Below are 57,671 nucleotides of genomic sequence, written 5' to 3' on the forward strand. Positions count from 1 at the left end.
TTTGGTGATGATGGCGGAGGGGACCCACGCGTTCCCATCTCGAACACGACCGTTAAGCCCTCCAGCGTCGATGGTACTTGAACCGCAGGGTTCTGGGAGAGTAGAACGTTGCCAAGCAGTACCCCTTTGGGGTATTGATCATAAGTTTTTATTGACGCGGGGTGGAGCAGCCCGGTAGCTCGTCGGGCTCATAACCCGAAGGCCGCAGGTTCAAATCCTGCCCCCGCAACCAATTATGAGTCATTAGCTCAGTTGGTAGAGCACCTGACTTTTAATCAGGGTGTCGTAGGTTCGAATCCTACATGACTCACCATTTGCCTTATTTACAGCATGCGCGTATGGCGGAATTGGCAGACGCACTANACCTAGCAAAAAGGATTAAGTTATCACTAACTTAATCCTTTTTGCTTTTTCTGCACCTTTAGTAGTAATTCGAATGGCAGTGAACAAAATTGCTAGTAATCGCCTCGTGGATTGCAAGTAATGATGCAGGCTCTCCTTTACAATAAAGCCATATCCATGAAGGAGGTTGAGGCGATTGACACAAGTAACAAAGTTCGTATTAACACAGGAGATGGTCGAGCAATTTTATCGGGAAGGTTTCTTCTATGCTCCTGGTTTTCTTACAAGAGAAATGGTAGACGCCATCAACGAGGAGAACGCTGCTTTTGCCAACGAAAGAGGGACTGGCGAATGGAAAAGTAAAGGCATAACCGATATTGCCAAGGAGCAGGATGAATTCCCTGAGACGACGAGATTTTTGATGAGTCCGGATATTGTAAGCATTTTAGAACAAATTCTAGGGGATCAAGTTAAACTGTGGATGGGGATGTATGCGGTCGTGGCTCCAAAAGGCAATGGGCTGGAGTGGCATCAGGATAATCAATACACTCATATTCTCGGCCATATGCTTAACGGTTTTATTGCACTGGATGATATCAGCCAGCAGAACGCGGGCTTATGGCTGGCTCCAGGATCGCATCTATTAGGCCGGCAGCCTAATATCAATACAGAGCCTGGTCACAGACGTGCAGCTGAACCGGAGAATGGTGTACCGTGTCCGCCACTCGCACCCGGCGATGCTGTATTCTTCCATCGCGAAACGCTGCATCACAGCAAGAAGAATCATACGGATAAGCCGAGACGCGCATACGCCTTCCAAGTCGCTGCAGCAAGCTGCCGGTACGCCCAGTCGGGCAAACGGCTAGAGGACCGTGTCCTTTTGTCAGGATACGCATTGGCTCGGAATCCAGGAGATTTTGAAGCCAATGCGTAATCCAGCTTCGCCGCGGTAATCTGAACTAGCTATGTTGCGGCCTGCTTGCGGTACACGCTTGGTGTCATTCCCCGATGCTCTTTGAACACTTTGTTGAAATAGCTCGGGGTGTTAAATCCGCAGGCCAGGGCTATATCTGTGATGGAATCACGCGTATGCATCAGCATATGCGCTGCATATTGAAGGCGAAGCCGGATGATGAATTCATGGGGAGTCGAGCCTGTGACTTCTTTGAATTTGGTGTAGAACCAGGTTTTCTTTAGTTCAGAGTGCTGAATTAGCATGTCAACGTCCACTTCCTCAGACCAATGGGTCATGATATGCTCGATGGCAGTTAGGATGCCGGATAGGGAGGGAGCTCCGAACGATTGCTCCAGCGTATGGTAGTATCTATGAATTTGGACAAGGATTTGAATGAATAGCGTCATCTGCTGCAGCTCCCAGCCTGGCTGAGCTTCCGTCTTCTCCTGCAGGGCTTCCAAGGCAAGCCGCATGATGGACTTAGCGTGCGGTGAGGCTGCTGGGATTACCTGCGATGTGTTCATGGTATAGAAAGGGACAAGCAAGCTGTATCCGTTCGGGATGAAAGCAACATAATCGGGTGAGAAGAGAAGCATGATCCAGCGGCTAGGCTTTCCTTCCTCGCGGGTTAAGTTCCAGTGCGGTTCGAACGGACGCAGCAAAAGGACATCCCCAGGATCGGCATAATACCACCGGTCGCCAAGCGGATATTTCATGGTGCTATCAAGTGCGATGCTGACCTCCAGTGCTAAATGCATATGAAATTCATGCTCCGTATATACAGCCAGCTTTTCTTCGATAATGACACCTTGCGTGACCTTCACATTCTGATCAAAATAAGTTGTAACCACATATTTCCTTCTCTCTGTATGAAAGTAACAGGTGAAAACTGGATATAAATAATTAGATAAATTGTTTGCTTTTTGTTAAGAATCCTGTTATATTACTACTTGTCGCTTTGAAAGAGCGGCATGAAAGACCTACTTGCGGAAGTGGCTCAGCGGTAGAGCATCGCCTTGCCAAGGCGAGGGTCGCGGGTTCGATCCCCGTCTTCCGCTCCATATTATAAGCGCCCTTAGCTCAGCTGGATAGAGTATTTGACTACGAATCAAAAGGTCGGGAGTTCGAATCTCTCAGGGCGCGCCATTCTTACTTAGAACATACATAGGATTATCGGGATGTAGCTCAGCTTGGTAGAGCACCTGCTTTGGGAGCAGGGGGTCGCATGTTCAAATCGTGTCATCCCGATCCAAAAAAAAGAAGTATAATCGATCAGTAGATAGACTGGGAGATTATGCTTCTTTTTATGTTGTCTGTGCTATAGACGCGATGATTCTGTCATTGCATTGGCTAAAGCAACAAGCTTGCTTAGTGTTTTCCAATTTCGCACGGTAGCAGGGACATCCAGCTTCGGAAGGTTATTGGCCAGCTTGGATTTTAGAATACTGTGTCTGTATAGCAGATAGAGTTCTCTTCCTTTTGTTCGCAGCTGGTCATTCTCCGTTTGCAACACTTCAAGACGCGCTAAGCTCTCTTTGGACGGCTCCTTAGGCAGAAATGCTACGTACAGGCTCTCCGCATCGGACATGGACTCCGCTTCGGCAATTTCATCCGCAGTGTACGGACAATTGTGGGCAATGAAATTAAGTTCCTCCGCTGTTCTCAAAATTACGGCTAAAGATATATGAAAGACGTTTTCGATTTCTTTTTCAAGCTGTATGCGCAGCGATTCTTCATCCTCATCGGATTCGAACAATACATTGCCGCTCTGAATATAAGTCTGAACACGAAGCAGCCCAAGCTGTTCCAATGTTTTTCTGAGCTCGGCCATTTTGATGATGTTTTTCCCGCCTACATTAATACCTCGCAATAACGCAATATAGATCGCCATCCAAGTCACTTCTCTCTTTTAATATACAATCATGCCATTTCCTCAATATCCATACTTTACCATAAAAAAACTGTTGTTACACGTTAGTTCGTGGAGGGTTGTGTCAACATGTGTCGAAAGTCCCATAGGGATTGGAAAAAGGCTCTGTATCCACTGTGACATGAATCGACGAATGTGTCTCGCATAAATGCTCATAATGTGTGAAATTATCACTATTCAAGTAAAAAAATATTAAAATTATGGAAAAAATTATTTATAATAGAGGAGATTCTCCTTAACAAGAAGAACTAGTACTAATTAAATTGTCGGGGCAGTCTACTTGAGAAGAATAAGAGGTATCATCTATGCAGAATTCATTGTTTTTCAAGAATGTGATAAATTCTGATTCCATCTTCGAATCGATCGGCCAATTGAACGATATCGCCAAAAAATCAATAGGCTGTGAACATATCTCTCTTTTTCTAATGGATGAGAAACATCAGATTACCCCTGCTTCTTATTCCGTAAATATTAGTACAGCAGTCATGGAGCAATTAAAGTACATAGTCCTTCAAACACAGTTTTTTTCCCAAATGCCAGAAGGTTCACGTTTGTCGGTGTATGAGGCAGATGGAATGCTTCGAGATTACCTTTTAAAATCCAGATACGAATGTATCTATGGATTCCACATAAAGCACGGCCCTTCGTACGGTGCCCTACTATTCTCATTTCCTTCGGATACTCAGCTGAAAGACGATCAATTGCAGTTATGCAATCTCATCAAGCTCCATATGGAGCAATTGATTAAAAAGATTCAATTCCGCAAGCAAGTATTAAAGCAGCAGGCTTACGAAAGTCTTTTTAATACATTAAGAGTAAAAGACAGCTTCACAGTTGATCATTGCTATAATGTTGCTTTCTATTCTACGCTGCTTGGTGCCAAGGCCGGTGTCACTGAAACCGAGTTGGAAACTTTGAAACTAGGCGCTTTGCTTCACGATGTAGGGAAATTAGCGATTCCTGATCATATTCTCATGAAGCCAGGCCGTTTAACAGATGAAGAGTTTAATGTCATTCGCCAACATCCTGTGATCGGATTCGAATTGCTGAAAGAGCTTCAGGACGTAGAGCACTTATTACCGATGGTAAGGTGGCATCATGAGCGGATGGATGGCCGGGGCTACCCGGATCAATTGAGCGGATCGGATATCCCCTATCTGGTGCGCATTGTAAGTATTGCCGACGCGTTCGACGCGATGACATCCACGAGAGTTTATCGAAATTCACTTCATGTTCATGAAGTAAGAGAACAACTGCTTACTCACGCTGGCAAACAATTTGATGAGAAATTAGTACGGATCTTCTTAAGCATCATCGATGAGCAAATGCAAATGAATGGTTAGTTAACGGAAGACTATTATCGTAATGAAAGATGGGATAAATGAATGAGCGGTCGTATTCTGATCATCGATGATGAACCTCATAATTTGAATATACTTCGTATATTTTTGAATTCGTTACACTATGAAATTTTTACCGTTGAAGATGGTACCAAAGCTCAGGAAATGGTCAAGGAAACGACGCCGGATCTGATTTTACTCGATGTGATGATGCCAGAAATAAGTGGGTTTGAAATATGTAAAAACCTGACTGCGGAAGCTGAATTCGATACGCCTATTATGTTCTTATCAGCCAATGCGCAGAAAGAAGACATTTTACAAGGACTCCGTCTAGGAGCCGTTGATTATTTGACTAAGCCTTTTGATCTGGATGTGCTGGAACGGAAAGTTGAGATCGCCCTCCATCAAAAGGCTAAGATCAAGAACTTGAAGAAAGATAATAAACAGCTCGCCAAGTTGGTCTACGTGGACGCATTAACTGGGCTATATAATCGAGCTTACCTAGATATTACGATCCGTATGATCAGTGAGGGAACTAAGAAGTTCCAAGCTGCTATGATGGTGGATATGGACTATTTCAAAGATATTAATGATAATTTCGGCCATTTGGTCGGCGATCAAGTTTTGCGGGAAGTTGCTGCGATCATACAGTCCAAGGTTTCAAGCGATCATGATTTAGCCTTTCGATATGGCGGAGATGAATATTTGGTTCTGCTCCATAATGAAGCGAATTGTGTTGAGATAGCTAATAGCATTATTAAGGAAGTAGATAGCTTAAAGGTCAGCCTGGCACCTAATAAGCTACAAGAGTTTTCCGTAAGTATTGGATTAACCAATAATTTCGATCCTACCTGTTTTGAGCAAATTATTTCACAAGCAGATGCTGCCTTACTCGGAGCCAAAAACAGTGGAAGACATCAAATAAAGATTCGCTAGACAAAGGAGAATGAGGAAACATGGTCATGGAGCTTATGAGTTTTCAGAAATTGTTTCAGATGACAAAAGTCATAAATTCACAGTTTGAGCTGTCAGAAATTTTGCAAGTTTTCGTAGATGCAATCGCAGGAGAGATTACGCAAGCAGATCTGGTTGGTTTTTTCCTGAAGCAGCCCGATGGTACGTTCAAAGGATATAAAGGCAATAAATTACCTGTTGATATTACGGAATTATTAATCGATCCCAAAGAGGATGAATTTGTAAGAGATATTTTACGAAATCAAGCGAGCGACTACATCTCTGATACGAGTGTAGACCTGCGTTTGGATCAGTCCAAAAGACAATTACTGAAAATTAAATCCATCCTCGGTATCCCTGTTATCGTCGATAATGATGTATTTGGTTTAGTATTCGTCCATGACTTTGGTAAACCAATGAACATTACACCAGAGCAGATGGAAGTCACAGAAGCCTTCGTTAACATGGCAAGTGTAGCCATTCGCAATATCCGGATGTTTGAGCAGCGCCATTTGCTGATGGAGAAGCAGCAGCTGCTACTCGATGCGACGAAAGCATTATCAGAATCATTATCGGTGAAAGATGTTCTTAACACGTTTTTTCACTATATGCGCAAAGCAAGTGGATCGAAAGATATCGGGATTCATTTATATAATGAAAAAGAACATACGATTGAGCCTTATCAGTTGTCCTCAGAGAACGTGACGATGGATGAATGGAAGGTGAAGCATCGTGAGGTTAAATTAACGATTGAAAACGACCGGCTGTTGTATGAAGTCATCACGGAGAAAAAAGCAGCAGCGATCGAGGACGTTTATGCAGATCCACGACCTAATCATAAAGCGTTCGTTTCCTTTGATATCAAAAGTATTATGGTATTCCCACTGGTGGCCAAAGGCTCCGTGTACGGCGTGGTTGCGATCCCGTCTATCGGTAAGCAGCGGAAGTATGAAGCTAGCATACTTGAGTTCTGCCAATCCATTTCGGATGCGACGGCAACAGCCTTATCCAATGCGCAGCACACCGAAACACTGGACCATTCCGTGCATGAGCGATCCATCGAACTACAGCAAGCTAACTTCAAGTTAGAGGGGCTTGTGCGGGAACTGGAACATTTGAACGAGCTCAAAAGTGATTTCATTGCAACACTGTCGCATGAGCTGCGTACGCCAATTACAGCAGTCAAAGGATCTGTTGATATTCTTGGAAAAGGTATTCTCGGTGATCTCAACGATTCCCAGAAGGATTTATTGGATATTGCGGCTAAGTCGATCGACCGATTGCTTGATCAAGTGAATGAATTGCTCGATTTTGCCAAAATGGAAAACGGAAAATTTGAACTTCTTTACACGGAAGCAGACTTCAATGAAATTGTTAAAGAATCCGTCCATATCGTACAGTCGCTTATTAATAAAAAGAAATTGATCCTAGTCGTTGAGACCGAAGTAGATAAAGATACTGTCGTCCGGGTTGATAAACAACGCATTCTGCAAATTCTGCTTAATCTACTTTCCAATGCCATTAAATTTACGCCTCCACTGGGTGTAATTACTATAAAAACGAAATTCGAAGATAGTCTGCTCACTGTTGAAGTGCAAGATAACGGGATCGGGATTCCTTTCGAGAAGCAGAAAAATATCTTTACCAAGTTCTATCAGGCAAATAATCAAATTAATGGGACAGGCCTTGGTCTTGCGATTTCGAAACAGCTGATAGAGCTGCACGGCGGCCGCATTTGGTTCGATAGCAATGAAGGTCAAGGTTCGGCATTTAAATTCACATTACCCATCGGAAAGGAGTAACGAAGATGCGGGCGATTGAAGTAGGATTGAGATTTCTTGTGCAGCAAGGAGTGAAGTATGTATTCGGTATTCCAGCCGGTTCGATCAATGCTATTTATGACGCCCTGTTGGACATCCCAGAGCTTAAGCCGATTGTCGCCAAGCATGAGAACAGCTCCGGTTATATGGCAGGTTCCTATACGAGAATTACCGGTATTCCTTCGCTATGTGTAGCTTCCAGCGGTCCAGGAGCGACGAATCTGGTGACGCCGGCAGCGAATGCATGGAAACAGAAGCTGCCCGTTATTTTCATCACGGGATCTGTTCCATCGACCAAGTTAGGCAAGGGCGGCGCGCAGGAGTTGTATGCGGAGCCGATCTTTGCTTCGATCACGAAGATGAGCCGTACCGTGCTTGATCCGCATGAGCTGCCAGAGATTCTGGCAGAGGCTTATCACACTGCGATTAGCGGTGTACCGGGTCCTGTTCATCTGGCGATTCCGATCGACATTCAAATGAAGGATATCGGGGAAAGAGAACTTCCGGTTCTACCTGCTTTGCAGCAGCCGGTTATAGATTTGGCAGCAGTAGAGGCTGCTGTAGAGCGAATCAAGGCAGCAGGCTCCCGTGGAGCCATCTTGCTCGGCAGTGGGGCAAAGGCAGCTTCGGACAGCATTGTGCAATTCGCCGAAATGCTCGGCTGGGGTGTTGCGACGACACCTCGCGGTAAGGGAGCATTCCCTGAGGATCACCCGCTATCGCTAGGGGGATATGGCCTTTCAGCTAACTGGAAGGCCAGCGAATATTTGAACGGCGGCAACCACGAAGTGCTGCTTATCATTGGGTCAAGTCTAGGCGAGCTGGCGACAAGCAATTGGGAACCGCGTTTGGTTGCAGGCCGTGAGCTGATCCACATCGATTATGACGCTAACGAGCTCGGGAAAGTGTATGAGACCCATTATCCAGTGCACGGGGAAGTCAAGTTGGTCATCGCGGAGCTTCTTGAGCAACTGTCGGTAGATGGACAGGTGGATGAAGCTGTGAGCGAGGCATTCGCTGGTCTGGCAGAGGCTGCAGCGGCAACCGAGTCTGGCGAGGAGAAGTGGAATACACGTTCTGCCATCCGTGGACTAAGTGCTGCAGCACCGAAAAATGCACGCTTCTTTCTGGACATCGGAGAATTCATGACCTACTCGATTCAAAATGTGTTGATCGAAAGTGGACAAGAATTCGATATCGATATCAATTTCGGAGGCATGGGCTCGGGCCTAGGCGGAGTTCTCGGTGCTCAGCTAGCAGAGCCGAATAGGCCAACGATTTGTATAACAGGCGACGGATGCTTCTTCATGCATGGCTTAGAGGTACTGACAGCGAAGGAATATCAGCTTCCGATCCTTTTTGTCGTCATCAATAATGCTCGCTTGGGAATGGTCTATCATGGACACATGCTGCAATACAAACGATGCCTCGATGATTTCTCGCAAGAGCGAGTAAGTATCGCAGGAATTGCGCGATCCCTTGGGCTGCGTCATGCCGAGATTACATCGCTTGATCAATTACAGCGTGAACATGTAACGGAGTGGCTATCCTATGGAGAGCCAGTTGTTATAGAAGTTATCGTGGACGGGAACGAAATTCCTCCTATGGGGGAGAGAGTGAAGTTTCTACAAGGAGCAACGTATTAAATGATGTTGCTGATTTAAGCTCTTGGATGCGCGCATCCGAGAGCTTTTTTGCATGCAGGAGGAAGGAGATTGTATTCTTGGCTCTGGAAATGATATGGTTATAGGGAGCAAGAACACTAAGGAAGGGGCACTTCATCCATGTTGAAACGAACCATAGGTCGTTTGAATTACGAAAGCTCAGTCGTTATGTTTGGAGCCGCAAGTCTAGGCAATGTGAAGCAGGAGGAAGCGGACGCATCGATTGCTTATGCCTTGCAGCATGGGGTGAACCACTTCGATACAGCTGCCAGTTATGGCGATGCTGAGCTGCGCATGGGGCCTACGATTAGCCAAGTGCGCGGAGATATTTTTCTAGCCACGAAAACAGGGCAAAGATCGAAGAAGGAAGCGAAGGAAGAAATTTATCGTTCTTTGGAGCGCATGAAGGTGGATTCCGTTGACTTGCTTCAGCTGCATGCCGTGGGTTCAATGGAAGAGCTCGACCGCTGTACAGAAAAGGGCGGTGCCTTGGAAGCGGCTTTGGAAGCGAAGGCCGAAGGCATTGTTAAGGAAATTGGCATTACAGGACACGGGCATGATGCACCTACTGTTCATTTGGAAGCGTTACATAGATTCCCTTTCGCTACGGTACTGCTGCCGCTGAACTATTATATGTACAACTTGCCGCAGTATCGCGAGGCTTTCGATGCTTTGATGGAAGAGGCAGGCAAGCAGCAGGCAGCTGTGCGAGTCATTAAAGCCATCGCGAAGGGGCCATGGGCCGAAGGGCAGGATCGTCCTTACGCCACGTGGTACGAGCCGTTTGACCAGCAGCAGGTGATTGATGCTTGTGTGCATTTTGTGCTATCGTTCCCGGGAATTTGCGGGTTCGCTAGTGCAGGGGACGTTCATTTGTTCCCGAAAATCGTTGACGCCGTCGAACGTTACGGTGCGATGAAGAATGAAGAGGCCGAGCGCATCTTGAGCGGGATCAGCGGGTATACATCTGTTTTTGGAGCGCCAACCTCGATCGCATAAGTTAATAAACGCGTTTTCTCCGTAGGGGAGGGCGCGTTTTTTTGTTTTTTGGGATTAGGTAGAATACTCGCACTAACAAATTGACATGAATTGGACTCACTTATGCGTCGCTAACTCTGGGCCAAGGACGAATACCTATAGCGAACATAAGGGGGAAAGTCAGATGGTTAAACGATTGTGGATAAGCAAAAGGTTCTGGCTAATAAGCCTGGCCATCCTTGTAGCTGGCGGCGCAGCTGTATTCGCAGCTTGTTATACATACATTCGCGGGCTAGATGTTTCGAAGTTAAATCAGCCGCTGCCCGAGGCAACGCTCGTGCTAGATAAGAACGGGAAAGCGGCGGCACAGCTGTCATCTTCAAAGATTGACCCTGTGCCGATATCACAGATGCCCAAAGTGCTTACTGATGCCGTTGTGGCCGTAGAGGATCGAAGATTTTATGAGCATACGGGCATCGATCTCAAGTCTATTTTTCGCGCGGTAGCCCGTGACGTGGTGCGAGGCAGCTATTCGGAAGGTGCAAGTACGATTACTCAGCAGCTGGCCCGAAACCTTTTCCTCAATGCAGATAAAACACTGGGGAGAAAATTACGCGAAGCCGCATACGCGATCAAAATCGATACGACGTACAGCAAAGATGAAATTCTGGAGATGTATTTGAACAGTATTTATTTTGGGGAAGGCAGCTGGGGTGTGCAAGGGGCGGCTAGAACCTATTTTAATAAAAATGTACAAGACTTAACGTTGCCAGAAGCCGCCGTGCTTGCCGCTCTGCCTAAGGCGCCGAGTCGGTATTCGCCCTTTCAGGACGAAGCGCACGCACTAGAACGCAGGAACACTGTGCTCGTATTAATGCGCGATGAAGGAAAGATTACGCCGCAGGCGTATGAAAGTGCAAAGGCAGCACCGATAGGTGTTATGAAGTCGGATAAAAGCAATGATCTGAAAGGGAAATACCCCGCATATGTCGATGCGGTCATTAATGAAGCCGTTCGCACGTACGGATTCACGGAAGAGCAGCTGCTAACGGGCGGCTTACGCATTACAACAGAGCTGGATACTACCGTGCAAAACGCGGTAACAGAAGTTTATAAGGACGACAGTCTGTTCCCCGAAAGCAAGCCGGATCAGCTTATCCAGAGCGGCGCGGTCATTGTAGACCAGCGGACTGGCGGTATCCGAGCCTTGGCCGGGGGACGGGGAGAAAGCGTCTTCCGGGGTTTCAGTCATGCTACGCAGCTGAAACGGCAGCCGGGATCGACTTTTAAGCCGATTGCCGTGTACGGCCCTGCGCTGGAGCAAGGTTATCAGCCATTTTCCACGTTGTACGATGGGCCACTCAACATTGATGGGTATCAGCCTCAAGACTGGGATCATCAATCGCGCGGGCAGGTGACGATGCAAGAGGCGATCGTTTCTTCCTGGAATGTGCCGGCTGTGTGGCTGCTACATGAAGTAGGTATTGACCGCGGTCTGCAATTTGTCAAATCGCTCGGCATTACATTGCCCGCTCAGGATCGTCAGCTCGGTATCGCGCTGGGCGGACTGTCGGAGGGGGTCTCTCCGCTCCAAATGGCGCAGGGCTTCAGTGCGTTTGCCGCGAAAGGAGATTTGCACGAAGCACATACCATTACGAAAATAGAAACTAGCACGGGTCATTTGCTCGTACAAGCTGCTCAAAAAAGCGTACAGGTAATGAAGCCTGAGACAGCCTATGCCATGACCTCGATGCTCCAAGTCGCTGTAAGAGAGGGAACAGGGAAGAATGCTGCGATGAACCGCCCGGTTGCGGGGAAGTCGGGTACTACTCAGCTGCCGCAGACGAAGGAGTTCGAGGGGATTAGCAGCGGCAGCGCTAAGGATGCCTGGTTTGTGGGGTATACACCGGAGCTAACAGCTGCCATATGGGTCGGTTATGACCGTACGGACAAAACCCATTATTTAACGACATCCGGTGGAGCCGTGCCGGCTGTTTTATTTCGTGAGATTATGACACGGGCGCTAGCTCAAGCACCTGTCGTGGTATTTGATATGCCCATAGTGGGGACGGAGGCAGCATCTTCGATCTCGACGGGTAAACCCGAGAAGGAGCCTGGGAGAGGGCCTGATAAGGGGCCGGGCAAAGGGCCGGATAAGAAGCCGGACAAAGGTCCGGATAAAGAGCACGGGCATGGAAAAGGGAAGGATTGATCCTGCTTGACGCTACCTCCTGTTCGTATTACTACCGACGGTAACGCCGCATTTCTCCCGCTATTTTCCGCGATTGTCTCACTTTTGGTGAAGTAACTGGAGTTTCTACCGCTAATTTCACTAGATACAGCAGGTTTCGCCCAGCAATGCGCGATTTAGATGGAGTTTTTCCCGCTATTTCATTCCCTGCCACGGATCAGCGAAGTTTAGCGGTAGTTTTTCCATCTATTGGATTCCAGAGTACAGTAGGGATATGAAGCCTCATACCGAAAAAGCCGCCAGGTCCATAGGAGACTGGCGGCTTTCTTATTTAGTCGTCGTGATGGCTGTTGCCACGCGGTTTGGCATCATTTTTACGTTCATCGTTGTGATCGTCTTTAGCTTTTGGTCCGCCTTTAGGCTCATCTTTGCGCTTATCATCATGATCGTCGTCAGGTTTCTTCTGAACCTGCTTCGGCTGCTGCTGTTGCTGTTGCTGCTGTGCCCATTTGGTTTTCATATGGACATTCAATTTGTTGGCGTCCAAGTTGTAGTGCTGGGCAAGCAGCCCTGCAATTTTCTGCTCAGCATCGGATGATTTGAGATCGATCGAAGAAAGCAGCTTCTGGATCCACTGGGCAGCTTCCTCCCCTTTCAGGTGAATCATACCGGAATCTTCAGGCTTAATGCTTAGATCGTAAGTCATTCCTTTAGCATCCTTGGATTGCCCCATATGCAGTTTGAAATGCTTGCCGTCTACGTTAAGATCAATCCCCTGCAGGTCTGGATAAACGTCTTTATCCGGCTGGGTTGGCTTGGTGCTAGCTTCCGGCTTTGGAATAGCAGGCGTTGGGCTCGATGTCGGTACCTCTGTTGCGGCCGGACTCTGAGTAGGTTCCGGAGTTGCAGAAGCAGCCGGGGATGTCGCAGGCTCAGCAGGAACGGTGGATACTGCCTTGACATAGGCAGCCTGCTGCTTGCTATTGAGGATTAATTCAATCTGATCTCCCGCATGCAAGTCGGTAAGCTGGGCTTTTTGATCATTTTTGAAAACCCACACGGATTTAGCTAAAGGCACTGTTTGGTCCCCACTGTCTGTAGTTACAGTGACGGCATCCGTACTCGTAGATTTGAACGTGCCGCCCACTGAAGTAGAAATGGCTGAGTTAGGCGAAGTTGATGCATAGGCTGTCCACCCGCAAACTAACAAAGCGACCAGCGTGATAGAAACAATAATAAATGGTAATCTTTTGCGCATGAGAAAACACCTCCACTAACAACTTTCGGCATAGGGGGGTGTTTTGGGACGGTCTTAGGGCTTTAGTCGCTTTGCAGGCGCTGCATGAACTCTTCAGCTGCACTGTAGCCTTGCTGGCGCAAATACCAGCTGTTAGCCGCAGCCTCAACAAGTCCGGCAACGTCCCGTCCTGGCTGCAGCTGGATTTCGATATGCGGAATTCGGATATCCATATAGTCCGTATAGGCAGGCTCAAGTTCCAAATCGTTGTTGAGCGCATGCTCCTGCCACTTGGTCAGCTCGATATCAAGCACGATCCGTGTTTCATCTTGGAACGCCTTGCGGCCATAGAGACGCGATACATTAATAAGTCCAATGCTGCGTAGTGCAAGGAATTCCTTCGTCTTCCCGTTGTGCGTGCCCAGCAGGGTCTCCGGGCTGATTTTCTTCAGCACAACAATATCATCAGCCACGAGGCGGTGTCCTCGGCGGATCAGGGTGTGGGCGGTTTCGCTTTTGCCAACACCGGATTTGCCACGAAGCAAAATGCCGATCCCGGATACGTTGACGCAGACGCCGTGGATCGCAATCTCTTGCGCCAAGGATTTGCTGAGATATAAGTCAACGAGATCCTGAAATTTACTTGTTGCTGCGGCGGTACGGAGAAGCGGGATACGTTCTTCTTCACAATATTTCGTTAAATATTTCAAGCCTTCCTGGTTTCTCGTGACGACGAAACAAGGCGGATGATATTTGACTATATTTCCGATATGCAGATTTCTTTCATTTTCGGTGAGCTTGTGCAGGTAAGTAATTTCTTTGCGGCCTAAGAGCTGCACGTGTTCTTGCGGGAAATATTCGAAATAGCCAACAAACTCAAGACCGGGGCGATGCGCCTTCGTTTTGGTAATCGGACGGTGCAGTTCCGAGTGTCCGGCAAGTACTTCGAGCGAGAAGCGCTCGACTAAATCTTTGACTGTGACGGGCTTCACAACCTGTCCCTCCTTCATAAATTCATAATTCCTTATAATTCGCTTACTTACTGCCATAATCCTGCTGTGTAAGCGCTTGAAAGTACCATTTTAGTGCAAAATGTGTCAAAATATGCGTTGCTTTTGGAAGCTGCATTGGTATGATAGAGGCAAGAAGCTAATAGGGGGTACATTAAATGGATGCTTATAAAAACTGCCAAAGCTGCGGTATGCCACTAGCACGTGATGAACAAGGTGGAGGGACGGAGAAATCGGGAGCGAAGAGTAAGGTTTATTGTAGTCATTGCTATCAAAATGGCGAGTTCACGCAACCTAATCTAACGGTTGACCAGATGAAGGAGATCGTGAAGATGAAGATGGTGGAGTTTGGTTTTCCCCGATTTCTCACAGGACTTTTCACCCGAAATATGCATAAGCTGCAAAGATGGTCCGCGAATAAATAGCGAAAAAAAAACGCCCCATGCAGGAAGCGCACAGAGCGTAGGCCATATTGGTCGTTTCGTATGTTTATGTAAAAGCAGCTTACCTGTTGTAGCCGCATTTTTTCGCAAGCGTTGGCCATGTTGAAAGAAACATACCTTCCCACCGGTCTTCAGGCAATACCATGATCCATCTTGCGATTTGATCCAAGCCCATGTCACACAAAGTTTGATAAACTTCTTCTCTTTCACAGCTCGTTTTTAATGCTAACATCTCAAAACCACCTCATCAATTGTATTCAAACAATTATGCATATGCGGCAACGAGAGGGAATGTGACGATTTTTCATAAAAAAGGTAAAGAGGCCATGCAGTTGAACGCTGCACAGGCTCTTTTTGGTTTACAAATTGGGTGGATTTGGCTATTTTAAGTGATTGCGAAGGTTAGGCTCGACTGATTGCAGCACTTGCTCCAGCTGAGCATCGGAAATATCTGTTTCACCATACCGTACTTGATTATAGGCCAATGTAATCGCATGAACGGTTTCCGAAGGCAACTGCTTTCCTAAGCTTAAATCTTGTTCCGTTTCATTAGGAGTCAGGGCTTCCTTGTACGCATATCCGCTCTGAGCAGCCCGCTCGATCAAGATTCGATAAAGAAAGCGAATGCGCTCCCGATTGTTCGGTAATAGCGACCATTTCTTCGCATGGCTTCTCTCCTTATTCCTTCCTTTCCTCACTTGCTGCCACCACAGGCGAGGCAGTCCTTTCCAATCAACAAGCGCCTCTTTTTCATCGATGAAGCCCTCGGATCCCGCCTCTTGCTTGCTGCTGAGAGAACGGTTCATTAAGCGTCTCAAGAAGGCATTCACCACAGGCAGGAGCTTGGTTACAATCAGATAGACGGCAAGGACAATAAGCGCAATAACGATCAGATATCCGAAGACGACCTGAATGTAGTGAAACAAGGCGTCCAGCCAGCTCGGTTCTTTGGCTTCAGCCGGGGGCAGGAGCGGCGGTGCTGCGGACGGGCTGGGCTCAGGCGGCGCTTCCGGCGGTGGAACGGATTGCATGAGACTCAGCAGCCAGGCAATTGCAGCGCGCAATCCGGCCACGATGCCTTGTCGAAGCTGCTGGAAATAGCTTGCGATGAAGATAAGGGTAATTAAGACCATTAACCAAATCCGGCTCGAGCGCTTCACGGTCTCCGACAGGGAGGAAGAGGCGGCCCGCTCATCACTGGCAAGTGTCGCTGATAGCAGTCCTGTTCGCTGCATAGCAAAGAAAAAGATAATAAGCGAGACGAAGCCTAAGCCATTCAACCAGCTCATGTAAGGCTGATAAGATGTCTGGTGCCCCATGATTGGAACACCGATGAAATACACCGAGCCTGCGACGGCAAAGGAGGCTCCGGGAAAGATCGCATGCCAGCCGTCTTTCGTGCAGCGAAGCCCGCGATAGGCGAGCAGCGTGCCGATAGCGGCACAAGTCCAGCTGTGCCAGTTGTTTCCCTGGAACAGATAGGCTGCGATAAGACCGACTAAGGCACAGCCGAGAAGCTCGTAAAGCGTACGGGATAGCCATGCAACGCGCCCGAGTAAGCTGCCAGCCACGAAAACAAGCATGAACTGCAAGATCAACTGCCAGAGATGGATCTCTGACACATAAATGTGCGTTGTGACGACAAGTGGCGAGAATAGAATGAGTTCAGCAGCTGCGAACAGAAGAGAATACCCGAATACTCGAAGATAAGTATCTCTGGTCTTGTTAACTTGCTGAGCTTGCACCTGAAGCGGCGTTGACATCGGCTGGACTTCCCTCCTTTTCATGAAGGGTTAGAAGCCCATGCTCCAAGGGAACGATAAAGACGGTATGCCCCTGCGCTTCAAGTCGCTGAATGCTGTCTTCGATCGCATCGGATACGAAAGCCGTCAGCAGAATAATATCCAGGGCGCTCCCTTCCTGCAAAGTGCTCTCATCCAGAAAGTCGCTACAGGAACGGGTATAGGAGATGGCCAGCTTGGCCATCGTTTCGAACATGTACGTCAGATGCGGGTGACCGCCGGCTGGAGAGATGTGCACAGGGACACCAGGTTGTCCTATGAGAGAGCCGTTATAACCGAAGCCAACAGGAACTCCTTGGCTAATCGCATATTCAGCCAGCGTGGCGGCGTAGGATAAGCCTTTCTCTACAAGCTCCGGATCGCTGACAGCATCCCACATGGTTGTGGTTATTTGGGTATTCACGATGATGAGCAGCCTAGGGTCTGCGGTGAACTCCCGATTGTAGACCTGCAGTCTCTGACTGCGGGCGGTGGCTTTCCAGTGAATGCTGTTCATCGTATCGCCGTAGCGATACTCGCGCACACCGGAGACCAGGAACGGATCAGGCATAATCCATCGCTTCACTGTGACATCCCCTTGTGAGCGGCTGGATAGAAGCGGGATGTCATCCCGGCTCACCAAGCGCGGATATACCAGAAGCTCCAAATCTGTGCGTTGACTCTTCGTTGCAGCATGCATACCGACGAGATCCCCGATGGAAGCGGATACGGTTTCAAGCTTATACCAGCCTCGCTGCGCGCAGTATACTTGGTGGCGTCTGACGATTCGGGTATATGGCATCAGACTGAATAGACTGCGATGATTCTGGAACATTGCGCCGCTACTCACGGCAAGATTATTTTGCTTGGCAAAATGAAGCCCGGCGTGAATGGTAGATTCGAGGCGCAGCCAAGGAACCGGAGCAAGCTTGCGGTTCTGAATCGTTTCGATCATTTCGATGCGATCCCCTGCGTGGCAGTGATCTGTATTGAATGTTCGTTTAAGAGTAAGACCGCGAAAACCCCAGCGGTTAAATAAAGTATGCTGGAGAAGGTACAAAAGGCCGGCGATGATTAGGATCCAGGAGATGCCCATCCGCCTACCTCAGCTTGACTTCCGTCGGGACGGGCGTCGCCGCAAGAATGCCAGCGAGCAGCGCCTGCACCTGCTGGTCCTGCTGGCGCGACCGTGTCCGCAGCAGGATGCGGTGCGCCCAGACAGGGCCGACCAGCGCCTTGATGTCATCCGGCAGCACGTAGTCGCGGCCACGCAGCGCCGCGTACACCTGCGCCGCCTTCATCAAGGCGCGTACACCGCGCGGCGAGACGCCAAGCGCGGCATCCGCATGCGTGCGCGTAGCTTCCGCGAGCTGCACGAGATACTGCAGCAGCTCATCGCTGAAGCGCACTTGCACGAACAAGCGCTGCGCTTCAAGCAGCTCTGCGCGCCCTACAACCGACAACAGCTGATCAAGCGGATCTTGCTGTTGGTAGCGCTTTAAAATTTGTACCTGCTCGGCAGCAGACGGATAGCCAAGCGAGAGTTTCATCAGGAAGCGGTCGAGCTGCGCTTCCGGCAGGGGGAACGTACCCTGATTTTCGACAGGGTTCTGTGTGGCGATGACGAGGAAAGGTGCTTCGAGCACGCGCGTTTCCCCGTCGATGCTCACTTGGCGCTCCTCCATGCTTTCCAGCAAGGCGGATTGGGTGCGCGGCGTCGCGCGGTTAATTTCATCGGCGAGCACGATGTGAGCGAATAGCGGTCCTGGGCGGAATTCGAATTCGCCGAGCTTTTGATTGTAAAAGTTAATGCCGCTAACATCCGAAGGCAGGAGGTCCGGTGTGAACTGAATGCGCTTCATCGTGCCGTCCAGGGAGCGGGCCAGCGCTTTAGCCAGCTGCGTCTTCCCAGTACCTGGCACATCCTCCAGCAGCACATGCCCCGAAGCGATGAGCGCGATGACCATCAGCTCGACCGTCTCGTCTTTTCCTACAATGACTCTGCCTACATTGTCCTTGATGAGCGTAGCGATTTGTCCTATTCGTGTGAAGTCCAACGGCTGTTCCTCCCAAATCATTAATGTGGTGAACAATATGTAAATCGGGACATAAGGGTTGTCCCCTTAAGTTTAACAGACACTAGGTGATTTTTGCCATTACTTCCTTATCGCCAGCTAATCCTGTTGTGTATTCTATAGGCAGTTAGTACAATATGGATAAATAGTCTAATTACTAATAACTGCCAGATAAGCACTTTATATGTAAATGTTTAGGGGGACCATGATGTACAAGTTAATTTTGGTGGATGATGAAGAAGATGTCCGTGAAGGCGTCGTTCGGGAAATAGACTGGGACGCTATCGGCTTCGAAGTCATTGAGAAAGCGGAGAACGGCAGAGAAGCGTTAGAGATGGTTGAGAGATTGCAGCCGGACGTTGTCGTAACGGATATTCAGATGCCATTCATGAATGGACTGCAGCTGGCCGAAGCGATTCGAGAGCGTTTTCCGACCATTAAGCTGATTATTCTCACGGGGCATGACGAGTTTGAGTATGCCCAACGGGCGATTAAGCTGCACATCGACGAGTATGTGCTGAAGCCTTTTTCCGCGCAAGAGCTCATCAATGCTTTACTGAAGGTGAAAGGGCACATTCAAGAGGAAGTGGCTCACCGGGAGAACGTTCAGCTGCTTATGGAGCATTATCGGAAGAGTATGCCTGTGCTGAAAGAGAACTTTCTAGCAACGCTCATGAACCGGAAGCTTCCGCGCGAGGAAGTCGTTGAGAAAGCGGCTAACTATGGCATTGAGATCAGTGGCACAAGCTTCGTCGCAGCTGTCATGAGCATAGACGGGGTGCTTATTCCTGAAGAGGAGCTGGAGAATCGGGAAGAGCTGTCCAAATCTGTTTCCTTAAAATATTCGCCCGATCAGGCGCTGAAATACTTCGCGCTATTAAATATCACGGAGGAGATTGTAGATAAACGCCGGCTTGGCCTTGTTTTTATGCATAACGATCAAGTGGTTGTGTTGGCTGTAAGGGAAAGTGAGGACAGGGAAACCGCGCTGCAGGAAACCATGAAGGTGCTGGAAGAGGTTCGGCAGAATGTCGAGAAATATTTGAAGTTCACCTTAACGGTTGGTATTGGAACGGTCATGAAGGACGTGACCAAAATCAGCTATTCCTATGAAGATGCCGTGCTGGCACTGGATTATAGACTTATTCTTGGCAATAACCGGATCATTTCCATTGATGATGTGGAGATGCGCACCGTGGAGAAAGTTCGCTTCGACGATGTGAAAGAGCACGCTTTGACGCGCTGTATTAAGGTTGGGACGAATCAGGAGATCCGGGAGACGATGGACGAGCTTTTTCAGGGGATTGAAGGGGCTGTTTCCGTAAAGGACTATCAGATCTATTTGCTTGAAATTTTGACCTGCATTCTGAAGGCGGCGAAGGATTCGAATTTGAATGTGGATGAGGTTTTCGGCGACAACTTTATTCCTTTTACAGAGATCAATAAGTTTACGTCATCAGAAGAAGCCAAGAAATGGCTCGCCGAGCTATGCGCCTCTATGATGAACCATATCGCAACGGATCGCCAATATACCTACAAGAATCTGGTGGAGATGGCCAAGGATTATACCAAAAATCACTATCACGAAGGCGATATTACGATTAATAAAGTGTGCGGCCATTTGCATATTAGCGCGGGGTATTTCAGCAGTATTTTCAAAAAAGAAACCAAGATGACCTTCGTCAACTATTTGAACCATATCCGCATGGAGGCGGCGAAAGAGATGCTGCGTTCCACAGATATGAAGGCACTGGAGATCGCTGAGAAGGTTGGCTATGCGGATGCGAACTATTTCAGCTTTTCGTTTCGTAAAAATGTCGGTGTTTCCCCAAAAGAATATCGCAATAACAGCACCAAAGGGCAGTAGGGTCTATGAGCGGGGGGTTAGTTTTGATACGAAAAATGCGAGCTCTATGCAAAGCCTTGTATGAGGTGCTGCTCGATACGATTCGAGTGAAAAGCATCCAGTTTGCGATTACGATGTCCTTTATTTTCATCACGGTGACCGTTATGCTGATCATTTCGCTGGTGCTATACAATAAGTTTTCCAAGACGGCGGAATCAAGTGCTCTGATCAATACGCAGCAGATTGTAGAGCAGGTCCAGTTTAACTTGGAAAATTATATAAAAGGCATGGCGGACACCTTCGAGGTGGTCGATGCCAAAATTGCCAAAAGCCGCGGCATCCCCTCCGACAAGCTGACCGAGCAGCTGGAAACGATCGCTAGCACGCGCGAGGATATTGTTTCAATTAATTTGTTTGCCGCGGATGGCGAGCTGATTACGGGACTGCAAAATGCTGGAATGCGCAAAAATACGAGGCTGCTTGAGCAGTCCTGGTTTAAGTCCGCCTTGGACAATCCCAACCATCTGTCGTTCTCTTTGCCGCATATTCAGAACCTATTCAAAGATCCGTACCGGTGGGTTGTTTCGATGAGTAAAGGGGTTTCCATTGAGCATGGCGGGAAGTGGGAAGATGCGGTGCTTCTAGTGGATGTGAATTTTAAAACGCTGGATGACGTGTTCCGTACAGTTTCCTTAGGTAAAAAAGGTTACGTGTACATCATTGACGACTCGGCTGGCAACATCGTGTATCATCCTCAGCAGCAGCTTATCTATATTGGCTTAAAGTATGAAAATGTGGAGCAGGCGCTCAAATTCTCCTACGGCAAGTATATGGATGTCAGCGAGGGCGAGTCCCGGCTTAATGTGGTTAGGACCGTTAATAATATTGGTTGGAAAATCATTGGAGTCTCCTATATGGATGAAATGATTACGACCCGCAAGGAAATTAGCACGTTTATGATCTGGCTGCTTGTTATTGTCCTTATTTTTATTTTGCTCATCTCCTCTTTCATGTCAGCGCGTATTTCCAAGCCGATCAAACGGCTCAAGAAGTCGATGGAAATGGTCGAGAAGGGGCATTTTGACACGTACATCCATGTTCGCGGTGCTGATGAAGTGGAGCAGCTTTCACGAAGGTTCAATCTCATGGTCTCCAGGGTGCGCGAGCTTATGGATCAGAATATTCATGAGCAAGAGATCAAGAGAAAGAACGAGCTTGAAGTGCTGCAGTCGCAGATTAATCCCCATTTTTTGTACAATACGCTCAATTCGGTCGTTCGGATGGTTGGGAACGGGAAAAACGAAGAGGTCGTCACCACGATTACCTCCTTGTCCAAGTTTTTTCGGATATCGCTCAGCAAAGGGAAGAACATCATTACGATTGCAGATGAAATTGAGCATATTCGGAACTATTTGATCATCCAAAAGATGAGGTACAAAGACAAGTTCGATTATGACATTGAAGTGGATGAAGAAGTGCTGCCGTACAAAACGCTAAAGCTAATTTTGCAGCCTTTTGTTGAGAATTCACTCTATCATGGTATTGAATATATGGTGGACGAAGGTCATATTCACATATCCGCTACAAAAATCGACGATAAAATACAGCTTCAAGTCCGAGACAACGGTGTGGGGATGTCGGAAGAAACACTCAAAAACATTATGATTGGCTCGGTGAAAAGCGATAAAGGCTCAGGGGTTGGTCTGCGTAATGTGCATGAGCGGATCCAGCTGTATTTTGGCGCGGATTACGGTGTTAAGGTGGAGAGTGAGCTTGAAGAGGGAACGGTCGTGAAAATCTGGATTCCAGCCATACTGGAAGAGGAATAGGGAGGAGCAGCGATGGATAAAACAATGAAACTAGGCCCGCTTATATTCGCCATATTGGCCGCTGCTGTCTCCATGTCTTCCTGTATGCGCAATACGGAGACTACGCCCACCGAGAAGAAGAAGCATTTGGAAGTGGTGCTTAGAAGCCAGAACGGAGACTATTGGAAGACGGTGAAAATGGGGGCGGAGGTCGCGGCGAAGGAATTCGATGTTACCTTGGATTTCAGGGCGCCAGACGATGAAGGAGATGTGAAGGGGCAGATCGCCTTAATGGAGCAATCTGTCCAAAGCGGACCGGACGCCATCGTGCTTGCGGCTAATGATTATAAGGATCTGTCAGGGGTTGTAAACGATGCGGAGGGGCGAGGCATTCCCGTTGTTGCGATTGACTCCGAAGTGGAATCCACCAAAGCGAGGAGCTTCATAGGCGCCAACAATTATGAGGCTGGGCAACTGGCAGGTCAGCAATTAATTAAACTCGCCGGAACCAAAGGAAATATCGCCATTGTCAGCTTTAAACAAGGGGAGCGCAATACAGAGCTTCGGGAGCAAGGGCTCTTGGATGAAATATCGAAATATCCGGCCATTAAGGTCATTGCCAAGGTATACAGTATGACAGACCGGGGGACGGCGGATCAGCTTACTCAAGGCATCATTGAGAAATACCCGCATTTGGACGGGATCGTTGCCTTGAATGAGATTTCCTCCATTGGCGTTGCCGACGCGATTCAGCGAATGAACCTGCAGGATAAGGTGAAAATCATCACATTTGACAGCACCTCTGAGGAATTGGAGCTTCTGCAGGAAGGCGTCATTCAGGCTACGATTATCCAAAATCCGTTCAGCATCGGCTATTTGGGCGTTAAGAATGCCGTTGAAGCCTCGCGTGGGAAAAAGATTCCTGGCCGCGTTGATACGGGGATTAAAGCCATTGACCTCAATAATATGTTCTGGTCGGATAATCAGAAATTGCTATTTCCCTTTATAAAGTGATGAGAATTTCGATAGAAGATATGAGGATATTGCATTTGTTTCCTAGGTCACATGCCGTATATTTAGACATGTAAACAAACAAATAAAAACACCTTTTAGGGAGGGTCTTACCTTGAAAAAATTGATTACCCTTGCAGTAGCTAGTGCTTTGGTCGCAACCGTAGCAGGATGTGGCGCTAAAACAGATAAACCTGCAGCATCTCCGGCAGCAAGCACAAGCACAGGTGCAGCAGCTACAACAGCTCCAGCTAAAACAGACGGCAAAAAACCAACTATCGGTGTAGCTATTTATAAATTTGATGATACGTTCATGTCCGGTGTTCGCGCGGCAATCGCTGACGCTGCGAAAGACAAAGCAACTGTGGATATCGTAGATAGCCAGAACTCACAACCAACACAAAATGATAAAGTTGACCTTTTCATCACGAAAAAAGTAAACGCTCTTGCGATCAATGCGGTTGACCGTACAGCAGCAGGTATTATCATCGATAAAGCAAAAACAGCTAACGTACCAGTTGTCTTCTTGAACCGTGAGCCGCTTGCTGACGATATGAAGAAATGGGATAAAGTTTACTACGTAGGTGCAAAAGCTGAGCAATCCGGAACTATGGAAGGCCAATTGCTTGTTGACTACTTCAAAGCTCACCCGGAAGCGGACAAAAACAAAGACGGCAAAATTCAATACGTAATGCTTAAAGGCGAGCCAGGGCACCAAGATGCTGAGCTTCGCACGAAGTTCTCCATCCAAGCGATTACAGATGCTGGTCTGGGCGTAGAGAAAGTAGCAGAAGATACAGCTATGTGGGATCGTGTAAAAGGTCAAGAAAAAATGGCAGCTTTCCTAGCTTCCAGTGAAAACAAAATCGAAGCTGTTCTTGCGAACAACGATGATATGGCTCTTGGCGCTATCGAAGCTTTGAAAGCCAAAGGTTACTTCAAAGACAATAAATTCTTGCCGGTTGTAGGCGTTGATGCTACGGCTCCTGCTCTTCAAGCACTTAGCGACGGAACACTTCTCGGAACTGTTCTGAACGATGCGAAAAACCAAGGTGCTGCAACAACGAACGTAGCAACAGCTCTTGCTAATGGTCAAACACCAAGCAAAGAAACAACAGGCTACGATGTAACTGACGGTAAATATGTGTGGATTTCCTACAAAAAGATTACTAAAGCTAACATGAACGAAGCGAAGTAATCCGAATAGAAGCGGGCAAGAGCAGTTATCCGCTCTTGCCTTCCTTATTTGGAAACCCGTGCAAAGATACAGAGAAATAGACTTAGAGCAATGGCTTCACTTTGTGGGGATTATCGTGAGCTGGTAGGGGGAGTTACCATGACATTACATGAGTATTTACTGGAAATGAATCAAATCTCCAAAGAGTTCCCCGGCGTTAAGGCGCTGGATAACGTTACCCTGAAGGTTCGCCCAGGAAGCGTACATGCTTTGATGGGAGAAAACGGGGCTGGTAAATCGACGTTGATGAAATGCTTATTCGGCATCTATAAGCCGGATGGCGGAGAGATCAAGCTGAATGGCGAGACCGTGTCCATCGTGAATTCCAAGGATGCGTTAGCAAGTGGCATTTCCATGATTCATCAGGAGCTGCACCCAGTTCCACATCGCAACGTGATGGAGAATATTTGGTTGGGACGTTTCCCGCAAAAAGGTATCGGGCCTTTGAAATTAGTGGATCACAAGAAAATGCGCAGAGATACAGAAAAGTTGTTTGAGCAGCTCCAAATGGATATTAAACCGGACACACTCGTGGGTACCTTGTCGGTTTCCAAAGTGCAGTCCATTGAAATTGCCAAGGCCGTTTCTTTCAATTCGAAAGTTATTGTTATGGATGAGCCGACTTCGTCATTAACTGGGAATGAAGTTGAACAGCTATTTCGCATCATTCGCGACTTGAAAAGCCGTGGCGTCTCGATCATCTATATTTCACATAAAATGGAAGAAATTCTTGAAATCTCGGATGAAGTAACGATTATGCGCGATGGCACCAAAATTGGCACATGGCCATCAGCAGAGTTGACAACGGATATGATCATCTCGAAGATGGTTGGACGTGATCTCAAAGAGCGTTTCCCTGAACGAAGCAATGTGCCGAACGGCGTATTGATGAGCGTTGAGGGTCTAACTTCGGTCATTCCAAGATCCTTTAAAAATGTTTCTTTCGACCTGCGTAGGGGAGAAATTCTCGGTATAGGCGGTCTGGTTGGAGCGCAGCGTACAGAACTGATGGAAGCTTTGTTCGGACTACGCGGTCTTGCATCCGGCCAAATCTCGATCCATGGCAAACAGGTAAAGCTTAAATCACCGATTGACGCTATTAAGCACAAGATCGCGCTGCTCACGGAAGAGCGCCGCGTGACAGGGATTTTCCCGGTATTATCGGTGCTTGAGAATACGGTCATCGCCAACTTGGGTCGATATATGAACCCGCTTGGGTTCATCAATGAAGCGAAACGAAAAGTCGAAGTCGAGAAAAGCATCGAGATGCTGCGCGTGAAAACGCCGAACATGCATGCATTGATCAAAAACCTTTCTGGCGGTAACCAACAGAAGGTGCTCTTGGCCAGATGGCTGCTAACAGAGCCAGACGTGCTCCTGCTTGATGAGCCGACTCGCGGAATTGACGTAGGAGCAAAGTTCGAGATTTATTCCATCATTGCTGACCTTGCGAAGCAGGGGAAAAGTATTATCATGATCTCTTCTGAAATGCCCGAGCTTCTTGGGATGTCAGACCGAATCATGGTCATGTGTGAAGGACGCCTTACGGGGATCGTAGAAGGAAAAAAAGCTACAGAAGAAGAGATCATGCGCCTTGCTGCACAGCATATGGCATAAATGGGGGGCCAAGAAACCATGAGTACAAAAACAGAAACATTAAAATCTAGAGACATTAGTGGGTTCGTGACCAAATACGCAATCTACATCGTATTGGTCGTGCTCGTTATCGGGATCGCAATTTATGATCCGCGCTTTTTATCCGTTAGTATTTTACGTGATATTTTGCTGCAGTCATCCACGCGTGTCATTATTGCTTTGGGGGCTGCGTTTATCTTGATCACGGGAGGTACCGACCTCTCGACAGGACGGATTGTCGGTTTGACGGCTGTTATCTCGGCTTCCATGCTGCAAACGCAGGATTACGGCCGCAGGTTCTTCCCGGATCTACCGCATTTACCACTAATTGTTCCAATTATCATTGCGATTGTAGCAGGCCTTTTGGTAGGACTTATTAATGGAATTATCGTCGCTAAGTTGAAGGTTCCACCATTCATTGCAACACTAGGAACGATGGTTGCTGTGTACGGCGCCAACTCCTTGTACTTCGATATGAAACCGAATCAGTCCCAACCTATCGGAGGCTTGAGACCGGATTTTAGTAAATTAGGAACAGGTTCTATCGGATCTGATGCCACGTATTCATTGCCTTATATCGTTATTATTGCAGTTGCTGTAGCCATTATCGTCTGGATTGTGTTCAATAAAACCAAGCTTGGTAAATACATGTACGCGATCGGCGGCAACATTCACGCTGCAGTCGTTTCGGGGATTAACGTTAATCGTTACCTCATCTACATTTACTCCATCGCTGGTGCTTTGTACGGATTGGCTGGGGTGCTGGAAGCAGCAAGAACTGGCGGTGCAACGAATAACTACGGAAACATGTACGAGCTTGATGCGATCGCAGCATGCGTAGTCGGCGGCGTATCGACATCCGGTGGTATCGGAACGGTTCCTGGCGTTCTTGCTGGGGTATTGATTTTCAGCGTAATCAACTACGGTTTGACGTTTATCGGAATCAGCCCTTACTGGCAGTTAATTATTAAAGGTGTTATCATCGTGGCTGCCGTAGCCTTCGATATGCGTAAGTACATGAACTCTAAATAATAAAGTAAAAAAGATAACAGGCTGTCGCGTAAAGGGGCAGCCTGTTCTTTTACGAAGAAAACCGAAAGCGTTTACTAAATAAAAAAGGGGCGCATATATGCAGAAAAAAGGGTCTTCCAGTGGGGAAAAGAAGAAGTTTTCGGTTTCTTTGAGAGGTAAAATCGTCGGGACATTCGTTATCGTTTCTTTACTCGTTGCGGCGACTAGTGGCATGTCCTACACCTATTTGAATAAAGTTGATCGCTCTTATTCGAAACTTTTGAATGATAATGTTACGATTCTTCGGCATGTTGCAGAGATTAAAGAGAAAACGCAAATGCAGAATAGCCTGCTGCTGGGTTATGTGCTTAATCCGACGAAAGATAAAGAGAAGCTTTTGACAGAAACGAATGCAGGACTATCTGCCATTATTGGACAAATGAATGAGCTGGCCAAAAATGAGGACGAGCAGGGCGCGATCCAGTCCATGGCGGACTCTAACCAAACGTTCATGCGTCTAGTCAATAAAGTGACGGAATATGCCAATAAAGGGAATGTCGATTTGGCCAAAGCGGAAGCGATGCAGTGGGCGATTCCAACGACAGAAACGTTAACACAGTCTGCCGCTAAAATAGAAGAGCTGGAAAAAGCTGTGCAAGAGTTGGATACGGCTCGCAACCATGATGTCGTGCAATCGACCGTTCAAACGTTAATTTGGGTAAGCATAGCTGCGTTCATATTCGCGTTGGCGATTGGTCTGTTGTTATCAAGGACAATTGTGAATCCAATACGATCCATGGTAAGGGCAGCTGAACGGATCGCGGACTGCGATTTAACATCAGGCAGCATTTATGTCAGCAATAGAGATGAGCTAAGGGATTTGGCTATGGCCTTTAATGGTATGAAAGCGAATCTCCACAGCTTAATTAGCCAGGTAGGCAGCAGTGCCCAGCACGTCGCCGCCGCTTCTGATGCGCTGAGCAATAATGCCGAGCAGGTTAGTGAGTCTTCGGAACGGATTACGTATACGATTCAAGAAATATCGACAGGCACGGATGCGCAGGTGCGCAGTGTACAGCAAGGCGTTTCCATTATGGAAGAAATGTCAGCGGCTGTCTTTCAAATCGCCAGTGTAACCCAATCGGCCAATCGGCAGTCTTTACTCGCCCAGCAAGCTGCTGGTGCAGGCAATACAGCGGTTGAGACGGCGATCACCCAGATGCAAGCCATCTCACAGAAGATGAAGGTGCTTGTAGAGTCCGTTCAGCGGCTGGGGGAGCGCTCTGAGCAGATCGTTCAAGCGAATGCGATCATTGCAGGCATTGCGAGACAAACGAATATGCTCGCGCTGAATGCTTCTATCGAGGCTGCGCGGGCAGGGGCGGCGGGCAAAGGTTTTGCGGTTGTCGCCGACGAAGTCCGCAAGCTCGCTTTCCAGACGGGCGAAGCGGCTGAAGAAGTTACTCAGCTTGTTTCGAGTATACAGGAAGAAACAAGTGTGGTTATGAACGCCACCCAGGCGGGGAGCCAAGAGGTGGGGACAGGTCTTGAAGTTGTCGGCGTCGCACAGGCAACGTTCCTGCGCATCAGCGATGCGATGGACGACGTCGCTCGCCAGATTGCGGAAGTGGCCGCCAGTTCGGCCGCTATCTCGGGCAAAACGAGCGCAGCGGTTGACGTGATTCGCGGTATTGATGAGGTCGCGGGCCAGACCGCTTCGGGTGCACGCAATGTCTCCTCCAACATCGAGGGGCAGTATGCGAGTATGGAGGAGATTGTTTCATCTGCCTCTGTGCTTAGCAGCATGGCGGGGGAGTTGCAGGGCTTGATCGCTCGGTTCCGTGTGTGAGCGGGAGGGATAGAATAGGCCTGAGGATATTTCCTCAGGCCTGTTTTTGTTTGTTTCTGTTGTATGGCGACAGATAAATAACTGGAGGTTTTCCAGTTAAGTTAATCCCGCACTTCCACGATCAGCTCGATTTCCACTGGCGTATGAAATGGCAGATCGCTTGTGCCAATCGCGGAGCGGGCATGTCTGCCTTTTTCACCGAACACAGCAACTAACAAATCGGACGCGCCATTAATCACATAAGGCTGATCGCCAAAACCCGGGGCGCTGTTGACGAAAGCGAGCATCTTCACGATTTTCACGACACGGTCCAAGTCGCCGAGATACCCTTTCATCACAGCCAAGCAGTTGATGATGGTTTGGCGTGCTGCCGCTTGCCCCTGCTCAATCGTTACTTCGCGGCCAAGCTTGCCCTCATACATCAATTCACCATGAATCCGGCAATCTTGACCGGACAAATAGATGAGATTCCCTGTTTGATTGCACGGAATGTATGTAAAACGTGGCTCTGGCGATGGAGGGAGTGTGATCCCTAATTCTTGCAGGCGCTGTTCAATATTCGACATTCTATTGACCTCCAGGTTCTATGTGTGTCTGTTCTGCAGACAGGACATTGGCTTGATTGAAGGGCCTTACTCCAGCATGCCTCGAGCAAACACAGGAGTAGGCGTATAAGTATGACCACGCTGCATAATGACTTGATTATGCAAGTTGACGGTGCTGCAAATATGATTCGGGATAATGCGCAGCTTATCGCCGATTTGCAGGTTGGCAGATTGGGCTAGTGGTCCTAGCTCAATCATGCCATGCTCCTCGGTTAAGCGGGCTAGCGTCGCATCCGCAAGCTCAAGGATGTGCCCGAAGCCATTCAACTGCAGGGGCTCGGTGCCCGGCTGAATGTCGGTGGCGAAGGTCTTGCTGCCGCCGTCGACAATCGCGAGATCAGCCGACGGACGGCTGACGACGGTGACGAGCACGCTGCCAGCGCAGTCCTCCAAGCTGCAGGCGCCTAGTCGAGCCTGCATCCTGTCGTGGAACACGTACGTGCCCGGGCGCACTTCGGTCACGCCTTCAACCGCCGCGGCATGCGCAGCGGTTGGCGTTGAGCCGACGCTGACATCCGCGATCGCGATGCCCTGCGCTCGGAGATGCTCGGCGAGCTGCACCATCAGTGTGCCTTCTTCCTTGCCGGCTGCCGCAACGTCAAGCGTGGGCTTGCCGCCAAGCAGGGAGCCGCGGAAGGTGTAGATGCCAGTCAGCCGCAGGTGCGGCAGGCCTGTGATTGCAGCCGCTAGAGCAGCGGCTTGCTCGTATAAGACGCCGGTGCGGCGCAGGCCTGTGTCGATTTCCAGCCGAACTTGCAGGGTGTGCCCATGGCGGCTGGCGATTTGTTCCAATTGCTGAGCGCCTGCTAAGCTATCAACGCCTACGATGAGCTCGATTTGCTCGCTCAGACGGATGGCGCGTTCGATCTTGCTGGCGGTCACAAGCGGGTAGGCAACAAAAATATTGCCAATGCCATGCGCAGCCATGACTTCTGCTTCGGCTATCTTCGCAACAGTAATGCCGACAGCTCCTGCTTCGAGCTGTTGCAGGGCGATAGAGGGAATCTTATGCGTCTTCGCATGAGGACGCAGGGCTACTTGATGGATGCGAGCCACATCAGCCATAGCTTGAATGTTCCGATCCATGCGCTGAGCATCAATCAGGAGGCAGGGTGTTTCCAACTTTTCCATGGAGTCCATCACACATCGCTCTCTTTCGCTGTACTTTTACTTTCTTCTAAGTAGCTGTAGAGGGTATACTTTGAAATGTTCAGCCAAATGGTAACATAAAAGTGACATGTGTCAAACAAAAAGTTTGGTCGACTAAAGAAAAGTAGGATTCCCAAACGCTGCACATGCTACTATGTAAAAGTAAAAAAGCAAGGAGGGATCGCCCATGAGACGCTGGTTTGCCAAGTCGCTGAAACGCAAGTTGTCATTGATCATTTTACTCGCAGTCGTATTGCCGCTGCTCACCATGGGGATCGTGTCCTATCGCATTGCGACTTCGGTGACGGAAGATAAAGCGAAACAGGCCGGCATGAACACGCTGAAACAAATAACGGACAAGCTGGATTTCGTTATTCAAGACGTGGAGAATATGTCGATTTTTCTTATCGGCCAGAAGGATATTCAAACGTATTTAAGCAACACAGAAGGGGACGTAAACAGTTATTCGCTAATTGTCGGTACCTTATGGAACTTATCCTATTCTAAAAAATACATTTCCAACATTACGATTACCCCGAAGAATGGCAATCCCGTGCTGTATACAACGACAATTACGAACTCGGGGCTTAATCCACTTTTACAGCAGTATGAATCCGTTTACAAATCCACTTCCAAATGGTGGTCGCCGCTTTATGTGAACCAAACAACCGATGGTCCCAAGAGGGTAATTACACTCGTCAGACCGATTCGGGATGTGAGCACATTCAGGACGATCGGAACGCTCGCCTTTTCGCTTGATCAAGCGGAAATTGAGCATTATTTGACAGATGCTGGTTGGGAAAGCAGTGGTTTTGTGATGCTGACGGACCAATACAACCAAATTATCGCAGGGGGCGAACCAGGTTGGTTGGCTCGGAAGGTTGAGGATGTTTTTCCGAATTTAGGCAAGCTTGGCGAAACCAATGGTGTGCTTAATGTGCCTAGAGGAGAATTGCCGCACACGGTTTTGTATAATTCGATCCCGCGATTGGGCTGGAAATTAGTCGGGTTCATTCCGACAGAGATTTACCAGAAGCAGAATGGTTATGTACTTACAGTAACCGCGGTGACGATTGTTATTGCGCTGCTGCTTGCTATGGGGTTAGTGCTGTATTTCCTGCAATGGGTGACTAAGCCGTTAACTAGGTTGACCAAATCATTGAAAGATTTGAATCCGGATGAGGCGATCCCGACCTATGAGGTGAAAAGCGCTGATGAAGTCGGGCTGCTTGTCCACAGCTATAATAAGCTGAGCGAGCGGATCGGCAGGTTAAAGGATCAAGTGCAGCAGAATGAAGCGAAGAAGAAGGAAGCGGACATTATGGCCCTTCAGGCGCAGATTAATCCGCATTTTTTGTACAATACACTCTCTTCCATCCACTGGATTGCCCTCATGAACAAGGATCGTCAAATTGCCGAAATGATTGGAGCGCTTAGCGATTTCTTGCGTTTTAGTTTAAATAAGGGGGAAGAGTTCTGCGCGGTTCAGCAGGAAATTTCACATGCCCAGAATTATGCCTATATCCAGGCGATGCGGTTCCCAGATCAGTTCGAGATTGAGTTTTTTATCGTGCCCGAAATGCTCCAAACGACGATGCTGAAGCTGCTGCTGCAGCCGTTGATTGAGAACAGTCTTATTCATGGTATTCAGAAAAAGAAAGCGAAAGGGCATGTCTATGTCCACGGGGAACTGCGTGACAATCAGATGAAATTCGTTGTGGAAGATACGGGGATCGGGATGGACGAAGCGAAGCTGCGCGACATCCTTGGACAGCTGGTTGCGGCCAATCAACAATTGGGGATGCTAACCGAAGTTGCGAAGGAAGCGAAGCTGCCGGTGACCTCTTATGGACTTATTAATGTGCACAGACGATTGCTGCTGCATTATGGCCTTGGGTCGGGCCTTGTAGTGGAAAGTACGTTAGGTATTGGGACTCGGATATCATTTTCAATTCCGCTTGGGACAGGGGAGCTGGCGACATGAGAATTATGATTGTAGACGATGAAGTCATCATAAGAACGGGTCTATGTACCGTGATAGATTGGAAAGAACTCGGGCTTGAACTCTTGCCTGCAGCCTCCTCGGGGGAAGAGGCGTTAGAGCGGATTCCAGAAGAAAAGCCGCACATTGTGCTGACGGATATCCGTATGCAGGGAATAGATGGGATTCAGCTTGCCCGTGAAATCAAGGCTCAATTGCCGGATACAGAGATTGTCATTCTCACGGGATATGATGATTTCACGTATGCCCAGCAGGCGCTCCGCGAAGGAGTAACCGATTATTTGCTCAAGACAAGCCGGCCGGAAGAGATTATTAAAGCTGCGCTGAAAGCGAAGCAGAACGTTATGGATAAATGGGAGACGATGAAGCAGGAGAATCTCCAGCAAGCGGCGCTGCGCAATCAGTTGTTAGATCGAGCGCTCAAACGGGGTTTGCACGACGATGCGGAAGCAAGAGAACAGCTGCGCGTCTGGTTCCAGAGAAACGGCGTAGACGTTCGCCCGGAATCCGGATCGGCTGCGGCCATGCAAGTGATGCTCGTTTCCGTGTCGGGATGGGAAGCGGGACTTACGGAGCTGCTGCAAGGTGCGGCGCAGAATATCCTCTTCGAGCTGCTTCCTTGCGTGACGCTTATGAACAAGGAGCACTTGCTGCTTGTTGTCCGTCATGAAGGCAGCGGCTCTGGGCAGGCTGCTCTGGAAGCTGCGCTGAAGCGAGTAACCGACACGCTGAAATGCACGGCTTATGCGGCGCTCGGAACTGCCGCGCAAGATTACGAAAGCCTGAAGGATTCCTACCTGGCAGCAAAAGAGGTTTTTGCCTATGAAGGGCTGCTCGGTCCGCAAGGACTTTTCACGTTGGCGGATATCCGGGAGCGAAGCGGGGGCCGTACGGTGCTGACCGAGAAAGAGGAGGCGGAGCTCGCCGCCATTCTGATGAGCGGCAATGCGACAGAGCTGCGGCATTGGGTCAACCAGCGAGTGCGCGCGCTGATGGAGGATGCCCTTGCGACGCCGATCACGGTGCAGGGTTATCTGCAGTCGATGATCATTGCAGGCCACCGCTGGCTGGAACGTGCGAATTCATCGCAGGTTTCGCTCAACCAACTCCCATCCTATGAGGGGGAGGGGCGCCCAGAGGAGGAGGTATTTAGGATCCTCACGGCGGTCATGAACCTTTTCCACCAAGGTTTGGATCAGAGTAAGTATGCGTATGTGTACAAGTCAATCGCGTATATCCGCGACAATCTGCATCAGCCGATTTCCCTGCAGCAGGTGGCGGGTTTTGTGCATATTCATCCGAATCATTTTAGTGAGGTATTTAAACGGGAAACCGGATGCACCTATATTGAGTTCGTGACACAGGAGAGAATGAAGCGCGCTGTAGATCTGCTGCAGAGCACACAAACCAAAGTCAGCGATATTGCCAGAAGAGTGGGGTACGAAGATATTAAGTACTTTACGCAGCAGTTTAAAAAGCATACCGGTCAAACACCTTCTGAATATCGACAAGGTTCGACGGGCGTCGACAAGATCTAAAGACTGAAAAATGACCCCCCTTGCTCCGAAGTCTCTCCCGTACCGTCTCTTACAGATGTCCCCTATACTAAAGTTGTAACAAGAGAGGAACAGATGATAAGTTTTTACGAAAACTTTTAGGGGGTAAAGCGAATGAAAAAGTCATTTATCGTTACATTGGCGGCCACAATGTCATTAGCGCTATTAGCTGGTTGCGGTGCAAGTGGCACAACAGATGTAGCCAAAGATAGCGCAGCACCTAAACAGGCAGATGCAGCTAAGCCTGCTGAGAAAGTTAAACTATCCATTTGGCACAATTATACAGGTGAAGATCTTCGCGCCAAATTGATGCGTGAATATATGGAAAAATTCAAGAAAGACCACCCGAACGTAGAGCTGGATATTCAGGGGATTCCACCCGATGGCTACCGTCCGCGTCTCAAAACGGTTGCTGCAGCAAATGAAATGCCGGATCTATTCGTGATGTGGCCTGGTGTTATGACGAAGGAATTCGTCGGTGGCGACTTGATTCAACCCATCAATGAGCTGCTCGACAGCAAAGCGGATTGGAAAAACGGCTTCATGCCAGGATCCTTCGATGATTTCACCATCAGCGGCAAAACGTACAGTGCGCCAATGGCTTTGTCCCCAACGTCGATCCTTTACTACAACAAAGAAATTTTCAATAAAAATAATGTTCAGCCGCCAAAAACTTGGGATGATCTCATGAAGTTGGTAGACACATTCAAAAAGAACAACGTAACGCCAATTGCATTGGGTAACAAGGCCGCATGGGTCGCACAATCCAGTATCCTTAGCTCGCTTGCTGACCGCGTGACAGGAACAGAATGGTTCTTGAAAGCAGTGGATCAGAACGGAGCGAAATTCACGGATCCAGAATTCGTGCAATCGCTAACGTACCTCCAGCAGCTTGGCAAAGCAGGCGCGTTCCAGGATGGTTTCAACTCCATCGATAATACTCAAATGGAACAAATGTTTGCACAAGGCAAAGCAGCTATGATGATCGACGGCGGTTGGGCGCTTCCGAACCTGGCGGCGAATGCATCCAAAGAAGCTTTGGCTAACATGGCTGTAACGGTTCTGCCTTCCGTTCCTAACGGGAAAGGCGATCCAAACTCTCTTTCCGGTGTCGTGGGTACAGGTCTTGGAATGAGCAAGAAAGTAACTGGCGCACAGAAAGCAGCTGCTTATGAGCTGATCTACGCGTTGTCTGGTCCAGAGGCACAGAAAGCTATCTTGGAAAGCAATCAGCTTGTGTCCTACAAAGTTGATCTGGATACAACGAAAGTATCCTCCTTGTTCGCAGAAGTGTACAAAATGATGAATACGGTTAAGAAAACTCCTGTATACGATGGCAAGCTTAGCTCCGCTAGCGCCGATGTCGTGAACAATGGTCTTCAAGAGCTCCTCATGGGCGGCAAGCCAGAGGATATCGCCAAGAAAATTCAAGACGCGCAAGCGAAAGCCGTCGGCAAATAACGTATGGCCACAGGACTCCAGCCAGGCTCGGCTGGAGCCCTTTTTTCAAAAAAAGCTAGCAAGGGGGGAAGTGAAGTCATGACCGTATCCGCAAGAATCAGAGGATTCATTACTATAGGGCTTCTTCCAGCCTTAGTGCTCTATCTGTTTTTTGTCATCGTACCGATTTTCTGGTCAGCTTACTATGGCTTCTTCGACTGGAAAGGGATCGGGGCCGCCAAATTTATCGGATTAGACAACTATGTAGAAGTGCTCCAAGATCCAATCTTCTGGAAGTCGTTCAAAAACAACATGCTTATCGTTGCAGCGTCCGTATTCGGTCAAGTGCCGATTGCTATGATTCTAGCGCTTTTGCTTATGAAAAGTACCTATTTCCAGCGTGTCATTCGTGCTTCCGTCTTTATGCCCATGGTGCTCTCTTCGGTTGTTGTCGGGATCATCTGGGGATACATTTATCACCCGCAAATCGGTATCTTGAACTTCTTGCTGGAGGGCGTCGGCCTGGAAAGCTGGAAGAAAGCTTGGCTATCTGATCCGAAAGTATCGATGTTCGCCCTCATGGTGCCGATCATCTGGAATTATATTGGACCTTACATGATTATGTTTATTGCCGCGCTACAAAATATTTCGCCAGAGATCGAAGATGCTGCGCAGCTTGATGGTGTCGGACCGGTTCGCAAATTGTTTGCTGTCACACTGCCCATGATCTGGGATACTGTCAAAGTAGCTGTCGTATTATGTATCTCCGGAAGCTTGAAGGCTTTCGACCTCATCTACGTCATGACAGGCGGGGGGCCGGCGCATTCAACTGAACTACTCGCATCTTACATGTATAACAGCACCTTCAATGTATATCGCTTCGGCTTCGGTAGTGCGATTTCCACAGCCATTATTATTCTTAGCTTGATCTTGATTGTAGGCAGTCAACGCCTTATGAAGCGGGATTATCGTTAGGAGTTAGAAATTAGGAATTAGGAATTGAGTTCTCTCAGGAGGGACATCTATGGAGCAGGTTGTATCGATGCAGACGGGTTTTCCCGCTGGAGGTAAGAAACGGAAAGTTTGGACGCGAGGCGTCGTTAATATTTTGCTGAGCTTGTACGCGCTAGTCACGTTGTACCCGCTCATTTGGTTATTTATGAGTGCGCTGAAGTCGAACGAAGAGTTTCATTCGCGGCCCTTTTTACTGCCGTCAGTTTGGAAATGGGACAACATCGTCCGGGCCTGGAAAGTTTCCGGGATGGGGCTTTCGCTTTGGAACTCCACGGTCGTTACGATCGCTTCACTCGTGCTGACCTTAGTGCTGGGTGCCCTGGCAGCCTTTGTTTTATCGCGGTTTGAGTTTAAATTAAAGCCGTTTTTCATGGGATTATTCCTGCTCGGTATGCTCATTCCAATTCACAGCACTTTAGTGCCTCTCTTTATTATTATGAAAAAAGTCGGCCTTCTGAATACGTACGGTGCGCTTATCCTGCCTTATGCGGCTTTTGAACTTCCGCTTGCGATTTTCGTTGTTGCTGCTTATTTAGTCACCATACCCAAAGAAATTGAGGAAGCCGCTTTGATTGATGGCACAGGCTATTGGGGGATTTTCTTCCGGATGATGCTTCCGCTTAGCTTGCCAGCGCTTTCTACCGTTGCGATCTTAGGATTTTTGAGGTTTTGGAATGACTTTGCATTTGCGTTGGTCTTTATTAGCAAGCCTGCGCTGAAAACAGTCCCGCTTAGCTTATCCGCCTTTGCTACAGGCTATATGACGGATTACGAGCTGACCATGGCTGCGCTTGCGATTGCCGTGCTGCCTACGATTGTTGTGTTCCTGCTGTTCCAGGAGCAAATTATGAAGGGAATGACGGCTGGCGCAGTCAAGGGATAACGTAGGGGGGATCAACTGTCGATCGAACCTGAAGTTTGGGTCCTCTGTGGATAACTTTCGGATGTTCGGTCTGCTTAATACCTGCCCGTCGTCTAAACCTAGATCAAGCCCCTAACCTTATAGGTTGGGGGCTTTTCCATGTGCGCTCGGGGGCCAGTACATGCAAAAAGTACAGTAAATTTGCATCCTAACCGCTTCATGAGACGAAGAGATGTAAAAAGTACATCAAATCTAATCGATTTTCTCCATTTTCGATGGTATCGATGAAATTAGCTGCACAAAACACACGATTATCTCCGAATATCTCGATTATCCCTAAATTTGCTGCACTATTTGCATCAAATAAGTGTCCGCTACGATTTCCCCTTGCGCGACAAATCCGTAAGATCAATCCACTGCTCATTGGTCACCTCGAGCAGATCGTTGAACTGCCCGGCGCCCTGCAGCCATTCGCCGCCGTCGATCGTGACAACTTCGCCGTTGATGTACCCGGCGTAGTCCGAAATTAGATAAGCTGCGAGGTTCGCAAGCTCATCTTTTTCCCCAACCCGCCGCAGCGGCACGCGGTTGAGCAGCTTCTCCGACAGCTCGGGCGTCGGAGCCAGTCGGCTCCACGCGCCGTCGGTGGGGAACAGCCCCGGCGCGATCGCGACCTGCCGGATGCCATGGCGCGCCCATTCGACGGCGAGCGATCGCGTCAAAGCGAGCACGCCGGCCTTGGCGGCCGCCGACGGGACAACGAAGGCCGAGCCTGTGGAGGCATACGACGTGACGATGTTCAGCATCGTCCCACTGACGCCTTGCTCGATCCATCGCTTGCCCACTTCCAGCGTCGTGTAAAAGGTGCCGTGAAGGACGATATTCAGCACCGCATCCACTGCGCGCGGAGATAAATTTTCCGTCGGGCTGGCGAAGTTTCCAGCTGCATTGTTTATTAAAACATCAATCCGGCCATAATGCTGCTCCACAGCCGACACCATATCTGCGATTTGCTGCGGATCGCGCACATCACAGCTTTTATAGAACACTTCACCGTCCATTTCGGAAGCTGCTTTCGCGAGTACTTCCTCACGCCGACTAGTAATCGCAAGCCGCGCCCCCAGCTCCAGGAAACGCTCCCCCATAGCACGGCCAAGACCTGTGCCCCCGCCTGTGATCAGAATGACTTTATCCTTCAACAAAGATGCATCGAACATATTCACACTGCCCTTCAATATAAGAGTTTAGTCACCTGTAAAATAGGTTTGATACTGCTCGCGAAGCTCGCGTTTCATAAACTTGCCAACGGAGGAACGGGGGATTTCGTGAAGGAAAACCACATCATCAGGAATCCACCACTTAGCAAACTTGTCTTCGATAAACGTAAGTAAACCTTTCTTGTCGCCAGCTTGCAGCGCAGCGTCTTTGAGGACGACGCAAGCGAGCGGTCGCTCACCCCACTTGGCATGCGGTACGCCGATAACGCAAGCTTCATACACATTCGGATGCGCCATCAGCGCATTCTCCAAGTCGAGAGAGGAGATCCATTCTCCGCCGCTTTTAACCAAATCCTTGGCTCTGTCGACTAGTTTCACGAAGCCTTCTTGATCAATTACCGCGATATCTCCGCTATGAAACCAGCCATCCTGGAAACCTTCGGCCGTTCGCGCATCTTTGTAGTATTCGGTCGCTACCCACGGCCCACGCAGCCAAATTTCCCCCATCTCCTTCCCGTCCCAAGCCACCTCGCCTTGTAATCCGACGATTTTCATTTCTAGCCCGGGCACCAGTAATCCCTGCGTGGCACGCGTAGCGTACTGTTCATCAAGCGTAGCTTCTTCTTGGTAGCTTTTTAGGCGAGCAACAGTAACAAGTGGACACGTTTCCGTCATGCCATAAGCATGAAAGAATGGGACTTTCAGCCGCTGCTCGTAGCTCTCAATCAGGCTGCGCGGGGCAGCAGATCCGCCGCACACCGCAGCGCGAAGAGAGGATAAATCCAGCTGCAGCTCCTCTTGGGCTTGAAGGGCAGCTGTCCAAACCGTAGGTACGCCTGCTGCAATGGTGACCTTTTCGTCTGCGATCAGACGGAGCAGAATGTCCGGTGTAGGCGCTGGTCCGGGAAGCACCTGCTTGCTGCCGAACCAGACCGAGGCGAAGGGGAGCCCCCAGGCGTTGACGTGAAACATCGGTACGACAGGAAGCACTGCGTCGCGTTCCGAAAGAGCTAGCGTATCCGCCAAGCCGATGGATAGTGAATGCAGATATATCCCGCGGTGGGAGTACACGACACCTTTGGGATGTCCCGTTGTGGCTGACGTATAGCACATACCTGCGGGAGCGCTTTCATTTATATATTCAGGATATGTAAAATGAGGATCACCGCTCTCTATCATGTTCTCATATAAATAGACGGGCTGTAAAGAAGTAGGCGGTAGTTCCTTTTTATCCGACATGATGATATATCCCTCAATAGTCGTCAGTTGATCCTGAATTTTCTCGATTATGGGCAGTAAAGTCTCATCCACGAAAAGGAATCGGTCTTCCGCATGATTGAGAATGTAGACGATATGCTCGGCAGGGAGGCGTATGTTCACCGTATGGAGGACTGCTTCCATGCAGGGAATGGCGAAATAGGCTTCCAAATGCCAATGATGATTCCAGGCAAAAGTAGCAATTCGATCCCCGGGATTTACCCCTAACGCTTGCAGTGAGCTAGACAGCATCTTCGAGCGTCTTCCAAAATCAGCGTACGTATATCGGTGAATGCCGGTACTTGTTCGTGAAACAACCTCTTTTTTGGGAAATAAGGCTTGGGACCGTTCGAAGAGAGAGCGCAGCGTTAATGGGTAATTGTCCAACTGGAAAACACCTCCGGGGATTGTCTATTTCTATTGTAAATATATAAGGAGGAGGGACAAGATATGTCCAAAAGTGAACAAGTTCACACTATTTCTTATTAAAAAAGACAAGGATTAAACTAGTGTGGAATGCGTTTAGTGGTGATCTATTAGAATATTTCTATAATTGGTATAACGAAGATAACTCACTCATCATGAAATTTCATAATCACGAGCATCCAGTGGGTACTGATGTAACAACAATTAAACGGTTCGACCCACTCCATATTCATAAAAAACAAGACTCATCTGATAATGAAGGGAAAGTACACGATCATAGCCCTTTTCAAAGCCTGGATGATGTTCTTAATTTCTTGCACATGCTTAGCATTGCAGAAAAATACAAAAAATGAGACCCCAACACAGGGTCTCATTTTTATGCAATCACTCTTATCAACTAAATGAATGGCCTCTACGCATTCAAAATAAACTTCTCAATAACATGCCTAACGCCATCTTCATTGTTGCTTGTTGTCACATAATTAGCCAGCTCTTTCAGCTCCGGCAAAGCATTGTCCATTGCGACACCAAGTCCCGCAACTTCCAACATTTCGCGATCGTTCCACGCATCGCCGAGGGCAATGACCTCATCCAGCGTGCAGCCGATATGGTTGGCAAGGAACGCGATGGCATGACCTTTGGTGCCTTCTTTGTGCATGAATTCCAAATAGTGCGGCTTGGATTTCGTAATGTGCATCTGGTCGCCGAGCAGAGGAAGCAGCTCTTCGCGAATTTGGTCGCATACCTCAGGTTTGTCCACAATCAGCAGCTTAGGCTGCGGAATATCAATCCATTGGCGCAGGTCGCCGATGATATAAGGCGTCTTGGAAAGACGTACGTAATTTTTGATTTTGTCGTTATCTTCAGCTGCATAAAGCTCGTCACCATGGTAAAGCTGAAGATGGAGATTTCTCTTTTCGCAATAATCGAGCAGGTAGCGCGCGCTTTCGACGGGCACCATACGCTCGTAAAGGACTTCCTCGTCGAGGAGATTCTTGATCGATGCACCTTGATACGTAATGATCGGTACGTTGAGCCCGATTTGTTTAGCGATTTTGGCTGCGGATGGGAAGCTTCTGCCTGTTGCAATCGTAACTGTCACACCCTGCGCAACTGCTTGGTGCATCGCGTTAATCGTTTCCTCAGAAATCGTCAAATCATCACGCAAAAGCGTATCGTCCAAATCAGATGCTACTAACTTGTAAGTCATGTGTTCCTCTCCGTTCCGATAGGTAGTCTATATAAAAATTCTGCTTTAAGCATACCCGAATCAAACCGGAATTGCTAGAATAAAGCGAGAGCTTTTCAGTTTAAAAGGAGGCGCGTCAACGATGGCATCATTCTATACGGACAAGCTGGAGGCATTGCTGAGAGCGCACAGCAGCGAGGTTGATGCAGCTGCAATGTCGGCTTATATGCGTGACCAATTTCCTTTCCTCGGTATTCGGAATCCGCAGCGCGTAGCATTGACGAAACAGTTTTGGAAGGAGCACGGCTATCCCCGAGGAGCCGAAGGTGTGAAGGTAGCTGAAGAACTCTGGGCATTGCCTGAGCGGGAATTCCATTACACAGCGCTTCAACTGCTCACTCAGCTTCGTAAAGAAGCGGAAAAAGAGCATATTCATTTGCTGGAACACATGGTCGTTACGAATTCCTGGTGGGATACGGTCGATCCAATTGCTGACCATCTTATTGGTGTTCACTTGCAGAGATATCCAGATCTTATCCCGGCATATGTGGAGAAATGGCTCTCGTCAGGCAATATGTGGCTGCAGCGGACCGCAATATTGTTCCAGCTCAAATATAAGCAGCGCACAGACGTGCCGCTTCTTTTCGGCTGCATTCGGCGTATGGCGGACTCGAATGAATTCTTTATCCGCAAGGCGATCGGCTGGGCCTTGCGGGAATACTCGAAGACAGATTCAGCAGCCGTGCAGACGTTTGTCGCTGAGACTGAGCTTTCGCCGCTAAGTGTACGGGAAGCGCTGAAGGTCATTCAGCAGAAGGAAGAGAAAGAGAAAGTGCGATATACTAGTTAATATCTAGGAATTGGAGGAATCCAACTCATGTCGGAATTTATGTGTTTTTCTGCGCAAGAGAACCGCACGACGATCCCTGGAAAGCTAGTATCAGGCCGCTACCGCCAGCCGTTCGGCTATCGAGTGAAGCGGTCGAAAGGAACGAAGGATTTCTACCTCACTATGACGCTGCACGGAAAGGGCTTATTTCATAACGGCAGCGAAGCCTGCGAATGCCCCGAAAGCGAAATTTCCCTCATTACCCCTGGAACACCGCATTATTATGGAACTCCGGAACATACGGTATGGGAGTTTAATTGGTGTCATTTTGTTCCCAGAGAAGATTGGCTGCCTTTACTGCAGCTCCCAGAAATGATTAAGGGAATTCGATCTGCCCGTTTCGATAATGAAAAAGATTGGTTTCACCTGGCAGGAGCTTTCAACAGCCTAATCCAGTATAACGAAGAAACGGATCTGTTTTCAGAAAGATTAGCCGTTAATGCATTGGAGGAAATCCTTCTCCTGATATCAAAAAATACTCTCGAAAAACACTTTCAGATGGATTCACGCGTGGAAGAGACGATAAAGCTGATCTCCCAGCATTATAGAAAGCCATTCAACGTGCCGGAACTGGCAGCTAGGGTTAATCTGTCAGCCTCAAGGTTCGCACATCTATTCAAAACACAGACTGGCGAGGCCGTCATGGAAATGTTAAATAAAATCAGGCTCCGGCAGTCTAAAAAGCTGCTAGAAACGACCACCCTAAGCATTGCAGAGATTGCTGAGGAAGTCGGGTTTAACCATCCCTTTTACTTCTCGCGTCAGTTTGCTGCATTTTATGGAACACCGCCCGCGGTGTTTAGAAAACATATTCTCCATGCTAGGAATTAAAAAGAGGGGCTGCCTCCAAAGTAGTAATCTACTTGTGGGACAGCCCCTCATTGGCAAGGTAGTTATGGAGTTACGTAAATACTTGGCTGCGTTGGTGCCGCCATACCTGTTCCAAGATAGTAACTTGTATGTGGCGGCTGGTTGTAAGCTACGTTCTGCCAGGCAATATCCAGACGATATAGAGGATCATGCATTAATGTCCATAGACGTGTGCTAGTCTCGTAAGGAGTAGCATAGATGCGCAGTGCGGAGCTATCGGACTTCCGCCAAATGGCCTCCTCGCGCCAGTCTCCCAGAATATCGGCTTGCAGACTAGGGTTCCCTTTTGTTCCATTGTCCGAGTAGGTGCCTGTGGCGGTTAAAAGAGTTGTTGTATTGAGGCTTGTATAATTCCACTTATCAATTCTGCCTACGCCATTGGTGCCATCCCAATTATGATCCAACAGCTCACGGGACACATCGCCGTCCCACCAGATGCCGTAGTTGATGGAAGAGGGGACAGTAGAGCTGATTTTGGTGCCACCTATTTGGTACAATCCGACACCATTGCTTGCCCACACTTCTTCGCCGGCATATCTTGGATCAATATCGGCAGACATGCCTCTTCCGGTGTCAGCACCTGTGTGTACGCCCCAACGTATCGCACCAGTGCCTGCATTCCAGACCGCAGCTCCATAGGCAGCGCTTGTACTTTCCATAACCTTGAATACTTCGAGCCCCGCGCTATTCGGATCAAGATCGCCTACATGAAGGGCATCACCATGGCCTAGCGCTGTGTTATATTTCCTCGCACCGTTATCGTCAACTGTCATGGCGCCGTATACGATCTCGTCTTTGCCGTCTCCATCCACATCAGCTGCGGTCAGGTTGTGGTTCCCTTGGCCAGCATATGCCGAGTTCCCGGAGCCATTGCTGTCAAAAGTCCACAGCTTCGAAAGTGTACCGCCCCGCCAATTGTAAGCCACTAGCACACTGCGTGTGTAATAGCCGCGGGCCATCACCAAGCTTGGTTTCTCCCCATCCAGATAGGCGATCGTAGCTAGGAAGCGATCTACTCGGTTGCCGTACGTATCGCCCCAATCCCCAACCGTGCCGCGTGGCGGATCGTAGTTCGTAGTCGTTAATATTTGACCTGTCGGTCCAGCGAAAATGGTTAAAAATTCAGGCCCTGTCAGGACCCGGCCTACTGAATTGCGATAGTCGGCGGTTGAGCTGCCGATCACTGTCCCTGTGCCGTCCTTCGTGCCGTCTGCCGTTTTCATCGCGACTTCAGCTTTCCCATCCCCGTCCAAATCATAGACCATAAACTGGGTGTAATGAGCGCCTGCGCGAATGTTTTTCCCCATAGAGATTCGCCATAGCCGAGTTCCGTTCAATTTATAAGCATCGACAAACACTTCACCCGTATATCCGTCCTGCGAGTTGTCTTTGGAGTTAGATGGGTCCCATTTTAAAACAATTTCATATTGTCCATCGCCATCCAGATCGCCGACACTCGCATCATTGGCATTGTAGGTATAGCTTACGCCATCTGGGGTTGTACCGCCGGCAGGCCTTTGAAGAGGGACATCCAAATAATTATTAGCCCATGGGATTGCAGCAGCGGATGCGGTCTGTTCGACACCGCCTATGACGGCACGAACCGTGTAGCTTGAACTTGTAGTTCCCGCGTTATCTTGATAATTTGTGCTAGTTGTAATGGGGGATGCGTTAAGTTTTACGCCGCCACGGTATACGTTGAATGAAGTACTAGCTGCCTCAGTACCCAGGAGTCTCCAGCTAACAAGCACACCAGTTAATACTTTGACGGCCACCAGTCCCCGGTCGAGCTTTTCCGTTTGCCGGGCTGCTGCTGCGTGCGCCGTTGGTGCTTGAATACCGAAGGACGAGATGAGGAGCGAGCCTAACGTAACATAACAGACGGTTCGTATTAGACGCTTCACATTTTTAAACATTTCTACAACCTCCTTGGATCGTCGAATGGTATTGCAATTGTGCATGTCTGTGATGTAGGCTACTTCACTTGTATCCTCCTTCTCATTTGTGGATGCGCTTACATTTATGATTATACCTTGTAGAGCAGCGAGGTTTTAATGCAGACAATGGCTAACTTCCTACACAATACTGCTCTTTGGAAAAAAAGAGGTCAAGTCACAGTTGCGTTATAAAACATAACACATATAGTGTATTGATAAAATATTGTTATATATATTGACATATAGGTAACATTGTTTTAAAGTTAGTAAAATTCTTTGTAGAGGCATACAGCACCAGGTGACTGCTCTAACCAATATGAACGAAGGGAATGATGGAAGATGGCATACAATCGGACGCATGATTGGCTAACGCGACTGCCTAAAGTTGATCTTCACTTGCACTTGGATGGGAGTGTGAAGCCGGAAACGATTCTGGAGCTTGCCCTAGATCAAGGCATTGATCTTCCCGTGTACAATAAAGAGGGATTGATTCCGCATATGCGTGTAGGCGAGGAATGTGGCAGTCTTATCGAATACTTAAGTAAATTTGATTTTACGACTCGCTTTATGCAATCGGGCGAAGCTTTGGAGCGGATTGCCTACGAGGTTGCTCAGCAATCGGCAGAGCATAACTGCAAATACGTGGAGGTGCGTTTTGCACCGCAGCTGCATCGGAATAACGGATTGACCGTGGAAGAAACGATTCATTATGTCGTAGAAGGGATGAAGCGCGGACAGCGGGATTTTGGCGTGAGAGCTGGCGTTATTGCGATCTGTATGAGAAATCATTCGTGCGAAAGCAACTTGGAAGTGATTCGTGCGGCTGCAGCGTTTGTCGGTAAAGGCGTAGTCGCCGTCGACCTAGCAGGTGATGAGGCGTCCTATCCGCCGGAATGGTTCCGGGAGGTTTTTGCGGAGTCGGGTCGACTCGGCATCCCTGTCACCATACATGCCGGAGAAGCGGCAGGCGCGATGAATGTGTATGAAGCCGTAACGAATCTCGGTGCGGTGCGCATCGGGCACGGTGTCAGGCTGAAAGAGAACAGCGACATTCTCGAAATGGTCAAAGACCGCCGCATCCCCCTTGAAATGTGCCCGATCAGCAACATCCAAACGAAGGCCGTTGCCAGCTGGGATGCCTATCCGATCCGCGAATACTTGGAGCGGGGCCTCCTCGTCACGATAAATACGGATAATCCGAGCGTCTCGGGTACGGATATTACGAATGAGTACCGCGTGCTGTCAGACCGTTTTGGTTTTACGGAGCCTGAACTTGTTAGGCTTGTGATGAATGGGGTGGAAGCCGCATTTATGGAGGAAAGCGATAAGTTGTTGCTGCGGCTGGAGATGGAAGCTGAAATCAAAGACATGGGTATCCAATGAGTAATGATAAGTACTTCAATCCATCATGAGGGGACTCCGAAAGGGGTCCTCTTTGTTTAGTTTTCATGCGAGCCGGCCTTTTTGAAAGTCTCGTTACCTGTTCCCGACGCTTAGGCTCCCGAGACGTTCTTTTTGGCTTTCTCGGGCCAAAATGGATTGGCGAAACAATCGAACGAAGTCGAGAACCAGTTTTATATGGGATGCACTCTGAGGAATTATTGATTTCAATGCTTCACCCCAACGTAAGCGCAAAAACAGACATAAGACCGCGAGCAGTTAACTAAAAAGTTTTTTGGATCGACAAATCCTATTTCTTGAATTATTATGAATATAATATAAAATTTAGTATTAAAGTCCAATTTCTAGGCGTTTAGAAATTAGGGTGATGACCGATAAAAATAGAGGAAGTATTGGAATAACAAAATGAAAAAAAAGTTAACTGTTATCGCGATCACTGCTGGTATTCTCGGAAGCAGCCTTATAACCGCAGGAGTAGCTTTCGGGGATGTGGACCACATGAAAAATCTGAATGATTTAAAGTCAGCATTTGAATCAAAGAAAAAACAATTACACGAGATGCCGAATCAAACGCCAGAAGAGATTGAAGCAACCGTTAACGCTGGCAAAGATCTCAAAAATTTAGGTAAAGAAGTAGCAAAGGAAAAGAAAGTTACTGATCCCGATGGTGAGGATGAATTCGCGAATGAGCTTAGAAGTTACATAGCTAGTATGAAAGATTCGGTAGGTCAGCTAAAATACATGGCCGAAGAGACAAAAGATAGTCAGTATTTGAAGAAAGCTGAAGAGCTTGAGAAAAAAATTACTAAATATGAAAAAGAACAACAAGCTTATCTAAGCAAAAGTAAATCAGCAAAAACAGTGAAAGAATTACGTAAAGAGTTGGACCTTCCAGCAAACTAAATAAACTTTTAAACAAAACACTCGTTCTAACAAAGGACAAGTGTTTTGTTCTATCCAGACATATAATATTCATTACTTCTTGACAATATAGGGTAGGGGGGTATACTATACAAATATAAACAAATACGAATCACTGTGAGGTGAAATCATATGATTACCGAATCTGCAGGACAGCAGCAGCCAGCTATCCGATCAACATCAACGGTTGATTTCGATATTACAGGAATGACCTGTGCCGCATGCGCAACCAGAATTGAAAAAGGGCTGAACAAAATGCCCGGCGTAGCACAAGCATCCGTCAACCTGGCAATGGAAACTGCACGCATCGTCTATCAATCCTCAGAGGTAACACCGGAAGAGATGCAAGCGCGAGTAGCCAAGCTGGGATACGAAGCAGCGCGCAAAAGAGAACAGGCCGAAACCAGCGAGTATCGTGCGAAAGAGATACAGAAGCATAAGCGCAAGCTGTGGATTTCAGCCATACTTTCCGTCCCATTGTTATGGGCGATGGTTGGCCATTTCTCCTTCACCTCGTGGATTTGGGTGCCGGAGCTTTTCATGAATCCATGGATGCAGCTGGCTCTCGCAACACCAGTCCAGTTTCTCATTGGGCGCCAATTCTACATTGGAGCTTACAAAGCGCTCACGAATAAAAGCGCCAATATGGATGTGCTCATCTCGCTGGGAACATCAGCCGCGTACTTCTACAGCTTGTACCTGACGTTCCAGTGGGCTGGGCTAAGCGAGCATCACCATGCACCTGAGCTGTACTATGAAACCAGCGCCATCCTCATCACACTTGTCATTCTTGGAAAATGGTTCGAAGTTCTGGCCAAAGGGCGCACCTCGGAAGCCATTAAATCGCTTATGGGCCTTCAGGCCAAGAGCGCCCTGGTTATCCGTAATGGGCAAGAAATCAGCATTCCGCTGGAAGAAGTAACGCCAGGTGACGTCGCCATTGTGAAACCGGGTGAGAAGATTCCGGTAGACGGTACGGTTTTACAAGGACATTCCTCGGTGGATGAGTCCATGCTGACGGGTGAAAGCTTGCCGATTGAGAAACGCGAAGGCGATAAAGTGATCGGAGCTACGCTGAATAAGAATGGCGTACTTCGCATACAGGCCACTAAGGTTGGCCGTGACACGGTGCTGTCGCAAATCATCAAAGTTGTTGAAGAGGCGCAGGGGTCCAAGGCACCGATTCAGCGTGTGGCGGACGTCATTTCGGGTATTTTTGTCCCGATTGTCGTAGGGATTGCCCTTATCGCCTTTTTCCTGTGGTACTTCTGGTTTGACCCAGCTAACTTCGCTGGCGCACTCGAAAAAACGATCGCGATCCTCGTCATCGCTTGCCCTTGCGCATTGGGCTTGGCAACGCCAACCTCGATTATGGCGGGATCCGGACGCGCAGCGGAATTAGGCATTTTGTTCAAAGGTGGCGAACATTTGGAAGCAGCCCATCACCTAGACGTTGTAGTTTTGGATAAGACGGGCACAGTAACGAAAGGGAAACCACAGCTTACAGATATTCAAACGCATATGGATCAAATATCTTTCCTACGCTTTATCGGAGCAGCAGAGCGCAGCTCGGAACATCCGCTAGCCGAAGCGATCGTTCAAGGAATATTACCGTCGATTCCATCTTTGCCAGAAGCTACGGACTTTAAAGCCATCCCTGGCTTTGGGCTGGAAGCTCAAGTGGAAGGCAGTCAGGTCGTCATCGGAACACGAAGATTACTAACGGATAAGGGGATCGATATCGCCGAAGCGTTAACGGAGATGGAACGCTTAGAGAACGATGGCAAAACCGTTATGCTGGCAGCCATTGACGGCAAGTACGCTGGATTTGTTGCCGTGGCGGATACGATCAAGGAAACGTCGCAGGAAGCGGTATCCCGCTTAGAAGCAATGGGGATTCAGGTCATCATGATCACCGGCGATAATGCGCGTACGGCAAAAGCTATTGCCCAGCAAGCTGGCATCAAGCAGGTGTTGGCCGAGATTTTGCCAGAAGGCAAAGCGGCGGAAGTGAAAAGATTGCAAGCGGAGGGGTTCCGCGTCGCAATGGTTGGCGACGGCATTAACGATGCGCCAGCCCTTGCAATGGCAGATATCGGCATGGCCATGGGAACAGGAAGTGACGTAGCCATGGAAGCGGCGGATGTAACGTTAATGCGCGGGGATTTGACCTCCATTGCAGATGCCATTGAAATGAGCAGACGGACGATGCGCAATATTAAGCAAAATCTGTTCTGGGCCCTCGGTTACAACACGATTGGCATTCCAATCGCTGCTTTAGGCTTATTGGAGCCTTGGGTAGCAGGAGCCGCTATGGCGTTAAGCTCTGTTTCTGTTGTGCTGAATGCTCTTCGGCTGCAAAGGGTTAAACTTTAAGAGAGGAGCATGCCAGAGGATTGACAATATACGGGATGGGGGTATGATAAGTAGTAAACAGCTCTCAAAGGAGATAGGCCTATGAATAAGGAATTGGACACGGAAGTGGGCCACTGCGGCTCGGATGAAGAGGAGCGGAAGAGTCATCATTCCGATAAACTCAAAGCGGATTTGACGAAGCGATTGAATCGCATTGAAGGTCAAGTTCGCGGGGTCAAAGGTTTGATCGAGAAAGATACGTATTGCGATGATGTTTTGCATCAAATTGCCGCGATTCAATCGGCGCTTAATGGGGTTGGCAAGCTGCTGCTAGCAGGTCACCTCAAAAGCTGTGTCGTCGAACGCATTCAAGAAGGCGACATGGATGTCGTTGATGAACTGCTCAAAACAATGAATACCCTGATGAAATAATGAAAAATTAGAAATTAAATTTAATGAAGGAGTGATTGTAATGTCCAACGTTATTTTAAAAGTAGAAGGTATGTCTTGTAACCACTGTGTGAACGCTGTTGAGAAAGCCATGAAAGAGCTTGGTGCTGAAGGCAAAGTCAATTTAGCCGGTAAATTAGTAGAAGTGGAGTACGATGAAAACAAGCTGAGTGTGGAAGCGATCAAAGAAGCAATCGAAGAGCAAGGCTATGATGTGGTGCAATGAGAATAACGATTCTTATCGTATTGTCATTGGCACTTACTCTGAGCGGGTGCGGGAAGGCGCAGACGACGAATCATCCGGTACAACACAGTAACGGTCATGAAGCGGGGAGTTCAGCGGAGGAAATTCAGGCGATATTTCAAGCACCGCAAGCGAAGGCCAAGGAAGAGACAACGGTGACGATTCAGATTCAGGATAGTAGCGGTAAGCCGATCAATGATTTTGACCTGAATCATGAGAAAAAGATGCATCTCATCGCGGTGAGCAAGGATCTTTCTTATTACAAGCATCTGCATCCGGAGTATAAAGGAAAAGGTCTGTTTACGGTATCGGCGCAGTTCCCATCGGGCGGTGATTACCGGCTTTTTGCAGATTTTCTGCCTAGCGGGAAAGAGAAGACGGTCAAAAGCTACACCTTGACTGTACAAGGGGACCCAGCGTCACCAGTGGCTATTGAACCGGAGAACGCATGGACTAAGACCGTAGATGGCAATGAAGTTACTTTAGAAATCGATCATCTTATGGCAGGGATGGAGCTTAATCTAACTTACACTTTTCAAGATGCAGCTTCCAAAACACCTATTAAGGATTTGCAGCCATATTTAGGTGCTGTTGGGCATGTTGTTATCCTGGACGCGAATGCGGATCAATACCTGCATGTCCATCCGACGGACGAGAAATCATCAGGGCCTGAAGCCAAGTTCATGACGACGTTTCCCAAGAGCGGAGTTTACAAAATCTGGGGAGAATTTCAGCGTAACGGCAAAGTGTTTACGGTCCCTTTTGTTGTGAAAGTCCCTTAATCTACACCCTATCTATATAAAAAGGAGCCGGTTACCATGCCTGCCTATATTATCACAGGGGGCTCCAAAGGCCTCGGAGCTGAGCTTGCGAGGCAGCTTCTGCACCAAGGCGCCGCAGTCCACTGCGTGTCGCGCGGCGAAAGTCCAAGCCTCCGCCAAGAGGCGTCAAGCATGAAAGGTGACTACACCTTTCATGCTTACGACTTGGCGCAAACAGACGGCCTGGATTCGCTGATGGAGCGAATCCTCGGCCAGGTTGATCGAGCGGATGCCATCACGCTCATCAACAACGCGGGCCAGCTCGAACCGATGACGTTCATCGGCCGAGCTGACCAAGAGGACCTGCAGCGAAGCCTGCAGGTCAATCTCGTCGCGCCCACGCTGCTGACGAACAGCTTCATTCGGCAGACGCAGGCGCTGCCGATAACGAAGCGGGTCGTTCACATCTCCTCGGGCGCGGGGAAGAAGCCGTATCCCGGCTGGGGGGCGTATTGCACCGCCAAGGCCGGGCTCGATATGCTGACGCAATGTATTGGCGTCGAGCAGCTGGAACAGCCCTACCCGGTGGAGGTGTTCTCCGTTGCACCGGGGGTCGTGGATACGGATATGCAGCGGTCGATTCGCGCTGCATCCGAAGCGGACTTCCCGCAACTAAACCGGTTCGTGAAGCTGCATACGGACGGCGAGCTGCAGTCGCCTGAAGCTACAGCGGCGCAGCTTCTGGAGCTGCTGCAGCGAGATGCTTTCACGCAGGGCGAGATCGCCGATCTGCGCACCAAAAGGAGTTAAGCGGCTAACAAGCGCTTAACTCCTTTTCTCATGTTCCTATGTATCGCGCAGCGCGAAAGCCTACTGAATACTTCCTGACACGGATGGCCCGGATGACAGCTCAGATGTACAGTATTTGCAGCGAGTTGCTTGCGCTGGAATATCTGACAAGCAATGCGGGCAAGATTTTGTCGCAGGAGCTTTCTCTTTCGGCTCTTCTTTCTTGCGGAACTTGGACAATTGCTTAACAACAATAAAAATGACGGCGGCAACAATTAAAAAGTCTAAGAAAGTAGAAATAAAGGCCCCATACTTCAGAACTGGCGCTTTATCTTCGACAGATAGAGCAAGGCTATCGTAATGTTTGCCATTCAAGGATATGAAAAGTTCATTAAAGTTCACTCTGCCCAGCAGCAGCCCGATAGGCGGCATGATCACATCGTTGACGATAGATGTAATGACTTTTCCGAAAGCTCCCCCGATAATAACACCCACCGCTAGATCGACCATATTCCCTTTAAAAGCAAAGTCTTTAAATTCCTTCAGCATAGCGAACCTCCAACAAACGGCATTTTTTGCATTGTAGCATATTTTGTCGCTGTCGAACAATGAGTTGGATGCTCGCGAAGCTGTTTAATCCTTTTGAGCAGATAAGAGTTGCTCTTCTTTGGATTCCTTCAGCACCTCACGCAAGGCACTGATCAAGGCTTGATGATCGTCCGGGGTCCCTATCGAAATCCTCACATGATCGGGCAAATTCCACGCGCCTGCATACCGCAGGATAACGCCTTTTTGCATCAATTGATCATAGATGGATTTCGCATCTGGACCAAGCTCTACAAGCACGAAATTACTCATGCTGCGCGTGAATTTGAATCCTAGCTCTTGCAAACTTTCATAAAGTCGCTCTCTGCCGAGCGTATTGATTTCCCGTGTTGCTTCGAGATGCGCATCGTCCTGAATGGCAGCGGCGGCGCCGATTTGCGCTAAGGCGTTTACGTTAAAAGGTTCTTTGACCTGACGAATATGGTGTAAAATGCTTGCGGAAGCAATGCCATAACCAACACGAATGCCAGCCAAACCATACACTTTGGAGAAGGTTTGTGTGACGATGATCGGATATCCTTGGCGCACCAGCTCAAGCCCGTCGGAATAATCATCCGCGGTTACGAAGTGACTGTAAGCCCCATCGAAAATAACAAGCACATGAGAAGGGAGCTTATCCATTAGCTCATGCAAGTCCTGCTTTTTCATATAAGTGCCTGTAGGATTATTTGGCGAGCAAATATAAAGCAGCTTCGTCTTCTCGGTTACAGCGGCCAGAAGATCCGTCACTTCATAACGGTAGTCTTCACAGAGTGGCACTTGTACGACTGAGACCCCCATTAGATTAGCGCCAAATTCATATTCACTGAAAGTCGGAGAGGGCACGATAACCTCGTCTCCTTCCTCTAGGAACGTTTCAGATAGGAGGGTAATGAGCTCATCGGCTCCATTCGTGACAAGGACTTGATCTGGCTTAACCTCGAGCTTACTGGCAATAGCGCTGCAGAGATCAATCGTGTCAGCGTCAGGATAGCGATGAATATCTGTCAGATAGGACTGAATGGCTTGAATAGCTAATGGAGACGGGCCAATGGGGTTCTCGTTGGAAGCGAGTTTGGTCACTTTGTCGATGCCTAATTCGCGCTGTACTTCCCAAATCGGCTTGCCAGGCGTATAGGGCTTCATGCGAGATAGGACGCCGCGTGGGCGTATATGATCCGTTGTGCGATTGCTCATAAGTATCACTCCTTGAATATATATGCTTTAGTTAAATAATACATTAACTCGGTAAAGTAGTAAAGTATAAAAATTCCATATCCCAACTTTTAGGAGAGTAGTATAATACGTAGAGATGCGTAATTCGACGTTAAGGAGAGGACACTGCACGGATGGGAAAAAAGAAGAGGTTTGGTATCCGATCCAAAATTATGCTTGGCTACATTTTCATTTTCGCCTGTATAAGTGTTGTATTTACGCTAGTGATTAATCAAGTGACCTCGATGCAAACGGATAGAAATTATATTATTGAGCATGATTTTGCCGTCCATAGTGAAATCAACAGCATCGAGAAATATGTGATGGATATGGAAAGTGGGCAACGAGGTTACCTGATAACCGGAGATTCTACCTACCTTGAACCCTACCACAATGGAGAGAACAACTGGCGGCAATCCTACATGAGGCTGAGTCAGCTTACACGGGAAAATGCTGTCCAAGAGCAAAGTTTACAAACGATCAAAAAGACGATAGAACGCTGGATTATGCAGCTTGACGGGGCAACGGGCCCAATGATGAAAAAGGAACAAGGCGAAGGTGCATATTCCATTAATTCCTATGACTTTTATTTGGGCAAGCAAAATGTGGAGGATATCCGTTCGCAGCTCGATCGCTTCCGGAATATTGAGATAGCGCTTACCAAAGATAGGGCCAAGCTGTTAGACAATCAGAACAGAATGTTCACGAGATCCTTGTTTGTCATGTTGACTCTTCTTCTTATATTTTCATTAACAGCTGCACTTTTGATATCGCAGTCGATTGTTGGAACGATTAAGCAGGTTACCAAAAGTATTTTGAAATTAAGCTCATTCAAGAGAGACTACTCACAGCGCATAAATGTCACCATGAACGATGAAGTGAAGGATCTTGCTGAGGCAACGAATATGCTTCTAGAGAATCAAGAGGAGATAGAATGGCAGCAGCGCAAACTTGCGGAAGTGGTGCATATGCTTCAAGGCATTTCGGATATGGAAACGTTAGGTTCTTCCTTTATTACTAAAGCTGCTGAGCTATTCGGTGCATCCTTCGGCCTCTTTTACCTTCGTACTACTCACAAGGGCAAAGTTGCCATGGAGAAAATAGCGTCATACGCCATGATGGACAATGAGAATGACATCGGCATTCATCGATTTCATTTGGGGGAAGGACTAGTCGGTCAATGCGCTCTGGAGAAGCGGATGTTCCACTTTATGAATGTGCCTGATCATTATGTCAAAATAACGTCAGGACTCGGCGCTGTGAAAGCGCAAAGCGTTCTTATTGTGCCGATCTTACATCATCATGAAGTTATTGCCGTTATGGAATTAGCCAGTTTAAATAAGTTCACCCATCAACAGATGGAGCTTCTTGAAGATATTCTCGACGTACTTGGAACCATTGTTCATAGTGTGCAAACGCGTGTGGAAGTGGAAAGGCTGCTCCGGGAGTCTCAGCTCATGACCGAAGAACTGCAGATTCAAACGGAAGAGCTCCAAAGTCAGCAGGAAGAGCTGCACATGACGAATGAACAGTTAGAGGAGCATAACCGGTGTTCGGATGAAAGATCCAAGGAACTTGAACGCATCAAAGTAGCTCTAGAAGAGCATGCGGTCCAGCTGCAGCTAAGCTCTCGGTATAAATCGGAGTTTCTGGCTAATATGTCGCATGAATTTCGTACACCGCTTAATAGCGTGCTGATTTTATCCCAAATGCTGCAAGAAAATAAGATGGGGAACTTGAGCATCGATGAGCAGGAATATGCCCGTGTGATTCATTCTTCTGGAACCGATCTGCTGCTGCTTATTGACGATATTCTCGATTTATCGAAAGTGGAAGCCGGTAAGTTGGATATTCATATTGGGGAATTAAATGTGAGAGAACTTCCTAAGCTCATTCAAAGTCAATTTGCCAAGGTGGCTGAGCAGCGCAATCTGCTCTTGAACATTGAGCTGGAATTTCCAGTGCTGGAGCACTTCTATACGGATGAGCAGCGGCTCAGTCAAATTTTGAAAAACTTGCTGTCGAACGCGTTTAAATTTACGCATGAGGGCAGTGTTCATGTGAGCATCAAGCGATGCGAAGCAGATCAAGTTGCGGAGGTGCTGCCTTCTGCTAACCCTAATCAAGTCCTTGCCATTTCCGTTAGGGATACGGGGATTGGCATTCCTCTTGATAAGCAGGCGCTTATTTTCGAGCCTTTCCGGCAAGCTGACGGCACAACCAATCGGAAATACGGGGGGACTGGCCTTGGCCTCTCCATCTCTCGTGAACTAGCGGGGCTGCTTGGCGGGGAAATTGGGATGAGTAGTGAAGAGGGAGTGGGAAGTACTTTCACGGTCTACCTCCCCTCCTTGGAGCCGGGGATCAGCGAGTTTCAACCAGCATGGGAGGAAGCGGCAGCCACTTATGACACCACTACAGCAAAGCAGGAAGAAACCTCTCTGGTTTTAGCGGAGCCAAACATGCTGCGCGGGAAGGTTGTGCTGGTCGTTGACGATGATGTTCGAAATGTTTTTGTGTTAAGCAACGCTTTTGAAAATGAAGGGATGACCGTCATCATTGCGCATGATGGGCAGGAATGTCTGGCTATTTTGCAGAAGGAGCCGCAGATTGATATCATCCTTATGGATATGATGATGCCCGTGATGGACGGCTATGAAGCGATGCGTATGATTAGAAAAGATGAACGCAACAAGCATCTGCCCATCATAGCAATAACGGCTAAAGCGATGAAACAGGATCGTGACATTTGTCTGCAAGCGGGCGCTTCCGACTATATCAGCAAGCCACTAAATTTAAATCAATTGCTGTCCCTTATACGAGTTTGGTTAGCATAATCAAAAAGGTCTTTGATTTCTCCTGTGAGGGATTGATCAAAGACCTTTTATTAGTTAATGGGATTAATGAATAAAGGAGTGCTTATTTCTTTAGATCCAAGCGTACGTCACGGCCATCGTCTTTAACAGATAGCTCTTTACCCGCAGCTTTCAGGGAGTTCGCGTAATTAACCCATGCATCGAGCATGATCGCGCCATCTTTCCAATCTTTCACTTCACCGAATACGGTAAAGCCATCGCCGCTGCCTGTTGCCATGAAATCATTCGTCGTCACTTTGAACGTACGGTCCGTATTGAACTTGCCGTCCACGTAGATCGGGGTACCATCTACTTGTGTGATTTTGGAATATTTCTCGCCAACAGGTTTTGTGCTATCCCACTCAACTTTAAGACCGGAGAATTGAATAGCAGGAAGGTTCGTATACTTGTCCGTTACTTCCATCGCTTTTTTAATTTGCTCAGCCGTCATTGTGCCTGTCACATTGTAGTTGCCGAAGGGGAATACTTCAAACATTTCGCCGTAAGTTAGCTCGCCTTTATCTACATCAGCGCGGATACCGCCAATATTCGTGAAGGCGATGTC

Annotated in this window: 48 protein-coding genes, 5 tRNA genes and 1 rRNA gene (1 of these 54 running past the window's edge); 37 read left to right on the forward strand and 17 right to left on the reverse strand. The window is 48.3% G+C overall.

Going from position 1 to position 57,671, the window contains the following annotated elements; translation table 11 throughout:
- The 4 genes from rrf (at position 1) to GQF01_RS08910 (ending at position 1,276) form a co-directional block, all read left to right on the forward strand.
- A 5S ribosomal RNA gene (gene rrf, locus GQF01_RS08895) occupies positions 1-117 on the forward strand.
- A 38-nt stretch (positions 118-155) separates the two neighbouring features.
- Positions 156-232: transfer RNA gene (locus tag GQF01_RS08900), tRNA-Met, on the forward strand.
- 5 nt (positions 233-237) lie between these two features.
- A tRNA-Lys gene (locus tag GQF01_RS08905) sits at positions 238-313 on the forward strand.
- 225 nt (positions 314-538) lie between these two features.
- Positions 539-1,276, forward strand: a complete 738-nt coding sequence (locus GQF01_RS08910) for a phytanoyl-CoA dioxygenase family protein (protein WP_161406491.1) — start codon at positions 539-541, stop codon at positions 1,274-1,276.
- 29 nt (positions 1,277-1,305) lie between these two features.
- Here GQF01_RS08910 and GQF01_RS08915 read toward each other — a convergent pair whose 3' ends face one another.
- Positions 1,306-2,148: a helix-turn-helix domain-containing protein gene (locus tag GQF01_RS08915; RefSeq protein WP_161406492.1), complete on the reverse strand. Its 843-nt coding sequence runs from the start codon at positions 2,146-2,148 to the stop codon at positions 1,306-1,308.
- 135 nt (positions 2,149-2,283) lie between these two features.
- Between GQF01_RS08915 and GQF01_RS08920 the strand changes: the two genes are divergently transcribed.
- The 3 genes from GQF01_RS08920 to GQF01_RS08930 all read left to right on the forward strand — a co-directional run bounded on the left by GQF01_RS08920 (position 2,284) and on the right by GQF01_RS08930 (position 2,545).
- Positions 2,284-2,358 (forward strand) — tRNA-Gly (locus GQF01_RS08920).
- An 8-nt stretch (positions 2,359-2,366) separates the two neighbouring features.
- Positions 2,367-2,443 (forward strand) — tRNA-Arg (locus GQF01_RS08925).
- Positions 2,444-2,471: 28 nt separating this feature from the next.
- A tRNA-Pro gene (locus GQF01_RS08930) sits at positions 2,472-2,545 on the forward strand.
- Between the two features lie 70 nt (positions 2,546-2,615).
- On the opposite strand, the gene GQF01_RS08935 is transcribed toward GQF01_RS08930, so the two are convergent.
- The gene (locus GQF01_RS08935) at positions 2,616-3,188 is read right to left on the reverse strand and encodes a DUF1697 domain-containing protein (protein WP_161406493.1); all 573 of its coding nucleotides are present in this window, start codon (positions 3,186-3,188) and stop codon (positions 2,616-2,618) included.
- 344 nt (positions 3,189-3,532) lie between these two features.
- On the opposite strand from GQF01_RS08935, the gene GQF01_RS08940 reads away from it, so the two are divergent.
- The 6 genes from GQF01_RS08940 (at position 3,533) to GQF01_RS08965 (ending at position 12,195) form a co-directional block, all read left to right on the forward strand.
- A complete protein-coding gene (locus GQF01_RS08940) occupies positions 3,533-4,570 on the forward strand; it encodes an HD-GYP domain-containing protein (protein WP_161406494.1) in 1,038 nt (345 codons plus the stop codon).
- Between the two features lie 42 nt (positions 4,571-4,612).
- Entirely contained in the window at positions 4,613-5,503 is an 891-nt protein-coding gene (locus tag GQF01_RS08945; RefSeq protein ID WP_161406495.1) for a GGDEF domain-containing response regulator, read from the forward strand.
- A 59-nt stretch (positions 5,504-5,562) separates the two neighbouring features.
- Entirely contained in the window at positions 5,563-7,323 is a 1,761-nt protein-coding gene (locus GQF01_RS08950) for a GAF domain-containing sensor histidine kinase (RefSeq protein WP_161406496.1), read from the forward strand.
- Between the two features lie 5 nt (positions 7,324-7,328).
- The gene (locus tag GQF01_RS08955) at positions 7,329-8,987 is read left to right on the forward strand and encodes a thiamine pyrophosphate-binding protein (protein ID WP_161406497.1); all 1,659 of its coding nucleotides are present in this window, start codon (positions 7,329-7,331) and stop codon (positions 8,985-8,987) included.
- A gap of 138 nt (positions 8,988-9,125) precedes the next feature.
- On the forward strand, positions 9,126-10,004 hold the full coding sequence (locus GQF01_RS08960) for an aldo/keto reductase (protein WP_161406498.1): 879 nt from the start codon (positions 9,126-9,128) through the stop codon (positions 10,002-10,004).
- Between the two features lie 163 nt (positions 10,005-10,167).
- Complete coding sequence (locus GQF01_RS08965; protein ID WP_235959297.1) at positions 10,168-12,195, forward strand: transglycosylase domain-containing protein; 2,028 nt, start codon at positions 10,168-10,170, stop codon at positions 12,193-12,195.
- A 310-nt stretch (positions 12,196-12,505) separates the two neighbouring features.
- Here GQF01_RS08965 and GQF01_RS08970 read toward each other — a convergent pair whose 3' ends face one another.
- Together GQF01_RS08970 and hprK are read right to left on the reverse strand one after the other, a co-directional pair.
- Positions 12,506-13,432 (reverse strand): hypothetical protein, encoded by a 927-nt coding sequence (locus tag GQF01_RS08970; protein ID WP_161406500.1) that lies wholly within the window; start codon positions 13,430-13,432, stop codon positions 12,506-12,508.
- 62 nt (positions 13,433-13,494) lie between these two features.
- Complete coding sequence (hprK, locus tag GQF01_RS08975; RefSeq protein ID WP_161406501.1) at positions 13,495-14,403, reverse strand: HPr(Ser) kinase/phosphatase; 909 nt, start codon at positions 14,401-14,403, stop codon at positions 13,495-13,497.
- 176 nt (positions 14,404-14,579) lie between these two features.
- Here hprK and GQF01_RS08980 point away from each other — a divergent pair, with 176 nt between their 5' ends.
- A complete protein-coding gene (locus GQF01_RS08980) occupies positions 14,580-14,846 on the forward strand; it encodes a zinc ribbon domain-containing protein (RefSeq protein WP_161406502.1) in 267 nt (88 codons plus the stop codon).
- A gap of 79 nt (positions 14,847-14,925) precedes the next feature.
- Here the strand turns inward: GQF01_RS08980 and GQF01_RS08985 are convergent, their stop codons facing one another.
- From GQF01_RS08985 to GQF01_RS09000, 4 genes are all read right to left on the reverse strand, one after another.
- The gene (locus tag GQF01_RS08985; RefSeq protein ID WP_161406503.1) at positions 14,926-15,096 is read right to left on the reverse strand and encodes a hypothetical protein; all 171 of its coding nucleotides are present in this window, start codon (positions 15,094-15,096) and stop codon (positions 14,926-14,928) included.
- Positions 15,097-15,244: 148 nt separating this feature from the next.
- The gene (locus GQF01_RS08990; protein WP_161406504.1) at positions 15,245-16,627 is read right to left on the reverse strand and encodes a DUF4129 domain-containing protein; all 1,383 of its coding nucleotides are present in this window, start codon (positions 16,625-16,627) and stop codon (positions 15,245-15,247) included.
- Positions 16,590-17,600 carry a DUF58 domain-containing protein gene (locus GQF01_RS08995; protein ID WP_161406505.1) on the reverse strand — a complete coding sequence of 337 codons (1,011 nt, stop codon included), beginning with the start codon at positions 17,598-17,600 and terminating at the stop codon, positions 16,590-16,592. Before GQF01_RS08995 ends, GQF01_RS08990 begins: the two co-directional genes overlap by 38 nt.
- Positions 17,601-17,745: 145 nt before the next feature.
- Positions 17,746-18,702 carry an AAA family ATPase gene (locus tag GQF01_RS09000; RefSeq protein ID WP_235959299.1) on the reverse strand — a complete coding sequence of 319 codons (957 nt, stop codon included), beginning with the start codon at positions 18,700-18,702 and terminating at the stop codon, positions 17,746-17,748.
- 226 nt (positions 18,703-18,928) lie between these two features.
- Between GQF01_RS09000 and GQF01_RS09005 the strand changes: the two genes are divergently transcribed.
- The 7 genes from GQF01_RS09005 to GQF01_RS09035 all read left to right on the forward strand — a co-directional run bounded on the left by GQF01_RS09005 (position 18,929) and on the right by GQF01_RS09035 (position 29,117).
- Positions 18,929-20,587, forward strand: a complete 1,659-nt coding sequence (locus GQF01_RS09005) for a response regulator (RefSeq protein ID WP_161406506.1) — start codon at positions 18,929-18,931, stop codon at positions 20,585-20,587.
- Positions 20,588-20,622: 35 nt separating this feature from the next.
- A complete protein-coding gene (locus GQF01_RS09010; RefSeq protein ID WP_161406538.1) occupies positions 20,623-22,395 on the forward strand; it encodes a cache domain-containing sensor histidine kinase in 1,773 nt (590 codons plus the stop codon).
- A 12-nt stretch (positions 22,396-22,407) separates the two neighbouring features.
- Complete coding sequence (locus GQF01_RS09015; RefSeq protein ID WP_161406507.1) at positions 22,408-23,388, forward strand: substrate-binding domain-containing protein; 981 nt, start codon at positions 22,408-22,410, stop codon at positions 23,386-23,388.
- A 112-nt stretch (positions 23,389-23,500) separates the two neighbouring features.
- Positions 23,501-24,583, forward strand: a complete 1,083-nt coding sequence (locus GQF01_RS09020; protein WP_161406508.1) for a galactose ABC transporter substrate-binding protein — start codon at positions 23,501-23,503, stop codon at positions 24,581-24,583.
- A gap of 138 nt (positions 24,584-24,721) precedes the next feature.
- Entirely contained in the window at positions 24,722-26,239 is a 1,518-nt protein-coding gene (locus tag GQF01_RS09025; RefSeq protein ID WP_161406509.1) for a sugar ABC transporter ATP-binding protein, read from the forward strand.
- 18 nt (positions 26,240-26,257) lie between these two features.
- Complete coding sequence (gene mglC, locus GQF01_RS09030) at positions 26,258-27,289, forward strand: galactose/methyl galactoside ABC transporter permease MglC (protein ID WP_145669225.1); 1,032 nt, start codon at positions 26,258-26,260, stop codon at positions 27,287-27,289.
- Positions 27,290-27,386: 97 nt separating this feature from the next.
- Positions 27,387-29,117 (forward strand): methyl-accepting chemotaxis protein, encoded by a 1,731-nt coding sequence (locus GQF01_RS09035; protein WP_161406510.1) that lies wholly within the window; start codon positions 27,387-27,389, stop codon positions 29,115-29,117.
- Between the two features lie 101 nt (positions 29,118-29,218).
- Here GQF01_RS09035 and GQF01_RS09040 read toward each other — a convergent pair whose 3' ends face one another.
- Together GQF01_RS09040 and GQF01_RS09045 are read right to left on the reverse strand one after the other, a co-directional pair.
- The gene (locus tag GQF01_RS09040; protein WP_161406511.1) at positions 29,219-29,683 is read right to left on the reverse strand and encodes a RidA family protein; all 465 of its coding nucleotides are present in this window, start codon (positions 29,681-29,683) and stop codon (positions 29,219-29,221) included.
- Between the two features lie 66 nt (positions 29,684-29,749).
- Entirely contained in the window at positions 29,750-30,853 is a 1,104-nt protein-coding gene (locus GQF01_RS09045; protein ID WP_328803425.1) for an alanine racemase, read from the reverse strand.
- 205 nt (positions 30,854-31,058) lie between these two features.
- Between GQF01_RS09045 and GQF01_RS09050 the strand changes: the two genes are divergently transcribed.
- The 5 genes from GQF01_RS09050 (at position 31,059) to GQF01_RS09070 (ending at position 37,766) form a co-directional block, all read left to right on the forward strand.
- Complete coding sequence (locus tag GQF01_RS09050; RefSeq protein WP_161406513.1) at positions 31,059-32,855, forward strand: cache domain-containing sensor histidine kinase; 1,797 nt, start codon at positions 31,059-31,061, stop codon at positions 32,853-32,855.
- The gene (locus GQF01_RS09055) at positions 32,852-34,411 is read left to right on the forward strand and encodes a response regulator (protein WP_161406514.1); all 1,560 of its coding nucleotides are present in this window, start codon (positions 32,852-32,854) and stop codon (positions 34,409-34,411) included. The genes GQF01_RS09050 and GQF01_RS09055 overlap by 4 nt, the downstream gene beginning before the upstream one ends.
- A gap of 132 nt (positions 34,412-34,543) precedes the next feature.
- Positions 34,544-35,890: an extracellular solute-binding protein gene (locus GQF01_RS09060; RefSeq protein WP_161406515.1), complete on the forward strand. Its 1,347-nt coding sequence runs from the start codon at positions 34,544-34,546 to the stop codon at positions 35,888-35,890.
- A 78-nt stretch (positions 35,891-35,968) separates the two neighbouring features.
- Positions 35,969-36,844 carry a carbohydrate ABC transporter permease gene (locus GQF01_RS09065; RefSeq protein WP_161406516.1) on the forward strand — a complete coding sequence of 292 codons (876 nt, stop codon included), beginning with the start codon at positions 35,969-35,971 and terminating at the stop codon, positions 36,842-36,844.
- 49 nt (positions 36,845-36,893) lie between these two features.
- Positions 36,894-37,766 carry a carbohydrate ABC transporter permease gene (locus tag GQF01_RS09070; protein WP_161406517.1) on the forward strand — a complete coding sequence of 291 codons (873 nt, stop codon included), beginning with the start codon at positions 36,894-36,896 and terminating at the stop codon, positions 37,764-37,766.
- A gap of 353 nt (positions 37,767-38,119) precedes the next feature.
- On the opposite strand, the gene GQF01_RS09075 is transcribed toward GQF01_RS09070, so the two are convergent.
- Positions 38,120-38,962 carry an SDR family oxidoreductase gene (locus GQF01_RS09075; RefSeq protein ID WP_161406518.1) on the reverse strand — a complete coding sequence of 281 codons (843 nt, stop codon included), beginning with the start codon at positions 38,960-38,962 and terminating at the stop codon, positions 38,120-38,122.
- A gap of 27 nt (positions 38,963-38,989) precedes the next feature.
- The gene (locus GQF01_RS09080; protein ID WP_161406519.1) at positions 38,990-40,606 is read right to left on the reverse strand and encodes a long-chain fatty acid--CoA ligase; all 1,617 of its coding nucleotides are present in this window, start codon (positions 40,604-40,606) and stop codon (positions 38,990-38,992) included.
- A gap of 122 nt (positions 40,607-40,728) precedes the next feature.
- Here GQF01_RS09080 and GQF01_RS37090 point away from each other — a divergent pair, with 122 nt between their 5' ends.
- The gene (locus GQF01_RS37090) at positions 40,729-40,998 is read left to right on the forward strand and encodes a toxin-antitoxin system TumE family protein (RefSeq protein ID WP_407945400.1); all 270 of its coding nucleotides are present in this window, start codon (positions 40,729-40,731) and stop codon (positions 40,996-40,998) included.
- A gap of 59 nt (positions 40,999-41,057) precedes the next feature.
- On the opposite strand, the gene GQF01_RS09085 is transcribed toward GQF01_RS37090, so the two are convergent.
- The gene (locus GQF01_RS09085) at positions 41,058-41,855 is read right to left on the reverse strand and encodes a Cof-type HAD-IIB family hydrolase (protein WP_161406520.1); all 798 of its coding nucleotides are present in this window, start codon (positions 41,853-41,855) and stop codon (positions 41,058-41,060) included.
- Between the two features lie 121 nt (positions 41,856-41,976).
- Between GQF01_RS09085 and GQF01_RS09090 the strand changes: the two genes are divergently transcribed.
- Positions 41,977-42,684: a DNA alkylation repair protein gene (locus GQF01_RS09090; protein WP_161406521.1), complete on the forward strand. Its 708-nt coding sequence runs from the start codon at positions 41,977-41,979 to the stop codon at positions 42,682-42,684.
- 27 nt (positions 42,685-42,711) lie between these two features.
- Positions 42,712-43,554: a helix-turn-helix domain-containing protein gene (locus tag GQF01_RS09095; RefSeq protein ID WP_161406522.1), complete on the forward strand. Its 843-nt coding sequence runs from the start codon at positions 42,712-42,714 to the stop codon at positions 43,552-43,554.
- A 62-nt stretch (positions 43,555-43,616) separates the two neighbouring features.
- Here the strand turns inward: GQF01_RS09095 and GQF01_RS09100 are convergent, their stop codons facing one another.
- Positions 43,617-45,509 (reverse strand): rhamnogalacturonan lyase, encoded by a 1,893-nt coding sequence (locus tag GQF01_RS09100; RefSeq protein WP_161406523.1) that lies wholly within the window; start codon positions 45,507-45,509, stop codon positions 43,617-43,619.
- 360 nt (positions 45,510-45,869) lie between these two features.
- Between GQF01_RS09100 and add the strand changes: the two genes are divergently transcribed.
- From add to GQF01_RS09135, 7 genes are all read left to right on the forward strand, one after another.
- Positions 45,870-46,913: an adenosine deaminase gene (add, locus tag GQF01_RS09105; protein WP_161406524.1), complete on the forward strand. Its 1,044-nt coding sequence runs from the start codon at positions 45,870-45,872 to the stop codon at positions 46,911-46,913.
- Positions 46,914-47,336: 423 nt separating this feature from the next.
- Entirely contained in the window at positions 47,337-47,834 is a 498-nt protein-coding gene (locus GQF01_RS09110; RefSeq protein WP_161406525.1) for a hypothetical protein, read from the forward strand.
- Between the two features lie 150 nt (positions 47,835-47,984).
- Entirely contained in the window at positions 47,985-50,228 is a 2,244-nt protein-coding gene (locus GQF01_RS09115; protein ID WP_161406526.1) for a heavy metal translocating P-type ATPase, read from the forward strand.
- Between the two features lie 81 nt (positions 50,229-50,309).
- On the forward strand, positions 50,310-50,639 hold the full coding sequence (locus GQF01_RS09120; RefSeq protein WP_161406527.1) for a metal-sensitive transcriptional regulator: 330 nt from the start codon (positions 50,310-50,312) through the stop codon (positions 50,637-50,639).
- 40 nt (positions 50,640-50,679) lie between these two features.
- Positions 50,680-50,883 (forward strand): copper ion binding protein, encoded by a 204-nt coding sequence (locus GQF01_RS09125; RefSeq protein ID WP_145669159.1) that lies wholly within the window; start codon positions 50,680-50,682, stop codon positions 50,881-50,883.
- A complete protein-coding gene (locus GQF01_RS09130; RefSeq protein ID WP_161406528.1) occupies positions 50,880-51,683 on the forward strand; it encodes a hypothetical protein in 804 nt (267 codons plus the stop codon). The genes GQF01_RS09125 and GQF01_RS09130 overlap by 4 nt, the downstream gene beginning before the upstream one ends.
- 36 nt (positions 51,684-51,719) lie before the next feature.
- Positions 51,720-52,472 carry a (S)-benzoin forming benzil reductase gene (locus GQF01_RS09135; protein WP_161406529.1) on the forward strand — a complete coding sequence of 251 codons (753 nt, stop codon included), beginning with the start codon at positions 51,720-51,722 and terminating at the stop codon, positions 52,470-52,472.
- Positions 52,473-52,532: 60 nt separating this feature from the next.
- Here the strand turns inward: GQF01_RS09135 and mscL are convergent, their stop codons facing one another.
- Positions 52,533-53,000 carry a large conductance mechanosensitive channel protein MscL gene (gene mscL / locus GQF01_RS09140; RefSeq protein ID WP_161406530.1) on the reverse strand — a complete coding sequence of 156 codons (468 nt, stop codon included), beginning with the start codon at positions 52,998-53,000 and terminating at the stop codon, positions 52,533-52,535.
- Between the two features lie 84 nt (positions 53,001-53,084).
- Complete coding sequence (gene hisC / locus GQF01_RS09145; RefSeq protein ID WP_161406531.1) at positions 53,085-54,233, reverse strand: histidinol-phosphate transaminase; 1,149 nt, start codon at positions 54,231-54,233, stop codon at positions 53,085-53,087.
- A 152-nt stretch (positions 54,234-54,385) separates the two neighbouring features.
- On the opposite strand from hisC, the gene GQF01_RS09150 reads away from it, so the two are divergent.
- Complete coding sequence (locus tag GQF01_RS09150; protein ID WP_161406532.1) at positions 54,386-57,088, forward strand: response regulator; 2,703 nt, start codon at positions 54,386-54,388, stop codon at positions 57,086-57,088.
- 82 nt (positions 57,089-57,170) lie between these two features.
- On the opposite strand, the gene GQF01_RS09155 is transcribed toward GQF01_RS09150, so the two are convergent.
- Positions 57,171-57,671, reverse strand: the 3' end of a protein-coding gene (locus GQF01_RS09155) for a 5'-nucleotidase C-terminal domain-containing protein (RefSeq protein ID WP_161406533.1). The gene runs 1,650 nt beyond the window's last position; only the last 501 of its 2,151 coding nucleotides appear in the window; the start codon falls outside the window, past its right edge; it ends in the stop codon at positions 57,171-57,173.

It is taken from the genome of Paenibacillus silvestris, assembly GCF_009882985.1.
In the GTDB taxonomy this organism is placed as follows: Bacteria; Bacillota; Bacilli; order Paenibacillales; family NBRC-103111; genus Paenibacillus_E; species Paenibacillus_E silvestris.

What these genes read in the sequence shown, in the direction of transcription:
- GQF01_RS08950 (WP_161406496.1), top strand. Translation starts at nt 5,563, where the DNA reads ATGACAAAAGTCATAAATTCACAGTTTGAGCTGTCAGAAATTTTGCAA.
- GQF01_RS09085 (WP_161406520.1), bottom strand. Translation starts at nt 41,855, where the DNA reads ATGACTTACAAGTTAGTAGCATCTGATTTGGACGATACGCTTTTGCGT.
- GQF01_RS09120 (WP_161406527.1), top strand. Translation starts at nt 50,310, where the DNA reads ATGAATAAGGAATTGGACACGGAAGTGGGCCACTGCGGCTCGGATGAA.
- GQF01_RS08980 (WP_161406502.1), top strand. Translation starts at nt 14,580, where the DNA reads ATGGATGCTTATAAAAACTGCCAAAGCTGCGGTATGCCACTAGCACGT.
- GQF01_RS09025 (WP_161406509.1), top strand. Translation starts at nt 24,722, where the DNA reads ATGACATTACATGAGTATTTACTGGAAATGAATCAAATCTCCAAAGAG.
- GQF01_RS08935 (WP_161406493.1), bottom strand. Translation starts at nt 3,188, where the DNA reads ATGGCGATCTATATTGCGTTATTGCGAGGTATTAATGTAGGCGGGAAA.
- GQF01_RS08970 (WP_161406500.1), bottom strand. Translation starts at nt 13,432, where the DNA reads ATGCGCAAAAGATTACCATTTATTATTGTTTCTATCACGCTGGTCGCT.
- GQF01_RS09110 (WP_161406525.1), top strand. Translation starts at nt 47,337, where the DNA reads ATGAAAAAAAAGTTAACTGTTATCGCGATCACTGCTGGTATTCTCGGA.
- GQF01_RS09095 (WP_161406522.1), top strand. Translation starts at nt 42,712, where the DNA reads ATGTCGGAATTTATGTGTTTTTCTGCGCAAGAGAACCGCACGACGATC.
- GQF01_RS09100 (WP_161406523.1), bottom strand. Translation starts at nt 45,509, where the DNA reads ATGTTTAAAAATGTGAAGCGTCTAATACGAACCGTCTGTTATGTTACG.
- GQF01_RS09005 (WP_161406506.1), top strand. Translation starts at nt 18,929, where the DNA reads ATGTACAAGTTAATTTTGGTGGATGATGAAGAAGATGTCCGTGAAGGC.
- GQF01_RS09115 (WP_161406526.1), top strand. Translation starts at nt 47,985, where the DNA reads ATGATTACCGAATCTGCAGGACAGCAGCAGCCAGCTATCCGATCAACA.
- GQF01_RS09045 (WP_328803425.1), bottom strand. Translation starts at nt 30,853, where the DNA reads ATGGAAAAGTTGGAAACACCCTGCCTCCTGATTGATGCTCAGCGCATG.
- GQF01_RS09050 (WP_161406513.1), top strand. Translation starts at nt 31,059, where the DNA reads ATGAGACGCTGGTTTGCCAAGTCGCTGAAACGCAAGTTGTCATTGATC.
- GQF01_RS08965 (WP_235959297.1), top strand. Translation starts at nt 10,168, where the DNA reads ATGGTTAAACGATTGTGGATAAGCAAAAGGTTCTGGCTAATAAGCCTG.
- GQF01_RS09055 (WP_161406514.1), top strand. Translation starts at nt 32,852, where the DNA reads ATGAGAATTATGATTGTAGACGATGAAGTCATCATAAGAACGGGTCTA.
- GQF01_RS09015 (WP_161406507.1), top strand. Translation starts at nt 22,408, where the DNA reads ATGGATAAAACAATGAAACTAGGCCCGCTTATATTCGCCATATTGGCC.
- GQF01_RS09010 (WP_161406538.1), top strand. Translation starts at nt 20,623, where the DNA reads ATGCGAGCTCTATGCAAAGCCTTGTATGAGGTGCTGCTCGATACGATT.
- GQF01_RS09040 (WP_161406511.1), bottom strand. Translation starts at nt 29,683, where the DNA reads ATGTCGAATATTGAACAGCGCCTGCAAGAATTAGGGATCACACTCCCT.
- GQF01_RS09070 (WP_161406517.1), top strand. Translation starts at nt 36,894, where the DNA reads ATGGAGCAGGTTGTATCGATGCAGACGGGTTTTCCCGCTGGAGGTAAG.
- GQF01_RS09135 (WP_161406529.1), top strand. Translation starts at nt 51,720, where the DNA reads ATGCCTGCCTATATTATCACAGGGGGCTCCAAAGGCCTCGGAGCTGAG.
- GQF01_RS08990 (WP_161406504.1), bottom strand. Translation starts at nt 16,627, where the DNA reads ATGTCAACGCCGCTTCAGGTGCAAGCTCAGCAAGTTAACAAGACCAGA.
- GQF01_RS08985 (WP_161406503.1), bottom strand. Translation starts at nt 15,096, where the DNA reads ATGTTAGCATTAAAAACGAGCTGTGAAAGAGAAGAAGTTTATCAAACT.
- GQF01_RS08940 (WP_161406494.1), top strand. Translation starts at nt 3,533, where the DNA reads ATGCAGAATTCATTGTTTTTCAAGAATGTGATAAATTCTGATTCCATC.
- add (WP_161406524.1), top strand. Translation starts at nt 45,870, where the DNA reads ATGGCATACAATCGGACGCATGATTGGCTAACGCGACTGCCTAAAGTT.
- GQF01_RS09090 (WP_161406521.1), top strand. Translation starts at nt 41,977, where the DNA reads ATGGCATCATTCTATACGGACAAGCTGGAGGCATTGCTGAGAGCGCAC.
- GQF01_RS08995 (WP_161406505.1), bottom strand. Translation starts at nt 17,600, where the DNA reads ATGATCGAAACGATTCAGAACCGCAAGCTTGCTCCGGTTCCTTGGCTG.
- hisC (WP_161406531.1), bottom strand. Translation starts at nt 54,233, where the DNA reads ATGAGCAATCGCACAACGGATCATATACGCCCACGCGGCGTCCTATCT.
- GQF01_RS08945 (WP_161406495.1), top strand. Translation starts at nt 4,613, where the DNA reads ATGAGCGGTCGTATTCTGATCATCGATGATGAACCTCATAATTTGAAT.
- GQF01_RS08955 (WP_161406497.1), top strand. Translation starts at nt 7,329, where the DNA reads ATGCGGGCGATTGAAGTAGGATTGAGATTTCTTGTGCAGCAAGGAGTG.
- GQF01_RS09065 (WP_161406516.1), top strand. Translation starts at nt 35,969, where the DNA reads ATGACCGTATCCGCAAGAATCAGAGGATTCATTACTATAGGGCTTCTT.
- GQF01_RS08960 (WP_161406498.1), top strand. Translation starts at nt 9,126, where the DNA reads ATGTTGAAACGAACCATAGGTCGTTTGAATTACGAAAGCTCAGTCGTT.
- mscL (WP_161406530.1), bottom strand. Translation starts at nt 53,000, where the DNA reads ATGCTGAAGGAATTTAAAGACTTTGCTTTTAAAGGGAATATGGTCGAT.
- mglC (WP_145669225.1), top strand. Translation starts at nt 26,258, where the DNA reads ATGAGTACAAAAACAGAAACATTAAAATCTAGAGACATTAGTGGGTTC.
- GQF01_RS09060 (WP_161406515.1), top strand. Translation starts at nt 34,544, where the DNA reads ATGAAAAAGTCATTTATCGTTACATTGGCGGCCACAATGTCATTAGCG.
- GQF01_RS09125 (WP_145669159.1), top strand. Translation starts at nt 50,680, where the DNA reads ATGTCCAACGTTATTTTAAAAGTAGAAGGTATGTCTTGTAACCACTGT.
- GQF01_RS09130 (WP_161406528.1), top strand. Translation starts at nt 50,880, where the DNA reads ATGAGAATAACGATTCTTATCGTATTGTCATTGGCACTTACTCTGAGC.
- GQF01_RS09075 (WP_161406518.1), bottom strand. Translation starts at nt 38,962, where the DNA reads ATGTTCGATGCATCTTTGTTGAAGGATAAAGTCATTCTGATCACAGGC.
- GQF01_RS09150 (WP_161406532.1), top strand. Translation starts at nt 54,386, where the DNA reads ATGGGAAAAAAGAAGAGGTTTGGTATCCGATCCAAAATTATGCTTGGC.
- GQF01_RS09035 (WP_161406510.1), top strand. Translation starts at nt 27,387, where the DNA reads ATGCAGAAAAAAGGGTCTTCCAGTGGGGAAAAGAAGAAGTTTTCGGTT.